A 44,963-nucleotide genomic window follows, 5' to 3' on the forward strand; every position below is an offset into this window, starting at 1 on the left:
AATCAGGATGCGGCCCGACTGCACGTCATAAAACCGCAGCAACAGATTGACGAAAGTGGACTTTCCGGCGCCGGAACGGCCCACCACACCGATCTTCTCGCCCGGCTTAATGGTCAGCGTCAGGTTCTCGATCACCCCGCCCTTCTTGCCGTAGTGGAAGCTGACGTTCTCGAAGGCGATCTCGCCCTTGCTGACGACGATATCCTTCGCACCCGCCCGGTCCTGAACCAGGCGCGGCATGGAGATGGAAGCAATACCGTCCTGAACCGTGCCGACGTTCTCGAACATCATGGTCATTTCCCACATGATCCACTGGGACATGTTCCAGATGCGCAGGACGAGGCCGATCGCCACCGCGACCGCTCCGACGCTGATGGCGTCCAGCGACCAGAGGTAGAGCGACAGTGCGCCGACGGTGAAAAGTGCAGCGCCATTCAGCACATAGAGCAGGCTGTAGAAGCTCGTGATCATCCGCATCTGGGCGTAGACGGTCTTCAGGAAGCCGATCATGCTTTCGCGGGCATAGCTTGCCTCGCGGCCCGCATGCGAGAAAAGCTTCACCGTCTGGATGTTGGTGTAGCTGTCCACCACGCGACCGGTCATGAGCGAGCGGGCATCGGCCTGCTTCTCAGCCACCTTGCCCAGGCGCGGGATGTAGTAGCGCAGGAGGCTGACGTATCCAATCAGCCAGAAGACAAGCGGGATGGCCAGACGGAGATCTGCCGAGGCGACGATGATCAGGATGCCCGTGAAATAGACGACGACGTAGTTCAGCACGTCGATGAGCTTCATGACGAACTCGCGCACGGCGAGCGCCGTCTGCATCAGCTTGGTGGCGATGCGACCGGCGAATTCGTCCTGATAGAAGGTCATGGACTGCTTGAGCAGGTAGCGGTGCACGTCCCAGCGGATGCGCATGGGATAGTTGCCCATCAATACCTGGTGGGTGACGAGCGAGTGCAGGAAAACCGCAACCGGGAGCAGGATCAGAGCCACCGCTCCCATGGCCACGAGCTTCAGTCCTTCGTTGGAGAAGAAATGCGCGCGGTCCTGCACTGCCAGCCAGTCAACGATATTGCCAAGGAAGGCGAACATCCAGACTTCCGTGATGGCGATCATGGTCATGAGGGCGGCGGAGACCCCAATCCAGAACCACGAGCCACGGGTAAAATGCACACAGAATGCAAAAAGCGTGCGCGGAGGCTCCTGCGGATCCGCGCTGGGAAAGGGGTTGAGGCGATCTTCGAAATAGCCGTAGATCGCGTCAAGAAGTCTGCGCCGAGAAGGCATTATCATTCTCACTAATGGGTAACGACTGAAATGGGTTTTCGCTTACTCCCATTCCAGCCGTCAGTCACTCAGATCATTGTTGCGGTTCGCAGCAAAGCGCGCGTCCAGCTTGCCCCAGGCCTAGCTTCGTGCCCAGAGCTGAGGCAAAGGCTCCTGACAGCGGTGTGACAGGTGCTTGTCCATATCTGCCTCCAGCGGTTATAGCAGGTCCAGCAGGCGGGCAAACCAGGGTGTAAGCCGTTTATTCTGCTAACCAAAACGAGAGACCAATGGTCGAGACCGGACTGCACATCGCCCTTTTTCAACCCGACATTGCCGGTAATACGGGCGCGATCATGCGGCTTGCTGCCTGCATGGGATTGACGGTTGACCTCATCGAACCGGCGGGCTTCGACGTCTCGGACAGGAACCTCAAGCGCGCCGGAATGGATTATCTGGAAATGGCGACGCTAGTGCGCCACCGCTCGTGGGAAGCGTTCGAGGAGTGGCGCAAGAGCGAAGGCCGTCGACTGGTTCTCTTCACCACCACGGGTGCTGCTCCCTACACCCAGTTCCAGTTTCAGGAGCAGGACATCCTGCTCTTCGGGCGGGAGTCAGCCGGTGTGCCGGACTATGTGCACGAGACCGCCGAGGCGCGGGTGATCATCCCGATGCGGCCCGGCGCACGAAGCCTCAACCTCGCCATGGCTGCCGCCATCGGCAGCGGTGAAGCGATCAGACAGCTTGGACCCGCAGGTTGAATCAAAGTCTCAGCCGCATGAATCAATCTCTCACCAGCTAGCTCTAACGCGTTGACGTGATTCACCAATACGGGTGTGGGGGGACGCCCTCAAAGATTTCCGCAAGACGCCTGCGGGTTCCGGACGTGGTTGCCTCCGGCAGTGAATCGAGCGGATAGAAACCGGCTTCTGCGATCTCGCGATTGGGGACGACGGTTCCAAGCGAGCGGAAATTCCTGACGAGGTAGATCGCCACATGATCCCGGCGGCTCGCCTGCCGGTTCAGGTGGATCGATCTCAGCTCCGGTGAGCCCTCCATCAGGATCCTCCCCTCCTCCTCAAGCTCCCGCGCGAGCGCCTCCTCCATGGTCTCACCTGGCTCCACGCCACCGCCCGGCAGCTGGAAGCCGGGCACGTAGGTATGGCGGACCAGCAGCACGGAATTGCTATTCTCATCATAGACCACCCCACGGGCACCGAGTGTCATCGGCCGCGACAGCAGGAACCATGTGTGAAGGAGCCGCACGATGGCTCTCGTCTTGATGGGGATAGCCGACATGAAAATCACTCTGTTCGTAAGGCTTTATCTGGCAATGCTGATACGCATGACGTTACGCGTCATTGCGGCAAAATTCGATTCCGATTTTCGTGGCACTGCTATAGACAGGACAGATGTTCAGACTAGCGCATTTTTCCGACATTCACCTTGGCCCGCTTCCTGACGTGCGGCTGCGGGACCTCGTCTCGAAACGCATCACGGGCTACATCAACTGGCACCGCCACCGGAAAATCGCGCTCGACAATGGCATCATCGACAGCCTGAGCGACGACATGCTGGCCGCCAAGCCGGACCACATCGCGCTCTCGGGCGACCTCGTGAACCTCGGCCTCAACAAGGAAATCGAGATGGCGGCCATCTGGCTGCAGGGGCTGGGGTCCCCCGACAATGTCTCCGTCGTGCCCGGCAATCACGATGCCTATGTGCGCGGGTCGCTCCGCCGATCCTGCGAGGCCTGGGGGCCATACATGACAGGCGACGGCGTCAGCGATCCGGTGCGGCCGGACAGTTTTCCTTACCTCAGGGTGCGGGGGCCGATGGCGCTGATCGGGCTTTCGTCAGCCAGGGCGACTGCCCCCTTCATGGCAAGCGGTTATTTCCGTGAGCGGCAGGCGAAGGCCACGGCAACGCTCCTCGACCAGACTCGCGAACTCGGTCTCTTCCGCGTGCTGATGATCCACCATCCGCCCGTCCATGGCTCCACGAGCCCGCACAAGCGGCTCTTCGGCATCACACGGTTTCAGAAGATGGTGTGGGAGCATGGCGCGGACCTCATCCTCCATGGCCACACCCATTTGCCTACCATCCACTATATGACCGGTCCGGGCGGCACCCAGATCCCTGTGGTAGGCGTCGCTGCCGCCGGTCAGGCACACGGGTCGGCCAAGCCGCCCGCGCACTACAATCTCTTCGAGATTGACGGCAGGGCTGGAGCCTGGGACGTGCAGCTGACCCGTCGCGGATCGGTGATCCCCGGTGGCGAAATCGTGGAACTGTCGCGGCAGACAATCATCGCGCCAGGCCAGGCTGCAGCTGGCTGACGCTTCAGAACACTCTCTGCATCACCCGCGCGAACTCATCCGAGAGCACCAGGAAGATCAGCCCTGCTCCGATCACCGCTCCTGTCAGCAGCGCCAGTAGACCTTTCCAGAAGCTGCCGGCAGTAGATGCGTCACCTTCCCGACGGGGAAGCTTCTGCGCACCACGCGGCAACGGAAGGACATCACCGTCGATCATCCGCTGACGCTCGACCATTCGTTCAGCAATGTAGAGGGTGACCTGATCCACGACCGTCTGCAGATCGGCAGTCTCAGCCAGCACAACCCGGCCCAAGCGGGTGTCGCGGACGAAGCGGTAGGTGCGGCGATCCCGGCCGAGCGCTACGTGGGCAACGGCATCGATCCATAGACGCGGCTGTTCCCCGTTCGAAATGACAAAATCGAAGGAAGGATCGTCGGCCGGCACCTCGGCGAAAACCGGCTCAAGCTCGTGGGCGAGCATTTCCAGACGTGTTCGACTTGCTTCGCGTATGTCGACCACCACATCCGCCTTGTCGGCGGCGATGTTCTTGACGTCGCGAATGGCGTCGGCAAGGCGGCGCCCCTTTGGCGCATCCTGCAGGAGACTGCGGCCTGCGTCACTCATACGATAAACTCCACGCGGCATGCACAAGGATAGTTAGCACGAGATAGAGGCAAAGACATTACCCCACTGTGCTGTACGTGGCACTGGTCAGCGCGAAGTCAATCGCGGGTGATGATGCTCGCCATCGCTTCCGGTGCTTCCAGCGGCAGCATGTGCCCGCAGCCGGATTGCCGTACGAGATGAAAAGATGCGGGGGCGCCTTCCGCCTGAACGAACGGAAGCACCGGATCAAGTTCGCCCCAGACGAGCGTGACGGGCATGGATAGAGAAGCCAGCTGCTCAGGCGTGAATGCACCTTGCCGCCCATTCCGCACGATGCGTGAGAGCAGAACCTTGAGCGCATCCAATTGTCCGGGGACCGCCCGTTCGGCTGCCATCTGCCTGATTGCGGAGCCTGGCGGCACGAAATCCGGCGTCGCCATTGCCCGCAGGCTTGACGCTATTTCCTCGGCTGAAGCGGCATGAGCCAGATCTTTCAGCAGTGCGGCATTGATTTCCGGCCCGAAACCACCAGGGCCCAGAAGCGTCAACCGTGAGATACGTTGCGGCTGGAAGAGCCCCATGAGAACCGCCACCGCGCCGCCAAGCGAGTGTCCCACCACATGAGCATGGCTCACGCCTCTCTGCTCCAGGTCGGCGAGTATCAGTTTGGCAAACTGCGGGGCGGCACCCTCACCAAGCGCTTCTAACGACTGCCCGTGCCCCGGCAGATCATAAGCAAGAATATGGTCGGAAGGGTCGAGAAACGTTCGCACCTCATCCCATATATGGTGGCTGCCGCCAAACCCATGCAGCAAAACGAGGGCCGAAGGGCCCTCGCCTGTTTCATCCGCGAAAAGGTTTACGCTGTCCATGGGATTGACCATCGTGCCGCTCTCCTCTCGTCACGGCATTCAACCTCACCCGGACGATCAGCGATCAGCTGATGACGCGGTTCGCCGCCGAGACCACAGCTTCCAGCGACGCGGTCACGATGTTGGTGTTGATGCCAACGCCGAAGAGCTTGCCGTTCGGATGCTCGACTTCCATGTAGCAGATCGCGGCAGCGTCAGCACCCTTCTGCAGTGAGTGCTCGGAGTAGTCGACAACCGTCATCGGGATGCCGACGTACTGCGAAAGCGCATTGACGAAGCCGTCGATCGGGCCGGTGCCATGGCCGGAGATCTTCACTTCCTTGCCATTGTCCAGAATGTGAGCCTCAACGACGCGACGACCCCTCACCTCGGTGTCCGGGAAGGTCTGATGATCCACGAACTTCAGGCGACCGCTCGGCTGCTTGACGTAGAGATCCAGGAAGCGCTCGTAGATCTGGCGCGACGGCAGTTCCTTGCCCTCGGCGTCGGCGATCGCCTGGATATCTTCGCGGAATTCGATCTGCAGGTTGCGCGGCAGGTTCAGACCGTAGTCAGCCTGCAGGATGTAAGCGATGCCGCCTTTGCCAGACTGCGAGTTGATGCGGATGATCGCCTCGTAGGTGCGGCCAACGTCCTGCGGATCAATCGGCAGGTACGGAACTTCCCACTGCTCCTTGTTGGAGGTGGAGATCGCCTTCATCCCCTTGTTGATCGCGTCCTGGTGCGATCCGGAGAATGCCGTGTAGACCAGTTCGCCAACATAGGGGTGACGCTCGGGGATCCGCAGCTGGTTGGAGTACTCGTAGACTTCCTTCATCCGGTTGATGTCGCGGCAGTCGAGCTCAGGATCCACGCCCTGCGTGTACATGTTCAGGGCCAGCGTGACGATGTCGACGTTGCCAGTGCGCTCGCCGTTGCCGAACAATGTGCCTTCCACGCGGTCCGCGCCTGCCATCAGGGCGAGCTCGGTCGCGGCAACGCCCGTGCCACGGTCATTATGCGGATGCACCGACATGATGACGGAGTCGCGACGGTCGATGTTGCGGCACATCCATTCGATCTGATCGGCATAGATGTTCGGTGTCGACATCTCGACCGTCGCCGGCAGGTTGAGGATCAGCTTGTTCTCGGGCGTCGGATTGATGATCTCGATAACAGCGTTGCTGATCTCCAGCGCCACCTCGAGCTCGGTACCAGTAAAGCTCTCCGGCGAATATTCGAAGCGGTAGCCACCGCCGGCCTTGGCGGCCATGTCGGTGATCATCTTGGCTGCATCAGTGGCGATTTCCTTGATGCCGGCCACGTCCTTGGCGAAAACAACGCGACGCTGCAACTCGCTCGTGGAGTTGTAGAAATGCACGATGGGGTTCTTCGCGCCTTCCAGAGCCTCAAAGGTCTGGGTGATCAGCTCCGGGCGGCACTGGACCAGCACCTGGAGCGAGACATCGTCCGGCACATTGGCTTCTTCGATGCACCAGCGGGCAAAGTCGAAGTCAGTCTGCGAGGCAGACGGGAAGCCGATTTCGATTTCCTTGAAGCCCATGTCGAGCAGCAGCGCGAACATGCGAGCCTTGCGGTCGTGTCCCATGGGATCAACCAGGGCCTGATTGCCGTCGCGCAGATCAACCGAACACCAGATCGGCGCCTTTTCGATGCGCTTCGAGGGCCAGGTGCGATCCGGCAGGTTTACGAACGGATAGGGCTGGTACTTGCGGCTTGCATCGTCCATCCCCTTACGACCGAACTGGGGATGCTGGTTCTTCACGTCCATTTAGCTTCACTCCTGGCGGGTACTCACCCGCGTCTCCAAATCTGCAATAGCTTTGATGATTCGATGAAGGAGCGTTGCCACACCGGCGTTCGATCGCCGGGCGCTCCTTCAGCGGACCCGGCGATCGCCGATAAGGCCGAGAAGAAGCGGAGAAAGCAGGAACGTGGCTGCAGCAGTTGTTGCGGCAGCAGGAGAGAACCCGTCTTTGCGATCCTGAATAATCATGGAAGTTTGATAGCGAAGCGAATTGTCAGACGCAAGTTTTTTTCGCTAGCCTGGTGAAGCCTGATCACCTCAGAATGCGGAGCGGCAGGAGCATGCGAACCTCACCCCTGCGTAGCTTCAAACGTCCGCATGGTGAGCTGCAGTCCTGGCAGCCTGACGTTTCCTGACAGCTTCAGCCTTGCGGTGGGCTTGTAGCGTTTCGAGCAGATCTGCGCGTTCTTTCTCGAGAGTATCCAGGTTGGCGTATATGCGCCGGAACTCACGGCGATGGCGTAGCAACACCACACGGAAAAAACAGAGCACGCCGACAAGGAACAGGAGTTGAATGACAAAATATTCCCATCCCTGAGGCATCATCCTGCTCCGTTTCGATAGCCGAAAGCCGCTTCGATCTCATTCTCCGCCCAGAAATATAGCAACGCGGGCGTAGCCAGGCAAATCAACACACTGACAAGGATGAGCCCGACGCTCACCTGAAGCTCCCCGAAGAACCAACCGAGGATCGGGGCCACCACTCCGCCTGCGAAAATTGCAGATCCACATCCTGCGAGGAACGTTGTGAAAGTCTTTGCAACTTCTATTCTCGCCTCCAGCCAACGCCGCTCTGCCTCTATCTCCGCTTCTGCGGCAGCCAACGCTTTCACCGCAGCATCCAGATTCGTTGGTTCGCTCATGATGCGCCCCTCCCCGGTGGAGACTAGCCGGAGGTTGTGTCGACACGCAACTGTCGGTTGATTTTCACAACATTCAGACTTGCCGATGTCGGATTGCTGGGATCAAGATCGTCCTGAGGTGGAAGTTCATTCTGATAGCTTTGGACGTTTGAACGGATCAGGAGGAAAAAATGCAGTTCATGATGCTGATGATCCCGGGTGGTTATGAAAATGCCGAGCCAGGAACCATGCCGCCTGCAGACGGCGTCGACGCAATGATGAAATATAACGAGGAACTGCAGAAGGCGGGGATCCTCAAGGATCTCAACGGGCTGCATCCGCCATCAATGGGCGCCCGCGTGTCCTTCGCAACCGGCTCGCCGGTTGTCACGGATGGACCATTCGCAGAGGTCAAGGAGGTGCTCGGCGGCTACTGGGTGATCGAAGTGGGTTCTCTGCAGGAAGCAATCGAATGGGCGAAAAAGTGCCCGGCGAGTCCTAACGAGACCATTGAGATCCGCCAGATCATGGGCGAAGAAGACTTCTCAGAAGAAATTCGTAAGGTTGTGCGGAAGTATCCGGACGTGATGTGAGGCTCAGCCTCAAATATTGCACGCGCTCAAGGAATCTGTACATCATTTTGAGCCCGCTTCAGCGGGCTCAAAATGATGGGGAGGCTAATGCCAAAAACTGAGCAAGGTGTTGTAGATGCGGTTGAGATTTGGCTGAACAACAACGGCTTCAAGGACATCAAAGCTCTTCCAGCAGGAAAGCGTGGCTATGACATAAAGGCTCAAAACCTGAAGACTGGAGAGCGCTGGTTGATCGAAGCAAAGGGCGGCGCGCACGATGGATCCGATACTTCCAATGCATCATGGGGAAGAGTTGGAGCAGCTTTCGAAATGGCAGCTGGCTGGAGGTTCGAGAAAGGGATTGAAGCAGAGCGATTCGCCATTGCCGTCCCAAAATCTAAGTGGTTCGACCGGCACCTGGACCGTATCCGTCCCGCACTCAGGTATCTTGGAATATCGACATTCCAAGTATCCGATGACGGAACGGTGGAATTTATCGACAATCAGCCTTCTCAAGTGGTGCCCCACGCCGTAACGGCGTGAGGGTGGCTAGACGTGCTTCGCCTTGTATTCAGGCTCGACGTGTATCGTCACCCGTGCGCCCGGCAGCTGGTCCTCAAGAGTGTCCTCGATACGATCGCAGATGTCGTGGGATTCCTCCACGGTCATGTCCGACGGGACAACAAGGTGGAACTCGATGAACCGAGCGCGACCGGCTTCACGCGTCCTGAGGTCGTGAAATTCGAGGGCCCCCGCACTCGTCTCGCGGATTATGCGCTCGACCAGTTCACGATCTTCAGGTTCCATGGCCGCGTCCATCAGGCCCTGGATCGATGACATGACGATCCGCGATCCATGGACGACAATGCTGACCGCCATGACAATGGCGAGGACCGGGTCAAGCCACAACCACCCGGTCAAAAGCGCCAGCATCAGGCCTGCGATGACGCCGACTGAGGTGAAAACGTCAGTCCAGAGATGACGCCCGTCGGCAACGAGCGCCGGCGAACGCGCCTTGCGACCCAACCGTATCAGCACAGAGCCCCAAATCCCGTTGGCTGCGCTCGCGAGAACACTCATCGCAATTCCGTAGAGCGGCGCATCAAGGGTACGTGGGTTGTTGAAGGCTTCGATCGCCTCGCGAGCAATCAGCACCGCCGCGATCAGGATGAGAATGCCTTCGATGACAGCGGAGATATACTCAGCCTTGAAGTGGCCGAACGGATGGGAATCGTCAGCCGGCTTCGCTGCCAAACGGATGGCATAGAATACCATCAGCGAGGCCACGACGTTGACGATCGATTCCAGCGCGTCCGAGAGGAGCGCCACGGAACCCGTGAGCTGCCAGGCCAGCACTTTCAGCGCGAGGACCGCAACCCCAACAAATATCGTCCAGAAGGACAGGCGACGAACCGTCCTGGCTGACATTTAGCACTGTCCTTCTTCTATTCCACGGAACTGGGGCCCGCTAAGACCGCGGGGGCGTTTTCTGTGTTTAACAGATTCCTGAAAGATCGGGCTTCTAAACGTCACACACTGAACGCGCAACCCCAAATAATGAAGGCGACCCCGGCGAAATCTGCAAGGCTCACTGCAGATCCACCAGGGCCGCCTCTTATCAGTCTCAGGCCGCCCGCACCTTCACCTTGCGGGGTAGATGGGCCACCACATTCTCGATCATTCGCATGCCTGCATCATGACCGAGGGTCATGATCGACTCGGGATGGAACTGGACGGCAGCAATGGGCTCCTTGGCGTGCTCAATGCCCATGATGACACCATCGTCGGTCTCGGCCGTGATGTTGAATTCCTTCGGCAGCGACACCGGATCGGCAAAGATCGAGTGGTAGCGACCGACAGTCACCTCCTGAGCGAGGCCAGAGAAGACAAGGCTCTTGTTGTCGACGCGGATGCGTGACGGCTTGCCGTGAACCGGCTCATGCAGCTGACGCAGCTCGCCGCCATAGGCAACGGCAAGAGCCTGCAGGCCAAGACAGACACCGAAGATCGGCAGGTCGCGGCTGCGCGCCTTGCGGATGGTCGCCGTGCAGTCAAAATCCTGCGGCGAACCGGGTCCGGGCGAAAGCACCACCAGATCCGGCTGCAGGCGGTCGAACAGTTCCTCGGCAACAGGCGTGCGGACGGTCGTTACCTTCGCACCAGTCTGGCGGAAATAGTTCGCCAGCGTGTGGACAAAGGAGTCCTCGTGGTCGACCAGGAGGATGTTGACCCCCTCGCCTACGCGGTTGGCTGCGCGAGCCTCTGCCTTCACGTTGCTCTTGCCGGCATCACGGATAGCCGAAAGCATGGCGGAAGCCTTCAGCTCCGTCTCAGCTTCTTCCTCTGCTCCATCAGAATCCATCAGCAGAGTCGCACCGGCGCGGACTTCGGCAATACCATCCTTGATACGAATGGTGCGCAGCGTGAGCCCGGTGTTCAGATCGCCATTGAAGTGGACCATACCAACGGCACCGCCGTACCAGGCGCGCGGGCTCTTCTCGTGCTCTTCGATGAAGCGCATTGCCCATAGCTTCGGAGCGCCGGTCACGGTGACGGCCCAGGCGTGGCTCAGAAACGCGTCATACGCGTCCATACCTTCGCGCAGACGGCCCTCGATGTGGTCCACCGTGTGGATCAGGCGCGAATACATCTCGATCTGACGGCGACCGATCACGCGGACCGAACCTGGCTCGCAGACACGGCTCTTGTCGTTGCGGTCGACGTCGGAGCACATCGTGAGCTCGGCCTCGTCCTTCTTGGAATTCAAGAGCTTGAGGATCTGCTCGGAATCGGCAATCGCATCCTCGCCGCGCTTGATGGTGCCGGAAATCGGACAGGTCTCAACGCGCCGACCATTGACGCGGACGAACATCTCCGGCGATGCGCCGATCAGGTATTCATTTTCACCCAGGTTGATGAAGAACGAATAGGGAGACGGGTTGATCTCCTTCAGACGGCGCGAGATTGCGGAAGGCTTGTTCTCGCAACGCTCGAAGAACATCTGGCCGGGCACGACCTCGAACAGATCGCCGCGTCGGAAGCTTTCCTTCGCCTTCTCGACCAGCTTCGCATATTCGCCCGGGCGATGGTCGCCACGTGGCGGGATCTGGTCAGACGGCGTGAAGGGCTGCTCCCTGATCTCACGCGCAATGCCTTCAGTCGTGAAACCTTCGCCGGCGAACTCATAGCGGTCGCGCCATGCGGAGACATTGTAGTGGTCAACGACGAGGATCTCGTCAGGGATGTAGAGCACAACGTCCCGCTGGCTGGCGGGACGATCAAGGTGAAGCCTGACCGGGTCAAACTGGAAGGCGAGATCGTAGCCGAAGGCGCCGTAGAGGCCGAGATTGCTGTCGTTGTCAGTCCGGAAGAGATCGGTGATGGCGCGCAGGACGGTAAAGACGGAGGGAGCGCGGGAGCGTTCTTCTTCGGTGAGAATGCCTTCCGGCTCGGCAACGGTGAGCTCGAACCTGGTGGAAGAGCGCGTGGAGATCGTGACGACCGGGAGAGCTTCGACTGCGCCGAGGAGCGCGGGAAGCATCACCTCGCCTCGCCGGTTCAGCGCCTCGATCTTCATGGCGCGGCCACGGGAAGAGATGACTACCGGCGGATCGACAATCGCCGTGTCCCAGCGGGTATAGCGGCCCGGATACTCGTAATTGGACGAGAACACCGCACCACGGCGGGTGTCGAGCGCGTCCACACAGGCATCGATCGCAGAGGCGTAGTCAACGCTGTGGCGCGACCGCAGGATGGTCACACCGCCTTTGGTTACAAAGCGCTCGGACCCATCCGGCAATACTTCAACAGTCATCATGTTCTCCCTTCCTGTGGCGCTACCAGGAAGCCGATAAGAAAATGGCCGCCTGGTTCAACACCAGCGGCCAGTCTTCTAAACGATGCGCAAACGATCGCGTGGCCGCTGTCTAGCGAGCCCACCACCAACCAAGATTTGCGATCATCGTCTTCATGGCAAAATCCATAGCTTCGATTGACCGCGCGCGCAACAGATTTGAGCAGACGGAGCTACAGATCGCCATTCTCGCGCTTCGACGCCCTCTGGAGGAAGGCAACCACCAGCCAGAGGAAACAGGCCCAGGCGATGCCCAGGGCCCAGCCAGCGATGACGTCGCTCGGCCAATGCACACCCAGGAAGATGCGGCTGACGCCCACCAGTAACGAGATCAGCACCGCCATGACCACCACATAGACACGCACCCGGAAATCCTGGAAGAAGCGCACCACGAGAGCGGCAAGCGTCAGATAGATCACCGTGCTCATCATCGCATGGCCGCTCGGGAAGCTTGCCGTGTGCACCGTATCAAGATGTTCGACCAGATCCGGTCGGGGCCGGTCGTAGAACTGCTTCAACAGGTGCGAGATCAACCATCCGAACCAGACCGAGACAAAAGTGAAGAGGGCCGGACCGTAGCGGCGCGTGATCAGCAGCAGCCCCAGCACTGCAACCAGAGTTAGAATGATTACCGGGTAGCCGCCGAGCGCCGTAAACTCCACCATGGTCTCCTGCAGCCATGCCGGGCCCCGGATGGCGGCAGGGTTGGCGCTGTCGCGGAAAAGCAGGAGAAGCCACTCGTCAAACTCGCGGATTTCCCCTTCCGCGACCTCATCGGCGATCGCAAGAAATACATAGAGGCCAAAGGCCAGCAGGCCAAAAATGATGGCTGGCGCAAGTGCTTCCCTGCGGGCGATCATGCCCTTCAGCAGATGACGAAAGCGATTTTCCCGCAACTCTTCCTTGTATCGCATGCTTGCTGCTTGTACCTTTGCCCGAAAGATTTTTATCTGCCCGTCTTACCGTTGCATTATCCAGAAGAGTGTTGAAGCTATTCTTGACAAGAATGCCTTCGTGCACCACCTTGGCGACATGACTATGATTGCAATGCAGTATCAGTTCCGTTTCAGGGTGTGTCCGATCGCCGGACACTGACCCCGGGGTTCGGCGTGCGCCTCCGAACCACGGGGCGCATTTGGTAATCGCCGAAGTAACTGTAGCGGCAATTCCCATCTTCCCAACAGGCGCATCAATCCATTCCATTACCGGATGTTCCGGCATAGCGAGTCTAACTGATGCAGAAGAAGCCCGGGCCTAAGCCCAGAATTACACTTTCGAGAACTGATCACGACCGTCTGCTTGGTCTCGCGGAGGCCATGGAGGCCCGCAATCCAACGTTTTCGGAGACCATGATCGCGGAACTTGAACGTGCGAATGTCGTCGAGGACAAAGCTCTTCCCGCGAAAGTTATTCGTATGGGCTCCACGCTGTCTTACACGGCCGATGATGGCGAACCCCAGAAGGTCACGCTCGTGTTTCCTGTGGAAGCGGATATCGAGAAGGGCAAGATTTCGGTGACCACGCCCGTCGGTACGGCTCTGATCGGCCTTTCGGCTGGACAGTCCATCGACTGGACCGATCGTGGCGGCAAGTCTCACCGGCTGAAGGTCATCGCCGTTCATCCGGAGGGCGTAAAGGAACCGACGGAAGCTGTCGCAAGGTAACATAACCAAGCTCTGGATCGTTTCGGCGTCCTCCGTGGAAGCGGTCCAAGTCTCTATTCATGCAATTCGGCAGGAGTGGCATACGCCTTCCTGCGCCGGCTGAGTCCACTCGCCGTTTAAACTCCCGGCCCCTCTGAAACGCGAGATTGTTCACGCCATGATTTAAATACAATATCGTATTTATTATAGATTTTCTGTATTTTACTTATTTTCTTATTTTATTGATGGGAATTTAGCTTCGTGCTTACATGCTTTGCGTTGATTCTTTACTTCGAAAGAAAAATTAAATGCACAATAATATTGATATCTTTATTGAAGACGGCATCAGGCTTTCTCCTGTCGAGATCACCCATCAGGGGCTGGCAAGCATCCTTTGCTACGACCCCTTCCTGCCCCGCTGCATCGAAGGCATTAAGCTGAACCTCCTCGCAGGCCTTCCATCGCTGGTTCGTCTGCACGCCGGCGCCAATTACCCGACTCCCAGTGAGTACAGGTATCAGGTCGATCTTGAAGGTCATGCGGTGTTGATCGTCGGGTTTGACGACGTGAAACGGGCATTTTCCGTCGTGGATCCCTACAGGCGGTGTTCCGACGAAAGTATTGAGAAGACATGGCTTCCGTATGAGGACCTGACCATTGCCATGGTGGATTGCTCATCCGGAAACCAGACCGTTCCGCCGAACCTCAAAATTGAGGCCGCCGTTTCCAATTGCGGTTCGACCCTCCAGATCCACGCTGGCATTCCTCTTCCCTTCGGCCCGGTGATGGACCTGGACAACCTTCACCTCTCGGGCGCCACCCTTGAAGTGCAATTCCACGAAGCGAACCGGAGCATAACGCGCCTTCTGACCAATCCCGCCACCGCTCGCATTGGCGAGCACTTCTCCTTCCAAACCGAGATCCCTCGGGACATCGCCCCAGATGCTACCGTCGACGTTCAGGTTTCAGCGACCATCGGGGGGACGCGCCCCTACGCGTACAATGCACGGGTCGGGACGCGCCACCGCTATCTGGGTGGCATCGCAACACAGGGCAGTGAATCCAATCACCGGCCAGACTGCCAACTAGCCTGAGGAGATATCCATGTTTGATCGGTTCCTGGTTGCCGACAAGTCTGTCGGCAGACTGGACCTTCGTTGGTCCGTCCCGTTCCCCGCGCTCGTGCGCGTACCCGTGTTCTCGCCCGACGGTAGCGGCTACATCGTCTGTTATGCTGAGAAGACACGGAGCTACATCCTGCAGAAGTTCGCTCCCGACAGCGGTGAGCTGGAATGGAGCACTCAGCTACATAACGGTGGATATGGTGCAATCGCGGCCGGCGATCAGTGCATAGCCGTGCCGACTGGCTTTACCGACATTACCGGGGTGCACAGCGCATCCGGAAGAATCCTCTGGAAGTATCGCTCGTCGAGTCGAGTGAGATCTCCCGTCGCGTTCACCGGAAACCACTTCATTGCTTCGAGTGGAGACACCCTCTTCAAGCTGAATGAGCTTGGAGAGGAGTGCGCCAGAACCACCCCGAACGATTGCTTCTTCTATGGGTTGCCCCGGGAGCAGGGGCGTATTGTCTATAGCCTTTGTGCCGTCACCGGTGATTTCGGCTTTTCACAACTACACCTGTGCGCGATGGATTGGCTAGACGGCCTGATCTGGACAACTTCACTCTCGGACGGACATGTGGTCAGTTCGGATACATCGGGCTTCGCCATGACCGACGACCGCCTGTATGCGACGGCAGGCCAATCCATCTCCTGTCTTGATCGGGCAAGCGGCACGCTTCTCTGGTCAGCAACCTTCCCATCCATCGTGGGAAGGCACATGCCCATCCTTCACAGGGATAGGATTCTCGTTGGATCACTAAGCGGTCAGCTAGCATGCCTTGACGCCGCTACCGGCAAAATACGGTGGACCTTTGCCGGGCAGACGATGGTGACATCACCCCCATCGATCGTGGGGGACACAGTGCTGGTCACCGTCGATGGACACCTCTGCCTCCTTGCGATCAAGGACGGACGCGAGATCCACCGCGTCCCGATCGGCCATGCGCCCTATAGTGCCGTCGCGATAAGGAATGGGACGGCCTTTGTGGGCGCAGGCGACCCTCCTTATTTCGGTGGGCTGTTCGCCTTTGACATGCTGCCGGTAGACCACAAGGAGCCAGATTACATCACCGCGGCAAGCTCTGTATGCGAGTATTTGGACGAGGCGCGCTGCCTCATCCGGCTGGATGTTCGCAACTGCGTTGAGGAAATCGAAAATGTGGAGATCGACGCTGCGGTGATCCTCGGTACGGGCAATCAGAGCCAGGCTCTCCAGCCGGATCGGCGCGTAGGCACCGGTTTCTTCTTTGCGATTAAACCGAGCAAGTTTCTCGTCAACGGATGTTATTGCCTTCCCGTGAAAATCCTGTTGCGGAACGGGGCGCCTGTCCATCGAACGATATCTGTAGCATTGGATATGGTCTCACCCAGAGTATCAAAGTTTGAACTGGGTGGGTTCGATCCTGTCGGTCAAACGCACTATCTGCACAGCGGGGCAGCGGTCGCGCAGATGATCCAACACCGCTTTGCACAATCGATCACCCCTCAGGCCCGCTTTCGCGAGATGGTCGACTATGTGCGGGAACGGGCTGACTATGAACCGTTCAATCTCTGGCGGCTCGTTTTCCAAAGGGTTTTCATGGCCGGCGTGGCGGATGTGCGAAACCTGCCCGAATACAAGAACGAGCGTGCATGAAGCGGACACTTGCGTTCGCCGGAGACCTGTTGCGCAAGAGGAGGGGCATCGGTCTTGCCCTCCTCTGCCTGTTCACCTCAGCTCTTTCGATCTGCGTGATCCTGCTCCAGCCCGCACTCATTTCCGCCTTCCTGCGTGGTCTAGGGCATCGGCAGGAGGTGGTAACCTACCTTGTCGTGACGCTGCTCGCTGCTCCGCTTGCCATCCATGCCAGCGCGTGCGCGAACAATGCGCTGCTACAGCACATTCGCGGCGCAAGCAAAGAGCGACTGTTCGACTTCATCATCCGAAAGCCACTCTCCTTTTTCCAGAAGCGGAATGAAGGCTGGATCGAGTCGAGCATCTCGATCGGCTCGCATTCAACGCGGACATTGGTCCACGAAACGATTGCCATCCTTTCGCGCCTGATCTTCCTGATCGGGGCCGCAGCCCTGCTCACCTTCTGGGTGGGTCCGGTATTCGGCGCATCCTTCCTCGGCGTGCTGCTCCTCTACCTCTGGCTCTCGTTCAGGCTGTTTGGGCGCAATGCAAACCGGGTGCAGCAAGCGGTGCAGCAGACGTCTGTCGTTTCAGCGCAAATTGCGGATGCGATCGCAAACGTCGCCACCATCCAGCAATGCAACAGCTTTGACCACGAACGAAAGCGGCTGGATGAATTTCTTGCACGGGAGAAATCAACCTATAGCGCATCGCAAAGGGCGGTCGATCGCGCCGACGCGGTGCAGCGCCTGGCGCTGGCTACGGCGCTCGCGGTGTTTCTCATCGTAGCGCATAGCACTGTCCCCGGTAGTGACGGCTCCTTCGTGGCGATCTTCATCATCATGCTCCTTTCCTATGCACAGCTGGAAAGCACCGGTCGAGCACTCAACTCACTCTTTGAACACCAGCACCACCTCACGGCGATCCTTGAAGCGATCGATTATCGTCCGGGGAGCCGACCGCAACCTTCCCGGATCATCCAAGCAAGTTCGGACGTGGCGTCCGGGACCAGACCGCTCCCGCCGCTTATCCGGATTGAGGATGCAGGATTCGCCTACCAGCCTGCGCACCGTGTCCTCGACGCTATCAGCCTGAAAATTGAACCGGGTTCGCATCAGCTGATCCAAGGGACTAGCGGAAGTGGGAAAACCACACTGCTCAAGCTGCTGACCGGCCAATTGAAACCCTGCGCTGGAAGAGTCCTGCTTGAAGGCAGGGACGCGTGGTCGCTCACGCCGCAGGATAAGGCCGCGAGCCTTTGTGCCATTTCCCAAAGGCCAAGCCTTTTTGACCGATCACTCTTTGAGAACGTCGTCTATGGTCATTCGACCTCCGACCAGCGCCTGGTCATAGAGCTGCTCCGTGAGCTCGGGTTGAAAACACCACCCAGCCAAAGTGACAAGGAATGGTTGGCCATGACGCTCGGCAAGAATTGAGGCAGGCTAAGCGGCGGTGAGCGCCAAAGAGTCCTGATCGCGCGTGCCGTGCTTGCGGCGCGACCCGTGCTGGTGCTCGATGAAGCCACATCCGAACTCGACCCGGAAACCGAGAAGAAGGTGTTGGAAGTGATTCACGGGCGGTTGGCTGGCTGCACGATCATCGCCGTCAGCCACCATCCTCACGCCGAGCTTCGCGGCTATGCGACGTTCCGCTTGCCCGAGCGTTGTTTAGATCAGGAAAGCCCTTCCACGTAGCCGTCGGGCGAGAGGAATATGCGTTCGGCCGCAGGCACACGGGGTAGCCCTGGCATCGTCATCAGGTCGCCGCAGATAGCCACAACGAAGCCTGCGCCTGCGGAAAGCCGCACCTCGCGGATCGGGATGACGTGGCCAGTCGGTGCGCCGAGGACCGTCGGATCAGCCGAGAATGAGTATGGCGTCTTGGCCATGCAGACCGGCAGCTTGCCGTAGCCTTCCTCCTCCCAACGCTTGAGTTGCGCCTGGATCGTGTCACTCGCAACAACGCCCGCGCCGCGATAGATGCGTTTGACGACGGTCTCCATCTTCTCAAGCAAGGGCATGTCATCGACATAGAGCGGCGCGAAGTTCGATGCGCCGCCTTCGGCGAGCGCTGCCACCTTCTCGGCAAGCTCAACCGCACCAGCTGAGCCGTTCGCCCAGTGGCTGCAGACAATCGCTTCACCGCCAAGCGTGGCGACGTAGTTGCGGACGGCTTCGACTTCCGCATCCGTGTCGGAATGGAAGTGGTTGATGGCAACGACGAGCGGAACGCCGAACTGCTTCACGTTCTCGATGTGACGGCCGAGGTTCGGGCAGCCGGCGAGCACGGCCTTCACATTCTCGGTGCCGAGATCTTCCTTCTTCACGCCGCCGTTCATCTTGAGCGCGCGGATCGTAGCCACGATCACGGCTGCAGCGGGCTTCAGGCCAGCCTTGCGGCACTTGATGTCAAAGAACTTTTCCGCTCCGAGATCGGCGCCGAAACCCGCTTCCGTCACCACATAATCGGCGAGCTTCAGCGCCGTCGAGGTCGCGATCACGGAGTTGCAACCGTGGGCGATGTTGGCGAAGGGGCCGCCATGGACGAAGGCCGGGTTGTTCTCGATCGTCTGGACCAGGTTCGGTTGCAGCGCCTGACGAAGCAGCACGGCCATTGCCCCATCGGCCTTGAGGTCGCGGGCGTAGACCGGCGTCTTGTCGAAGCGGTAGCCGATGATGATGTTGCCGAGGCGCTGTTCGAGGTCGTGAAGGTCGCGAGCAAGGCAGAGGATCGCCATGATCTCGGAGGCCACGGTGATGTCGAAGCCGGTTTCACGGGGAAAGCCATTGCCGGTGCCGAGGCCCGCGACGATATCTCGAAGCGCACGGTCGTTCATGTCCATCACGCGGCGCCAGGTGATGCGGCGCGTGTCGATGCCGAGGCTGTTGCCCCAGTGGACATGGTTGTCGATCAGTGCTGACAGAAGATTATGCGCAGAGGTAATCGCGTGAAAATCGCCGGTGAAATGGAGGTTGATGTCCTCCATCGGGATCACCTGCGAATAGCCGCCGCCTGCCGCGCCGCCCTTCATGCCGAAGCTCGGGCCGAGTGACGGTTCACGCACACAGACGATCGCCTTCTTGCCGATCCGGTTCAGCGCATCGCCAAGGCCGATGGTGGTGGTCGTCTTCCCCTCGCCCGCAGGCGTCGGGTTGATCGCTGTTACGAGGATGAGCTTGCCGTTCTTCCGATCCGCCAGCGAGGAAATGAACTGGCTTGAAATCTTCGCCTTGTCGTGACCGAAGGGCAGCAGATGCTCCTCCGGAATGTCCAGCTTGGCGCCGATCTCCTGGATCGGCTTCCAGGACGCTTCCCGCGCGATTTCGATATCGGACTTCACTTGCGCCATCGCGCTTACTCTCCGTTAGCGATCAAGAACCTGCCGCAGCTCGACCAGATTGGACCGAGCGCGCAGGATGTAGAAACCCATCGTGGCCAGGTGGGTCGGCATGATCCAGCCGGCTTCCCTGCCATTGGAAATCATGAAGGGGGTGATGTTCAGTGCCGAACGGAACTGCTGTTCCGTATCCATCCAGAGTGCATGGAGCGAACGCTGGGCAATCACATCGCGGAAATCCGCGCGGGCTGCATTGAGCAGGCCGTAATAGCCGTAGAGCTGGCCGTAGGCGAACCAGAAGCGGTCGTCGGCGCGGAAGTCGAACCAGCCGCCGTTGTGGTTTTCGGAGCGCTCGCGCAGGATGGCCGAGGTGGAACCAATGTCACCCGCAATACGATCGAGGAACTGCATGAGGTTGTCTGCGCGGCTGTCGAAGACGGCATCACAGCGCTCAAGGCGGGCGTTGAAGCTGCGCAGCGACTGGGCGGCGGTGCGGTAGAAAGAAGGCGTCGGGGTCTTCGGTCCGAACGGGTTCAGGCCGAAATACCACGCGTCTTCACTGAACTGGATGTTTTCGCGCGCCTTCTGGAGATCGCCGTCAATCTGTGACGTGCCGCGCACGCGACCAAGCGCATCCACCAGCTCCACCGCGGTGCGGCGGACGGTCTGGTTCACGCCGCGCTGGAATGAGGCCTTGTTGTCGAAGAAGGGCGTGCTGTCCCAATCAATTCCAAAGAAGCCGAGCTTGTAGAACAGCATGGAGGAGATCCACGCGTTCTGGTCGACGTTGAAGTCGATCAGATCGGCCGTCACCTGGGCAATCGCGGAGGGGCTGCAGGTTTCAGCCGCGTTTTCACCCGTATTGGCGAGGCGGGCGCCTGCCGACGTGTCGCGCTTGTCGAACTCGTAGGCAGCCACATAGTCGGGATTAAAGCCGGACCAGATCTGCGTCTGCACCATGAAATAGATGTTCAAGCCGACGAACAGAACAAAGGCCAACCCGACCGAAATGCGCAGGATCCAGCCGCGCCGCGTGTACCAGCGACCGATGGCGGCGAAAGGCGCTACAATCCAGGAGAAAAGACGGGAAAAGAAATTACCGATCGCTCTGAACAACTACGCCTCCTGCGGCGACACGAGGCTTGCAGCCTCTTCCATTGAGCGTGTTCTGGCGAACACCGTCGGAATTGACATAAGCGTTTTGCATCTGAGGAACAACTGGGCTTGCCGTGCCTTTGTTTTTCAGGCCTTGGGAATATCCGTAGAGGACCGCGGGAGACGACGTTCCTTTTCCATCGGAAACGGATTTTTTCGGGGCAAAGCTCATTGGGCCTTAATTGCTGGGAGCAACCGCAAATTGATGCTTGCGCAGACCTATCAGCACAAAGGATAATTCCACCAACATTATAGCAGGAGATCATCATGTTCGGTAACAGGAGTTTGGGCGCCACACTTGGTCTGGTTCTGGCACTTGGCTCCGGATCTGCGTTTGCTGCAGACCCCGCGGAATGCCGGACGGTGACGTTCTCCGATGTGGGCTGGACCGACATCACCGCCACGACTGCGACGGCGACTGTCATCCTCAAGGCGCTGGGTTACGAGCCAGAGGTGCAGATGCTGTCGGTTCCGGTCACCTATGCCTCGCTCGACAAGAAGGACATCGACGTTTTCCTCGGCAACTGGATGCCGACCATGGAGGCAGACATCGCGCCCTATCGCGAAAAGGGCACGGTCGAGACGCTGGTGACCAACCTGGAAGGCGCGAAATACACCCTCGCAGTGCCGCAATATACCTATGACGAAGGCCTCAAGACCTTTGACGACATCGTCAAGTTCCAGGACCAGCTGAAGGCCGAGATCTATGGCATCGAGCCGGGCAATGACGGTAACCGGCTGATCCTCGACATGATCGCCAACAACACGTACGGCCTCGGCGAGTTCGAGGTGGTGGAAAGCTCTGAGGCCGGCATGCTGGCGCAGGTGGCCCGCGCCGTGCAGCGCAAGGAGCACATCGTGTTCCTCGGCTGGGAGCCGCACCCGATGAACGCCAGGTTCGACATGGTCTATCTCGACGGCGGTGACGATGTGTTCGGCCCCAACTACGGCGGCGCAACAGTGTTGACGAACGTCTGGAAGGGCTATGCCGAGCAGTGCCCGAACGTAGGCCAATTCCTCAAGAACCTCGTGTTCACGCTCGACATGGAAAACGAGATCATGGGCGCCATCCTCGATGACGGTGCAGACCCGCAGGAAGCTGCATCGGCCTGGCTGACGCGGAACCCTGATGCGCTCGAGCCATGGCTTGCAGGCGTTACCACGTTCGACGGCGGGGATGCCCCGGCAGCCGTCAAGCAGGCTCTGGGACTCTAAGCCTGCGTAAGTCTGCAACGCGGTTTCGTCGAGACGGGACCGCGTTCCACAGGCGCATCAAATCGCCGCTGGACTTTCCAAGCGGTACAAAAATGATCTAATCCATAGTTCCCAAGCAATCCGGTTTTCACTTTACGGGAATTGCTCTAGCCTTGATCATCGCACTTCCAGATGGAAAGTGGTTCCCATTTTTCCTGGATTTGCTTTGAGATAAACGAGGCATTCTCAGAATGCCTGGAGGATCCGCACCGCTTATGGACGACCCGATAACTGCCTGGATCTCCGCCTGGAAAATACCTCTTGGTCGCTGGGGCCGGCAATTTTTCGAATTTCTGACCGCGAACTTTGCCTGGTTCTTTGACAATCTCGCCCTCCTGTTGAGCAATTTCCTCAACGGGATGGTCGAGCTGTTGCTGGCAATTCCCGCGTCAATTCTCGTCCTGGTTCTGGCGGCGCTTGCCTATGCGCTGCAGCGCTCCTGGCGGATCACCATCGGCACGCTGCTCGGCCTCGCCTTCATCATCAATCAGGGACTGTGGCGGGAAGCGGTCGAAACGCTGGTGCTGGTCGTCTCCGCCACCGCCGCCTCCATGGCCATCGGTGTGCCGATCGGCATCTGGGCCGCACATAACGAGCGCGTTTACGGTTTCATCCGGCCGGTTCTCGACCTGATGCAGACGCTGCCCACCTTCGTCTATCTGATCCCCGTGCTGATCCTCTTCGGCCTGGGTGCCGCACCCGGATTGATCGTGACGGTGATCTTCGCGGCTCCGGCGCCGATCCGGCTCACCTATCTCGGCATCAAATCCGTGCCCGTGCCGCTGCGGGAAGCGGGCCTCGCCTTTGGCGCGACCAAACTGCAGCTCCTGCGCAAGGTGGAACTGCCGGCCGCCCTGCCCTCTATCATGGCCGGCATGACCCAGTGCATCATGCTCTCGCTCTCCATGGTTGTCATCGCAGCTCTGATCGGCGCCAATGGCCTCGGCAAACCGGTGGTGCGGGCGCTCAACAGCGTCAATATTCCGCTTGGTATCGAATCGGGCCTCGCAATCGTCGTGCTTGCGATCATCCTCGACCGCATCACCCGTCTCGGCCGGGAGCTGCCCAAATGAAGGCAGCAATCGAATTCCGCAATGTCGACATCATGTTCGGCACCGAGAAAGAGCGCGCGGCGGCAATGCCGTTGCTCAAGGCCGGCGCGAACCGGGAGGAAGTGGTCGACAAGACCGGCGCTGTGATCGGCTGTGCGGGCATCAATCTCAGCGTCCGCCATGGCGAAATCTCCGTCCTGATGGGTCTGTCCGGCTCGGGCAAATCGACGCTTCTGCGCTCCGTCAACGGTTTGAACAGCATCCAGAGCGGCGATGTCTTTGTCGAGGTCAATGGCAAGGCCACGTCAGTACGAACTGCCTCCGACGCGGAGCTGCGCCAGCTGCGGCGCGAGGGCGTGGCCATGGTGTTCCAGCAGTTCGCGCTGCTGCCCTGGCGCACGGTCGCCGACAATGTGGGCTTCGGCCTGGAGCTCTCGGGCATGTCAGCTCCGGAACGCCGCGAACGCGTCATGAAACAGCTGAAGCTCGTGCATCTGGAAGACTGGGCCGACCGCTATGCGCACGAACTCTCTGGCGGCATGCAGCAGCGCGTCGGGCTCGCCCGGGCGCTGGCGACTGAAGCGCCGATCCTTCTGATGGACGAGCCCTTCTCGGCGCTCGATCCGCTGATCCGCGCCAAGTTGCAGGACGAGCTGCTGCAGCTTCAGTCCCGGCTCAAGAAGACGATCCTGTTCGTCAGCCATGACCTCGAAGAGGCGCTGAAGATCGGCAACCGGATCTCCATCATGCAGGGCGGGCGCATCGTTCAAAGCGGCAAGCCCGAAGACATCGTGCTATCGCCCGCCAATGAATACGTCCGCGAGTTCGTCTCGCACGTGAACCCACTCTCTGTGCTCACCGCCGGGAACGTGATGCGCGACGTGCGGGAGCTCGAATCTGCCGGTGAAGGTTGGGTATGGCTCGACAGGCGGAGAACAACGCGCTTCCTCCTCGACCGGAACATGCTCGTCGTGGGTGCGGAGTCCCATGGAGAACCGGCCGACTGGATTTCGTGCGAGGACAAGAGCATCATGCACGAAGAACGCAACATCGTGTACTGGGCGCAGGCGACTACGCCGCTCAAGACAGTGATGCATGCGATCCATCATTCGCAAACCGCTCCCGTGGCAGTGTTTGACGAAGCCTCGCGCTTCCTGGGCTCGATCGGCGTGCGCGATACGCTCAGGGCCGTCATGCGCGACCGCGGAACCATGCTTGAGGACTGACAGTCTTGAACCGGGACTATATCCTGATCGAAGATCCCGAAGATCCCCGGATCGCCGCGTATCGCGACATCCGGGAACGGGATCTTGTCGGTCGCGAAGGCAAGTTCGTCGCGGAAGGCAAGACCGTCCTCAACGTGCTCTTTGCCAATGCCCGCATGGAGGCCGAATCCGTCTTTCTGCGCGAGAATCGCGTCGACGGGATGACGGAGTTGCTGGCGAAGATCCCCGCTGATGTTCCGATCTATGTCGGCTCCGGTGCGGTGATGGACCAGATCGCCGGGTTCCACATGCATCGCGGCGTGCTGGCGATCGGACGACGGGTGGATAGCCCGAGCGTCGAAGAGCTTCTCGATTCGCTGCCGGATGAGGCGCTGGTGGTGGCGCTTGCGGGTATCGCCAACCATGACAACATGGGCTCGATCTTCCGCAATGCGGCTGCCTTTGGCGTCGATGCTATCGTCATGGACCAGGGGTCGTGCGATCCGCTTTACCGCAAGGCCATTCGCGTGTCGGTCGGTGCTGCGCTGAAAGTGCCTTTCGCGCGCGAAGGCAGTGCGGAAGCCATCGTCGATGCCCTGATGGCCAGAGGTTTCGACGTGCTCGCCATGAGTCCGCAGGGTGCGCTCGACATGGCGGACGTGAAGCCCGGCAACCGCACAGCCCTGCTGCTCGGCGCAGAAGGACCGGGCCTGCCCCCTCACCTCATGGAACGGCTCACGACCGTGCGGATTTCCATGCGCACGGACTTTGACAGCCTCAACGTGGCGGCAGCGTCGGCCATCGCGCTGCACAGGCTCTGGCGCGGCTGATCTTTGCTATAGTCAGGAGGCGTTGCGGAGCTTCTGTACCCGGTTAGCCAGGCTTTCGGGACGGGCCTCAAAATCGAGGCCAGGCACTTCACGAACCGGCTCGGAGAGCACCTTGTTGATTTCGGAGCCCTGGCCTTCACGCTCCGCAACCATCTGGACCATTTCCGCTGCGATCGCTGAAATCTCGTCGCGTAGCTGCTCGATGCGTTCGGCCTCATGTTCCTTGCGGTGCCGCTTGCGATGGGCTTCATTGAGGTCGGCGACCCGCTGCTGCAACTGAGCCATATCTTCAGACTGCATGGCATCATCCGTTTCTTGAGAGAGGTTTTCAGAAACGCCGTTGTACCGGTTTGACGCAATTTGCTGCGGAACCCCGAGATCCTGGGGCACTGCCTGAGGCGCTGGTTCCTCAACGGAAGACAGCTCATAGGGAATGACCACGCCATACTCGGCCAGCTCTTTCTGCTGACGTTCGAGAATCTGGTCGCGGGTGGAAATGTCTCGCACCAACCGGTCTACCCTTGCCTGGAGGTCGGCGACATGCGCCTTCTCGATTTGCAGGGCATTTTCCAGTGTGACCTTTTCCGCCTGGGCTTCGCGCGCCAGGCGGTCGGCTTCGCGGCGCTGCGTGCGCAGCAGGCCGATGGTGTTGTTGAGTTTGTCGATCTCTGTCTCGCGGGCGACCAGGTCAATCTTCAGCGTGCTCGACATCATGTTGAGCTCATCATTCTGACGGCTCAGCTTCTGCACCTTGTTCGTCTCGTCCGCGAGTTTGCGGGCAAGCTCTTCAAGCTGGGTGGTGTATCCCGCCACTTCCGCTTCATCTGCGGCAAGCTTTATCTCCAATGACCGCTTCGTACCCTCGACCTCTTCGATCTCGTGATGGAGAGACGTAGTGTCCCCTTCCAGATCCCGAATGCGGTCGCGCAGGACATTGATCAGAATAGTGTCTGAGGCCAACTTCTTGCGCAGGCTGTCGGCTTTGACCTCCAGCCGGCGGATCGCCATCGCACTGTGCGCACGGATCGCGTCGATCTCGCCTTCGAGTTCCTCGCGGGTAAGCGGAAGGGCTGCCTCGATGCGCTTGCGCTCAAGATGCTCCGCCCGCCGCCAAAGCGAAGGCGCCAGCGCGATGGCGAGCGCCAAGGCGGCCAGAAAGCCCAACGCGGAGAAAAGCAAACCCTCAATCACGAGATGACCTTCCTAGATGGCATGGGCAGAGATGATCAGGGCCCGCGAGGGCCCGGGTCTCCCCGAGCGAACGCGTCTATTCTGCATGATGGGGCTGTTACAATCCAGCGCCAGAAGCCAGCATAACATGTATTATTAAGTGTATGTCGGCCAGGACACACCCCCGAAGGGCGGATGATCAGAAAGGATTCCAGGTTGGTGAGGGCGTCACCTTCAGATAGCCCATGTTGACGCCCAGACGCGCGCCGACGCCCGTGCGGATCGGGACGATCAGAACATCATTGTTGCCCATTACGTTGAAGCCGAGTCCGGCAACCACATAGGCCGATCCCGCAACGCCCGCGAAGCGACGGTAGACGTCGTTCACCGTGTTCAGGTTGTAGACGAGGATCATCACCTTGGAGCCGCTCGCACCAAAGTCCCAACCGAAGGAAGGGCCCTGCCAGTAGATGGTGTGGTCGCCCGCGTTCTTGGTGAAGAGCGTTCCCTCGCCATAGGTCAGGCCGCCGATGATGGCGCCGGAACCTTCCTGTCCAAGCACGTAGCCGTTCGGCTGACCGTAGGAGGAGAAGATGTTCTCGATCCCGGTCGCGAGCCCCTTGGACGCCGTGCCAAAGAAATTGCTGCCGGCATCGACAATCTCGTTCATCGTGTAGCCGCTGCTCTGCTGCGCGTGCGCAGCCGGTGCGGACAGCATCACCGCCCCCAGCATGGCGAATGCGAGCGCCTTCAGGCTGCGGCGCCTTGCCTCCTGGAACGTCCCTCTGGACCTGTCGCGGTCGCATCTGTCCTGGACTTGCTTCAGGCAATCCTTGGCAGCGCGGAAAAGACTCACAAGCATTCGTTCACTCCATGTCGACCTGCACGGAAATTCCCCGTGAAAACGATCGCCCCTGTGCGGCAAATCCCTTACAAACAGGGTTAAGGGATGATTGCAGCGTAATGCGCAATCCTTTTTCAACCATTAAAGCCCGAAACTCGGATGGCAGAAAAACTTGCCTGGAGTGGGGCTCGGTTGCCGCTCGCGCCGCAATGTGCGAGCACTTCCTGCACTCAATGGCAGTGATTCGCGGACAGCAATTCCGGTCCGCAGACAGAACCAAGGGGACGGCCCTGTATGACTGATATCTTCTCGCTCAGCGCCCTTGATCTAGGAGCCCTGCTGTGCAGCCGCGTTTGCCACGACATCATCTCGCCGGTGGGCGCGATCAATAACGGCCTTGAGCTGCTCGACGAGGGGGGTGCCGACGAGGACGCGATGCAGCTCATCCGCGCCAGCGCGCGCAACGCCTCGGCACGGCTGCAGTTTGCCCGCATCGCATTCGGCGCTGCCGGCTCCGCTGGCATGCAGATCGACACGGGCGATGCACAGGCCGTCGCCACCTCCTACATCAACAATGAAAAGCCTGAGCTGGAGTGGCTCGGCGAGCGCGAGCTTCTGCCCAAGAACAAGGTCAAGCTGCTGCTCAACCTGCTTCTGGTCGCCAATGCCACCATCCCGCGTGGCGGCAAGCTCACCGTGAAACTGGAAGACCTCAGGACTTCGCCGCGCTTCACGCTGATCGGTCACGGACCGATGGTGCGCGTGCCGGCTAAGTTCCTCGAGCTTCATTCGGGCCGCACTCTTGAAGAACCAATCGACGCTCATAGCGTCCAGTTCTACTACACGCTGCTTCTGGCTCGGGAAGCGGGCATGACCATCGCTTTACATGCCTCGCCGGAAGAGATCGTCATCAACGCCGCGTAGGCCGGCCATACTGTCCGGAGCCACTGTTCCGGACAGATCCCGTTGCTAACCTCGCACCTGGTGGAAACCCCGGGCGAAGTGCACCATGGCCTCGCGTTCGCCGGCATGGCGGACGCCCTCTATTACTCCCGTCAGAATGATGTGATCGCCGCCAGGATAGTTGTGGGCGGCGCGGCATTCAAACGTCGCCAGCGCATCTTCGAGCACCGGTATCCCCTTTGCGGTTCGCCCGAGCTTCAGGCCCGCAAACTTGTCGATCCCGCTGGTGGCGAAGCGGATGGCAACGTCGTTGTGCGAAGGGCGCAAAACTGAGGCCGCGAAAAACTCCGCCTCCAGAAACGCCTCGCGGCACTGCGCCTTCTGGTGGAGGCAGACGAGAATCATGGGCGGATCGAGCGACAGCGGCACAAAGGTGCTGGCCGTGAAACCGTGAGCGACGCCTTCCCTGTCGACGGTCGTGACAATGACCACGCCACTTGGAAACAGCGAGAAGCCCTGTTTTACGGTTGCCTCGTCGGGTGGGAGCATTTCCGGCGTCCCTTCGGCAACCGAGCCGAACTGTTGATCGTGATACATGAGCCTCACCGCCCGATTGTTGCTGCAGGATGCGGCGCGGAAAGCCGGGGGCCATTCCCCGTCAGCTTGTCGCGCAGGGTGCCTTCGCGATATTCCGTCTTGTAGAGCCCACACTCCTGAAGCGCCGGGATCACCAGATCGATGAAGTCCTTCAAGCTGTCAGGCATGATCAGGCGGGCGACGTTGAAGCCAGCAATGCCGGTCTTCTCCATCCAGTCCGCAAGCTCATCGACCACCTGCTCGACACTGCCAACGATCAGCAGATTGCGCGCCGACAGTGCCATCTCCTCGGCGATCTTGCGCGGCGTGTAGCCGCCTTCGCCATTGCGCGTCAGCATTGCCATGGCCGTACGGTTGGCGTCGTTCTCCTCGTAGCGGATCGGCTCATCGAGCGGATACTTTGACAGGTCAACGCCAAGACCGCCGGCGGCATGGGCGAGCACCGCTTCAGGATCCGCATAACGGCGGTATTCCTCAAGCTTCTCCCGGGCCTCCGCCTCGGTGCGGCCGACAATGATGGTGGCGCCAGCCAGCACCTTGATATCGGTAGGTGAGCGCCCGACTTCGGCAGCCCGCCTGCGAAGATCCGCAACGTTGCCGGCGACGACCGACTTGGAGACGCCGTTCACGAAGACGCATTCAGCATTGGCGGCCGCGAACTCCTTGCCGCGCCCGGACGACCCGGCCTGCAGCAGGAAAGGCGTGCGCTGCGGCGACGGAATGCAAGGGTGCACAGCCTCGAGGCGATAGTACTTGCCCTCGTGGCGGATGACGTGAACCTTGTCGGGGTCGGCGTACCTACCGTGCTCACGATCAACAAGGACTGCGCCCTCCTCCCACGAAGTTTCCCAGAGCTTGTACATAAGCTCCATGAACTCGTCGGCTATGTCATAGCGCTCGTCGTGGGGTACCAACGCCTGGCGTCCCATGGCGCGCGCGCCGCTCTGCAGGATACCGGTGACGATGTTCCAGCCAATGCGACCGCCGGTCATGTGGTCCAACGTCGACATGCGCCGTGCGAAAAGATAGGGCGGTTCGTAGACCAGGTTGCCGGTGATGCCGAAGCCCAGATGCTTCGTTGCTGCAGCCATGGCGCCGATGACAACGGATGGGTCGTTCATCGGAATCTGAACACCGCCCTTCACCGATGCAGCCGCCGAGCCGCCATAGACGTCGTAGACGCCGATGTTGTCGGCGATGAACAGCATGTCGAACAGACCACGCTCCAAGAGGCGCGCGTATTCGATCCAATAGTCCAGCGTGTTCAGTTCAGTCGAACGGTCGGCCGGGTGCGTCCACACGCCTTGCGCAAGAAAGCCCACACAGGACATGTCGAGCGCGCTCAGGATCATCTGCTTTTTCATCTTGTTTCCTCCCCGGTGGGTCAAGCCCAATCGGTCACGATTTTCTGCTGGCCGTCCCAGCGCATTCCTGCTTCGGCAACCTGTTGCTGGAATGCCCTGCGCTCTGGCGTGCGTTCAGTGATTTCAAGGATTTCGCCGAGTGCGGGATGATCGAGGTAGACGAAGCGTCCGCGTGTCGTGCGTCCGTCCTGATAGACCCGGTAACCGCGCTCAAGCGCCTCGTTCAGCGTCGCGGTATAGTCGTCCGGCCAATGACACCAGTGATGGAAGCTATGGAGCTCAAAAGGCTGCTGTAACGCATCGCGCCACATGGAGGGCTCGTCGTTGTCGAGCTGCATAAGCTCGAATTCCATACCGCGCGCATAGGCGAAAGCAGTTGTGAGCCGGACCTTGCTCGGCGCTCCGCGGTAGTAGCATTCAGCAAAGCTGCCGCCTTCAATCATGAACCAGGGACCGACGCCCAGGTTGGTGACGAAATGGTCGATGGACGCGCGGATATCCCGTGTCATGAAAGCCGTCTGCGTGATCGTGCCTAGAGATAGGGGCATCCAGAACTCCTCCTGAAACTTGTCCGAGGATGCAAAGAAGGCTTGCAAAAAGCCAATATAAAAAGCTCAACTATCGATCTCGAAACGAGATTGGGTTGCACGATGAACTTCCGAAAGGTGCGCTATTTCCTGGCTGTGGCGGAGCACAGGAACTTCCGCAAGGCGGCGGAGGCATTGCATGTGGCGCAGTCCGCGCTCTCGAAGCACGTAATGGAGATCGAAGCGCAACTCGGCGTGCGGCTGCTGGATCGCAAGCCAACGGGCGTCAGCCTAACCCAGGCGGGTGAAGTCTATGCCAGCGAGGCGAGGCGCGCGCTGGAAACAATCGAACGGGCGGGCCTGCAGGCCAAGCGGGCGGCCAAGGGCGAGATGGGGCGTCTCTCCATCGCCATGAATGATCTTGCCGCGCGCAATGTTGAAATAGCCAAACGAATCGCAGCCTTTTCCGAGGCTTACCCGGAGATCCAGCTGGAATTTTCCTCCATGATCTCCATGGACCAGCTCAATGCGCTGAAATCAAACAAGATCGACGCGGGCATCCTGCTCGAGGGCCCACTCGATGATTCGCTCGACCGCCTCCACCTCGCCACCGATCCGTTCTGTCTCGCACTTCCCCGCGAGCATCCACTGGCCGCGCTTGAAGAAATTCCGGTGGAAGCTCTTACGTCAGAGCGGTTCGTTTCCGTCTCGATGAGCACCTATTGGCTGCCGCAGACGAGGCTCCTCGCACGCTGCAAGGATCTCGGGTTCACTCCGAGAATCGTTCAGGAGGCGAGCAATGACTACATGCAGATCAGCTTCATTGCCGCCGGCATGGGTATTGGATTCATCAATGCTTCGAGCGCGCAGCAGACCTCCCCGCACGTTATTCTTCGGCCAGTCGCAAATCTCAATGTAGCGCTGGATGTCGAGCTCGTCTGGTCGAGGACCAACGCGCAACCGGCGCTGCGACAACTCGTTGGCTTCATGCGCAAGTGAGACCATGCATGATCGTTATCGGCGAGACGATTGCATTGTGTAACAGGCTGTTATTGTATAGCAACACCGGCGAAGTATGATGCCTCTCCCTTGGGGAGAGCAAAAATTTGGCGTGGGGGTTTGATGAGGCGCTGCCTGGTCATCGATGATTCGCAGGTGGTTCGCAAAGTAGCGAGGCGCATCCTGACGGATGCGGGGTTCCTGGTCGGCGAGGCGGTAACGGGAGCCGAAGGTTTGGCAATCTGCAGCCAGGAAATGCCCGAGATCATCATCGTAGACAGCCTCCTGCCCGATGCGGATTCCATCGACCTCATCTCAAAGCTCAACTCACTCAACCCCGAGAAGCCGCCGTTCATCATCTACTGCACGCATGAGCTCAAGGTTGCCCAGATCATGCGGGCCAAGCGCGCCGGCGCCAAGGGCCACATGCTCAAGCCGTTTGTCCGCCAGCAGGTGCTCGACTGCTTCCGCAGCTTCGACGAACTGGTCGAGGCCTCCTGAACCAGCTACAGCGACATAAGGAGCGGATTTTCGGTCCGCGACTCTAACCTCGAATGCAAAAACCCGGCATCACGCCGGGTTTTGATTGAGCACCATGATTCGACGGCCGGCGCTGTCTCCGCGACCGGCCTGCTTCAAAGTTACGCGCTTTCGCGCAGATCCTCGGGCTCACGCAGCACGTAACCGCGGCCCCAGACCGTCTCGATGAAGTTCTGACCGCCCGACGCAGTGTCCAGCTTCTTGCGAAGCTTACAGATAAATACGTCGATGATCTTCAATTCCGGCTCATCCATGCCACCATAGAGATGGTTGAGGAACATTTCCTTGGTGAGCGTCGTGCCCTTGCGGAGCGAAAGCAGCTCCAGCATCTGGTATTCCTTGCCCGTGAGATGCACGCGCTGACCGGCGACTTCGACGGTCTTGGTGTCCAGGTTGACGATCAGATCGCCCGTGTGGATAACCGACTGCGCATGACCTTTCGAGCGACGAACGATGGCGTGGATACGCGCAATCAGTTCGTCCTTGTGGAAGGGCTTGGTCATGTAGTCATCAGCGCCGAAGCCGAGACCGCGAACCTTGTCCTCAATTCCAGCCATGCCGGAGAGAATGAGGATCGGCGTCTTGACCTTGGACAGGCGAAGCGTACGCAACACCTCGTAGCCCGACATATCCGGGAGGTTCAGATCAAGGAGGATGATATCATAATCATACAACTTGCCGAGATCGACACCCTCTTCACCCAGATCAGTCGTATAGACATTAAAGCTCTCCGACTTCAGCATCAGCTCGATGCTTTGTGCCGTCGCGCTATCATCTTCAATCAGCAGAACACGCATATCATTCCCCTTTTCGCCGCCGAATGGGGCTGGCAGTCCACCGGCACCCGAGCAATAACCGCCTGAATCAGAGGCTGCCAGTTAATGGTTAACAAAACCTGATTCGCCCTTGCAAGTGGTCATTCACTTTAATTCTTCCGGCACATGGTTGAATCCTAATACCGAAATCATCGCAGCAAGGTTACGGTCCGCCTGGCCACCGGTCCGGATCCGGAGCGTCCCTCTCCGTATCCACAGTTTCCAAACTTCCTTTACCGCCCCTTAAGCGATCGTCCTTATGATTAACGATGCCCGTAAACGAATGGTTACCAAGGACCCAATTCCTTAGGATTTTGTTTGCCAACAATAACCAATCGGAAAGACGGGCGGGGCAACATTTAAGAATGAACAGGCCGGCGGGGTGCCATCGGGCCGGGGTTCGGGAGTTAGTGGATGAAGACGTCGCGTGAGAATCTAGTTAGGCTGAAGCTATTCAATGTTAATCACAAGCGCAGGCGCGTCGCCCAGCTTGACGGAATGATCGCGGAATTCGAGCGTATGGCTACAGAGTTGGATGCTCAGATCATCTCAGAGGAAACCAAGGCCGGCATCACGGATCAATCGCATTTCGCGTATCCGACCTTCGCCAAGGCAGCTCGCTTACGGCGTGATAACCTCCGCACCTCCCAGATGGAGTTGATGCAGGAGCGCGATCAGGCTGTGGCAGAACTCGCCATTATGGAAGACGAACTGAAGAAGGCCGAGGCCCTCGAGATGCGCGACGGCCGCACCCGTGGCAACGAACCGACCACTCGCGTTGCCGCGGGGTAAGGCAACCCCGAGCAGCACGGGTGGCCTTGATGGTCCACGTGCTTTCTAACTGAAATCGTCGGTGGGACTTACGGGGGGCTCTGCCCCCCTTAACTTTTGCAATAACCGCAACTGGTTCCTCCAAGCGTTGAATCCCACAACAAACCTACTCCACCTCGACAACCTCGGCACTGAAAGCTCGTAGCTTTACTGTCCCTCGGAGGGGCGACTATTCTGTAGCCGTAGGGGTGGGGGTCGAGATGGCAATCGAAGAACAACTACAGGATCAGGCGCGCAAACTTGCTCTTGAGGAAGACTTGGCGCGTGAGAAGGAAAAACTGCGCGCAACAGCTTGGATGAACCTGGCGGTCGCCATGGTTACGGTTGGGATCTTCACGCCGGGAATCACTCTGGTCCTTGGCATGACTGCGGCCACCTTACCAACCTCCGAAGTGGCCTCGGTGATGGCAGGATGTGCAATCTTCGGCCTTTACCTATATAGTAGGGCTCTGGAGGCACTCAACAGAGGCCATGAGCGATGATCGACCTCACCACCTTTAGCCCTACAACCCTGCTGATGCTGGGTAGCATGGCCGTTGTGGCGACCGGCATAGGCATTATCGACTTCCAGGCCAAGCGCGCTCACAGGAGGCTCCGTGCACGCCGGTCCGAGCTGGAGCAAAAACTCGCCGCAGCCGACATCAGGGCGACCAATTCGGACTGGGAGGAATTCGCGCGCGCCTTGAAAGAGGCGTTGGCGGCCGGAGATCCTCGAAGAAAGTCGGAGAAGCTCGGCGCTAACCATCGAGGTCAACGGTGAGGGCCCCTCTCCTGCCTGAGAAATATTGTCTGGGATACTGGCCCCGAAAAGTCGGCAGTTCAATGAAAACTGCCCGGCGCGTTGACACCGGGCAGTTTGATTTTAGTGCTCTTTCACAATGGAGGCTCGTTGAACTTCCATGTGTCGGGAACAGGCAAGGATGAACCCTTGTCCACCCGCCCCTCCGGGTTGCCCCATCAGGTCAGGTCAGTGGCGGTATTGCTGGATACGCGTGGTGCGCAGCCCCTGAAGTCCGTAGCCATCAATCGATTCCTGCCAGGACAGGAACTCCTCCACTGTAAGGCGGTAGCGCGTGCACGCTTCCTCCAGGCTCAACAGACCACCGCGAACGGCGGCCACAACTTCCGCCTTGCGGCGGATAACCCAACGACGCGTGTTGGATGGTGGCAAGTCAGCAACCGTCAACGGGCTGCCGTCTGGACCAATTACATACTTCACACGCGGACGTACCAGATCGGTCATCGTACTCTCTACACTGAACCAAGACCTGAGTAGGACCCTACAGTAAGTGCTTTAAAAATTGCCTAAGCAGCTGGTAATCTTGCAGTAATAGAAATGAATCCCTGTTAGGGATTGGAAGCCGACTAATTTTTTGTCCTTGAATTGCTGTTTCGGAGCACGGAATCCGGCGATTCAGGGATGCGCAAAGGTGATCGCGCAGATCTTGACCTTCCCGCTCAAGGTTGCCATTTAGCGGGGTAACAGAACGGATACATGATCATGAACAGCCTTGACCTTCCAGGACGTCCGGAGGACACGCGCGTCGTCGTCGCGATGTCTGGCGGCGTAGACTCGTCCGTTGTCGCGGGGATTCTCGCGCGAGAAGGGTACGAGGTCGTTGGCGTTACGCTCCAGCTTTACGATCATGGCGCTGCCGCCCACCGCCCCGGCTCCTGCTGCGCCGGCCAGGACATCGACGATGCACGGCGGGTCGCCGAGACCCTCGGCATCGCTCATTACGTGCTGGATTATGAAGCGCGCTTCCGTGAGGCCGTGATTGATCCGTTCGCGCAGAGCTACGTGGCCGGCGAAACGCCTATCCCGTGTGTTTCCTGTAACCAGACGGTTAAGTTCCACGATCTCCTGGAGACGGCGCGGGAGCTCGGCGCAGATGCGCTGGCGACAGGTCATTACATCCGCTCCAAGGCGAATGGCGCCCACCGGGCCCTCTACCGTCCGGTCGATGCTGACCGCGACCAGAGCTACTTCCTGTTCGCCACGACGCAGGAGCAGATCGACTATCTGCGCTTCCCGCTCGGCGGCCTTTCGAAGCCTGAAGTGCGCGCCATTGCCGAAGAGATGGGCCTTTCCGTTGCGACCAAGCAGGATAGCCAGGACATCTGCTTCGTGCCGCAGGGCCGTTACTCGGACGTCATCGCCAAGCTGATGCCGAATGCGGCGAACCCCGGCGAGATCGTCCATATTGACGGCCGGGTGCTGGGCCAGCATCAGGGCATCCTGAATTACACCATCGGCCAGCGCCGCGGCATCGGCGTTGCCGCCGGCGAACCGCTCTACGTGGTGCATCTTGATCGCGACCGTTCGCGAGTCGTCGTCGGTCCGCGCGAGGCACTGGAAACGCGTCGCCTCTATCTGCGGCAGATGAACTGGCTCGGTGACGGCGCCATCGATTCGCTGCCCGCCGACGGCATGGAAGTTTACGCCAAGGTGCGCTCGACGCGCCCACCCATGACGGCCACCCTGTTCCATCGTGACGGCGCGACCTATGTCGACCTGCATGAAGGCGAAGCCGGTGTGGCTCCCGGTCAGGCCTGCGTGCTCTTCTCCGATGACAGCAACGAGGCCCGCGTCTTCGGCGGCGGCTTCATCGAGCGCTCGGAACGACGCGCCGATGCCGAAGCACAGCTGAAGAAGCTGCTCGAGTCATCGAACCTGGCAGCTCGCGCGTAACAACTCAGCATCCTTCAAGAACTATGGGCCCTCGCCTATACGCGAGGGCTTTTTAGCGTTGAGGCTTAGACTGTCTGCGGCTCGCGCTTTTCTTCGCTCTCGCTGGCGAGATCCAGAACCCGCTGCAGCTCGGCCGCATGGCGGAAGCTCGGCTCCGTCTGCATGTTCAGGCGGATTGCATTGACGAAGCGCTCGTAGTTCGTCGCCACAGGCAGGACTTCGACCGTGCGCCAGGTGCCCGTCTCAACATCGTCATCCAGACAGACGCGTAGGTGCGAATCGAGGTGCGTGTGCTGCACTTCAATGCCGCCCTTGTCGCCATAGACGCGCAGGCGCAGTTCGTTGATGTGCCCGGTCGCCCAGCGGCTCGCATGGATCACGCCCAGCGCACCACTGCTGAACGACGCTGTCATGACGAAGCTGTCGTTGGCGTCGAGGTGATACTCGCCGATCTGGTCGCCCTCGGCCTTTGGGAAGGTGCGCAGGCGGCAGGTCATGTCCTCGATGCTGGTCGCAGCACCAAAGGCCACGAAGTCGAGGATGTGGATACCGACATCGCCCAACACGCCATTGGAGCCATGGCCCTTCGACAGACGCCAGAGCCATTGCTGACCCGTGCGCCAGTCACCCCAGGCCTTGGAGACCAGCCAACTCTGCAGATAGGAAGCCTCGATGTGCTTCACCGTTCCGATTTGGCCGGCCTGGACGAGTTCGCGCGCAGCATGGATCTGGGCCACGTTGCGGTAGCTCAAGTTCACCATCGCCACCACACCCATCTTCACGGCTGCTTCTGCCATGGTGAGCGCGTCGGCATAGTTGGTGGCCAATGGCTTCTCGCACATCACATGCTTGCCGGCGGCAAGGCAGGCCATGGTGGTGGCATAGTGGGCGGCGTCGGGCGTGACATTGCTGACGGCCTCGAAGTCGCCCCAAGCCAGGGCTTCTTCAATGGTGCTGAAGGCGCGGCCGATGCCGTGGGCCTCGCAGAAGGTGGCGAGACGAACGGGGTCGGTGTCCACCGCCCCCACGAGATGTACGCCAGGAAGAGACGCAAAGCGGACGGCATGCTGGTTCGCCATCTTGCCGGTGCCTAGAATGAGCAGGCGCATGATGAGGATCTTTCCTACTTGTAGCCTTCTTCGCCGGGCTTGTGCAGTTTCGGTCCGCGTTCAACGATCGGCTCGATCGCCTGATCGACCGGCACGTTTGGCGCCTTGTGAATGCTCGTCAAAGCAGGCCCCGAAGGCCGTGCCCAGCGGACAGCGTTGCGCAGCACCAGACCGACATTGCTGTCGTGATAGGTCGGATAGGTCTCGTGGCCCGGACGGAAATAGAAGATGTTGCCGGCGCCACGGCGATAGGTGAGACCGGAGCGGAACACTTCACCACCCTGGAACCATGAGATGAAAACCGTCTCAAGAGGTTCCGGCACGGAGAAGGGTTCGCCGTACATCTCTTCATTCTCAAGCTCGAAATATTCGGGCAGACCCGCAGCGATCGGGTGCCGCGGATTGACCACCCAGAGCCGCTCGCGCTCGCCCGCCTCGCGCCACTTCAGCGCGCAGGGCGTGCCCATCAGGCGCTTGAAGATTTTGGAGAAATGCGCCGAATGCAGGAGGATGAGGCCCATGCCTTCGAACACGCGGGCCGCGATGCGCTCGACAATAGCGTCGTCCACCGCGCGGTGTGCCTTGTGGCCCCACCAGACAAGCACATCGGTACGCGCCAGGACCTCTTCGGTCAGGCCATGTTCCGGGTCCTGAAGCACGACGGTGGAAACATCGATATCGCCATCGGCGGCTATCGCCTGGGCGATCGTGGTGTGCATTCCCTGAGGATAAAGCGAGCGGACGATTTCGTTTTCCTGCTCGTGTACGTTCTCACCCCAGACCAAGGCTCTGATATTCATTGAAAGGGCTCTTTCCCAATGCCTGGTTACGACAGCATAAGCGCTGTTCTTCTGAAATTTCCCTTAACGGTGGCATTTGACCTGAAAATGGCGCTGCTAGGCCCGAAATTCGCAGAACTCCCCCACGCATATAGCGAAGCGTCGACGCGCATCTACCGGCCGCCTGCACAACCGCTCTTCAGTCTAAAGAGATGAGATAGGGATTGGGTTCCAGAAATACGAACAGGGCGGAGCCTCGGGGCTCCGCCTCATTGCAATCAGCCGGCGCGGGCGACACCTGGCGTTGAGCTATCCCCAGCCGGTCGCTCATGCTTCACCGTACCTTCGGTGAGGATACGCAGAACCTCGATGGCCTCGGCGCCGTTGGTGCGTGGTTCAGCGCGCGTGTTGATGCAGTCAATATAATGCTGCAACTCACGCGTCAGAGGCATCGCCTCCTGTACAGCCACATAGGTGGGCTCTTCGGCGGTAAACGCCCACTGCCCGCTGTCGCGCCACACGGCATGACGATAAACGGCAAGCTTGCGTTCCCACGGCTCGGCATCATCGAACACGGCCATGGCCTTGTTGCCGACGACGGTCAGGCGCCTCTCGCGATACGGATTAAGACGCGAAGTGAAGAGATGGCTGCGAACACCATTGGCGAAGCGCATATGGACGTGCGCGAAATCACTGAGGTTATCCAGCAGGGCCGCGCCCTCGCCTCGGACTTCGACCGGAGCTTCGCCGGTGATCGCCAGGATCATGGAGAGATCGTGGGGTGCGAGATCCCAGAGCGCGTCGCTTTCGGTATGGAACTTGCCGAGCCCGAGGCGGTGAGAGTGGATGTACTTCACCTCGCCGAGCTCGCCCTCATCAATCAGCTGCTTCAGCTTCTCGAACGCAGGGTGGAAGCGCAGCACGTGGCCCACCATGAAGACACGTCCAGCTTCACGGGCAGCATTCACGGCGCGCTCCGCATCCTTGACGGTGAGTGCGATGGGCTTTTCAACCAGCACGTCCTTGCCTGCGCGGACGGCGCGGATCGCCAATTCAGCGTGGAACTGCGGTGGAAGCGCTATGACAAGCGCGTCGATGTCGGGATCATCAAACAGGTTGTCGGGGTCGATCGCACGGCAGCCCTGCTCGATGGCAAAGCCCTCGGCTCGCGGTCGGTTGGCATCCGATACAGCACTCAGTGCACCCAGCGATTTGAGTGTTCGGATATGGTTGGAACCCCAATACCCGCACCCAAGGACAGCAATCCGCGGCTTCATTCGTTCATCGCACTTTACAATTTCCGCGAGACATATTCCTGCTCGCTTTTCAACTCAAGCCCGCCCGAGGATAAAGTTTTGTAATGGTATTTATCCTCAGGCATAGCCAGCGACTCGCATTCTATCCTCGTTCCGCAGCTCTCTGGTACTCTGAACAGAAGGCCATAAGGTGACGGTCGGGTGCTGAGAAACAGACATTTACGCTCTGTTAGCCCTGTTTCCCCTTTCAGCGAACGGAAAGCTTTCGATAACAATTAGCTTATGCGAAACACATGAATGATTAGTTGTAGTTGTGGGTACCACAGTGACACATAGATTCGGACTCGGAGTAATCGCAGCGAGCGCAATGCTCGCTCTCGCTTCACCTTCACAGGCGCAGAGCTTCTATTCCGGCGACTGGAGCCTCACGATTGGCGCGGCCGGAATGCTGGTTCCGCAGTATGAAGGCGACGACACCTATCATTTCGTCGCCCAGCCCCTCATTTCGTTCGGCCGCCAGGGAACGCAGCAGCGCTTCACCTCGCGCAATGACAATATCTCCATCGGTCTCGTCGACACGGGAACGTTCCGCATCGGACCGACGGGCAAGCTTGTCTTCGGACGTGACGGTGGCGACTCAGAGGATCTCATTGGCCTCAACCCAGTGCGCTTCGGAGTTGAGATCGGCGGCTTCGCGGAGGTCTATCCGACCGACTGGATGCGTGTTCGTGGCGAGGTTCGCCGCGGCATCCGCGCCCACGACGGAATGGTGGCCGATCTCGCGCTCGACGCCTTTACCGATATCGCGCCTGACGTGCAGGTTTCGGCTGGTCCGCGCCTTAGCTGGGCGAACGACCACTATTTCGATGCCTATTACGGAGTCTCTCCCGAGGAGTCGATTGCATCGGGCATTACCCCCTACAACCCCGGCAGCGGCTTGAAATCCATCGGCATCGGCGGCGCGATCAAGTGGGACGTCACCGACACCATCCAGACGAGCGTCTTTGCCGAGTACAGCCGCCTTTCCGGCCCGGCTGCCGACTCAACGCTGGTACGTGAACGCGGCAGCAAGAACCAGTTCCTGTTCGGCCTGTCGGCCACCTACCGGTTCGACTTCTCTCTCTAAGTCGAGGCAACTCGGTAACGGTTCTGGAGCGGTTCCGCCTTGCGGCGGGGCCGCTCTTTTCGTTTGTGCTGGAAAGGCTGACCTTATCATCTGTGACGGGTTGGCGCATCCTGGGGCGCTTGTGAAAAACTCGGCGGATTAGCGAATTATCGTGCTTGACACTGTGCAAGGGTCGCTCTTATATCCGCGCAACCTCACGGTTCTGCTTCGCAGGGCCGACCGGGGCGGAGTAGCTCAGTTGGTTAGAGCAGCGGAATCATAATCCGCGTGTCGGGGGTTCAAGTCCCTCCTCCGCTACCATTTAGCTCCCATGGTTCGCATTCAAAGAAGAACTACAGTCAGCGTTTTCGCGCGCAGAATCACTCGCGCACGCGTCTGTCCTCGCGCACCGCAGTACTGAATCCGTCCTAGGAGTTGAGCAGCTTCCGCCCCTACACCCTCCGTCGCCGCGCGTGCCTCCCCTGCACGACGGCGGGGACGCTCGTGTCATTCGGCTCGTCGGTGATTGCGAGATGGCGGATCTGGCTGCCGTCGCGCAGTTCGATGATGCCCTTGATGTTGCGGCGGAGTGGCTTCAGATCGCGGCTGAAGAGCACCGCGTTGAAGTAGACGAAGGCCACGGCTACCGCCATGGTTCGCAGCGGATAGTCGACCACACAGTGGATCAGGACAAACAGGATGGCCAGGAACGCAGCCTTCTGGAAGTGGCTGTGCCGCACCTGCATCAGCTGCGACAGGAGAAGAACGCCGTAGACGCCGAGCAGCAGGGCTGCGAACAGGCCACCCTCGAAGATCACTTCCAGGAAGTCGTTGTGGGCGTGGTTGACGTAGTAACTCCGCACCAGGCCCGGATCTTCATAGATCTGGTAGGCCAAGGGGAAGTTGCCGTAGCCGATGCCGAAAAACCAGTTGTCCCTGATGGCCGTGAGGGTGGTGCTGGCAAAGGCCGCGCGGTTGGCGTCGGCAAGATCCCGCTCCTCGAAGAGCGCCATCGTGCCCAGTGCGTAGACGCCAAGGACTGCCGCCACCACCACCACGCCCCAGATACTCAGACGTGACCGTGAGGCGAGGAAAGCTACGGAGGTGACGAGGGCCGCAAGGCCGAGCAATACGCCTGCCCGCGACCCCGCCGCCAGAAGCACAAGCAGAAAGAGCAGGATGGCGATCGCCGACCAGAGCCGCGATCCCTTGAAGGTCAGCAGGTATAGGAGGAACGGCAACGTCGTATAAAGCAGCGACGCGAAGTGGTTGCGATTGGCGAAGAAGCCCGCCCTGATCGTGAAGGGCAGGAGGTCACTGATCGCCACGTTGCTTGAGGCCGAATACTGGATCAGCGCCGCGATGCCGTTGCAGCCGACGCCTATCAACAGGAAGGGCAGAAGAGCGTGAAGCTGCTCGCCAGGAAGCCGCAGCAGGGCCAGGAAGAGGATGACGAGGACGGCGACATAGAGGAACGTCTCAAGCGTGCGTCCGAGCCCCAGACTGATGAACTCCGGCCCTGCCCCTCCCAGCTCCTGCCGCCCGCTGAGCAGCAGAGAATCGCGGAAGAGGCTTAAAAGTCCCGATGGCAGCGGCACGAGTTGCAACAACAGCACGGCAAGGAGGGCGCCGCAGAACCACAGGACCCTGCCATCGATCTCCTCCCCTTCCCCTGAGGCCAGAATGGGCGTGGCGCAGAGCAGGATCAGGATCTGCAGGACGGTGTCGGTCCACAGCCCTGTGGCCGCCCCGCCGCCAAGCAGCCCCGATGCGATGAGGGCTGTCCCGAGGGCATATTTTCGGAAATCAGCCGTCCGTCGCATGAGGCTCTGCTCTTTCTATCCTGACGAAATGGAAACGAACGTTTCCGGAATAGCGGTTCTGCCAGCTTTCCGCGATCACGTCCGTGGCAAGCTCGATACGCTGGAGGGCACATGGGCCTGTGTCGAAGGTAAGCTCCAGCTCACGTTCCTTGTAGCTGCCTTCAGGGATGCGCAGGCGCGCCAGTTCCTTGCCATTTTCAGCGCATCTGACCCGCCAGAAGAGCGTACGCGGCGCGCGCAGACCGGAAGCATCCGCCTCGGCGAACAGGCGGTACTTGCCTTGCGGCAACACCAGCGACTGATTCAGGACGAGGTCCTTGGCGGGCGCGTCGAGGAACCGGACAGCCGCACCGTGCGAGCTCGGGTCAGCGGAGAAACGAATCTCTGCGGCGCGGGTGTTGCGGCGCTGCCAGGAGAACGGCGGGGCATCCAGGGCATCGGCCTGAAAGACACTGTTGTGGACGAAGCCTGAGAGATGACGCTCTTCTTCGGGAACGGTGAAGCGGAAGAGGCGGTAGCCTTCATCATAGCGCTTGGCCGACATGAAAGCGCGGACCGCGGCGCTGATCTCATTGCGCGTGGGAGGCTCAGGCGTCGCAGCCAGATCCATCAGGACGCGGTAAGCAAAGTCGAGCCCTTCAGGCTGGCGGGTCAAACCCGACACGAGGCCCCAGCGCCAGGGAGCGCCAGCCTTCATCGCGGCAAGGATCGTCTGGTAGGCGTCCTCCTGAGAGAGGAGCGCCGGGAGGACTGGCATCACCACGTTGAGTCGGTCTGGCCAGCGCCGCAGCAACAAGTCCAGCCGCTCGACAGCGGAGGCGTAATCGCCCCTCTCGATCGCGGCTGCGATCAGGTGCTGCAGCGCCAGGATCTCGGTATGGGAGATGCGGTTTGCCTGCAGGAACAGCCGCTCAGCTTCGTCGCCATTCCCTGCTCGCCGCTCGAGTTCGGCGGCAAGGCTGTGAAGGCGTGCGTCTGCCGGGCTGAATGCCAGCCCGGTGCGTGTCAGCTCGCGTTGTTGTTCGAGGGATGAAGAAGGCTGGCTCGCGTTCAGTTCCGCGACCAGCCAGGCAACCCGCGCGTCAGTGTTGAGCGGGTTGAGCCGAAGGGCGGCTTCAGGGGCCTCTGCCTCAATTGACCGGCTTAAGCCGGTCACCGAGACGAGCAGCAGCGTTGCGGATGCTGCGAGCCATACGATCCACGACGGTCCCGGTCTTTTGCTCATCCGTCTTTCGGTCCCCACCCTTTGCCTCAAGCTTCGGAAGCTCGCCGCCATACTGGTAGTAGTAATAGTTCATGTACTTGTAGGCATAGTTGTAGTCGAACTTGCCCACCGCAAAGCGCGATAGCGCCGCACCGATCACATTGGCTCCCGCCGAACGCAGGCGCTTCAAGGCTGCCTTGGCCGACTTGCGCGACACGTTGTTGGCCGAGACCAGAAGCAGCGTACTGTGGGCGATGCGGCTCAGGATCGGCGCATCGGAAAGGCCGATCACCGGCGGGCTGTCGATGATGATGAGATCGAAGCGCGCCGACATGTACTGGACCAGCAGCGCCATCTTGGTCGATGACAGAAGATCGGCCGGGTTGGGCGGCAGCGTGCCCGATGTGATCACCCAGACGTTGTCTTCCTTCGTCTTCTTGATCGTACCAGGCAGGTCGTCGCGACCGACCGAATTGGTCAGAAGATTGCTCAGGCCCAGCGTGTTGTCGACGCCGAACTGGCGGTGCATGGTCGGCTTGCGCATGTCAGCGTCCACCACCAGCACCTTGGTGCCGAGCGCGCCGAAGTCGGTGGCGAGTTTCCTGACCGTCGTCGACTTGGCTTCATTGGGCTCGGAGCTTGAGACCATCAGCGTCTTCGGCAGGCCTTCGGTGCCGGAGAACTGGATCGAGGTTCGAAGGCTGCGATAGGCTTCAGACAGGCCGGACTTCGGATCGGTCAGGCTTGTCCCCAGGTCCTCCTCCTCGATCTTCGGCAGGATGCCAAGGACCGGAATGCCCAGTTCCCGCTCCACCTGGTCCGGATTGACGAAGGTGTTGTTCATCAGTTCCAGCAGGTAGATGATCGCTGCTCCAAGGCCCGCAAAGGCCACCAGCGCAATCGCCAGGTTGATCGACAGGCGTGGCGAGACGGGCGAGCCAGACAGGACGGCCGGATCGACGATGGAGGCGTTTTCCGACTTCAGTTCCGATCCGACGCCGAGCTCGTTCAGCTTGGCGATCAGTGAATCGTACTGGGAGCGGTTGGAGTCCA

44 protein-coding genes, 1 tRNA gene and 1 pseudogene (1 of these 46 cut by a window edge) are annotated in these 44,963 nt (G+C 59.7%); 21 read left to right on the forward strand and 25 right to left on the reverse strand.

What is annotated here, in order from left to right:
- Positions 1 to 1,290, reverse strand: partial view of an ABC transporter ATP-binding protein gene (locus IEX27_RS13015; protein ID WP_188721486.1) — the 5' portion only. 588 nt of this gene lie to the left of the window's left edge; the window shows 1,290 of its 1,878 coding nt (coding positions 1–1,290); it begins with the start codon at positions 1,288 to 1,290; its stop codon lies beyond the left edge, outside the window.
- Positions 1,291 to 1,559: 269 nt separating this feature from the next.
- Between IEX27_RS13015 and IEX27_RS13020 the strand changes: the two genes are divergently transcribed.
- Positions 1,560 to 2,030 (forward strand): tRNA (cytidine(34)-2'-O)-methyltransferase, encoded by a 471-nt coding sequence (locus IEX27_RS13020; RefSeq protein WP_188721487.1) that lies wholly within the window; start codon positions 1,560 to 1,562, stop codon positions 2,028 to 2,030.
- A 61-nt stretch (positions 2,031 to 2,091) separates the two neighbouring features.
- Here the strand turns inward: IEX27_RS13020 and IEX27_RS13025 are convergent, their stop codons facing one another.
- Positions 2,092 to 2,568: an NUDIX domain-containing protein gene (locus IEX27_RS13025; RefSeq protein WP_188721488.1), complete on the reverse strand. Its 477-nt coding sequence runs from the start codon at positions 2,566 to 2,568 to the stop codon at positions 2,092 to 2,094.
- A 113-nt stretch (positions 2,569 to 2,681) separates the two neighbouring features.
- Here IEX27_RS13025 and IEX27_RS13030 point away from each other — a divergent pair, with 113 nt between their 5' ends.
- Positions 2,682 to 3,608, forward strand: coding sequence for a metallophosphoesterase family protein (locus IEX27_RS13030; RefSeq protein WP_188721489.1), 927 nt, complete (start codon positions 2,682 to 2,684; stop codon positions 3,606 to 3,608).
- Positions 3,609 to 3,612: 4 nt separating this feature from the next.
- Here the strand turns inward: IEX27_RS13030 and IEX27_RS13035 are convergent, their stop codons facing one another.
- The 5 genes from IEX27_RS13035 to IEX27_RS13055 form a co-directional block, all read right to left on the reverse strand.
- Positions 3,613 to 4,212, reverse strand: a complete 600-nt coding sequence (locus IEX27_RS13035; protein ID WP_188721490.1) for a hypothetical protein — start codon at positions 4,210 to 4,212, stop codon at positions 3,613 to 3,615.
- A gap of 98 nt (positions 4,213 to 4,310) precedes the next feature.
- Positions 4,311 to 5,078 carry an alpha/beta fold hydrolase gene (locus tag IEX27_RS13040; RefSeq protein ID WP_188721491.1) on the reverse strand — a complete coding sequence of 256 codons (768 nt, stop codon included), beginning with the start codon at positions 5,076 to 5,078 and terminating at the stop codon, positions 4,311 to 4,313.
- 52 nt (positions 5,079 to 5,130) lie between these two features.
- Positions 5,131 to 6,795 (reverse strand): 2-isopropylmalate synthase, encoded by a 1,665-nt coding sequence (gene leuA / locus IEX27_RS13045; RefSeq protein ID WP_188721550.1) that lies wholly within the window; start codon positions 6,793 to 6,795, stop codon positions 5,131 to 5,133.
- Positions 6,796 to 7,179: 384 nt separating this feature from the next.
- Positions 7,180 to 7,416 (reverse strand): hypothetical protein, encoded by a 237-nt coding sequence (locus IEX27_RS13050; RefSeq protein ID WP_188721492.1) that lies wholly within the window; start codon positions 7,414 to 7,416, stop codon positions 7,180 to 7,182.
- Positions 7,416 to 7,736 carry a hypothetical protein gene (locus tag IEX27_RS13055; RefSeq protein ID WP_188721493.1) on the reverse strand — a complete coding sequence of 107 codons (321 nt, stop codon included), beginning with the start codon at positions 7,734 to 7,736 and terminating at the stop codon, positions 7,416 to 7,418. Before IEX27_RS13055 ends, IEX27_RS13050 begins: the two co-directional genes overlap by 1 nt.
- Positions 7,737 to 7,906: 170 nt before the next feature.
- On the opposite strand from IEX27_RS13055, the gene IEX27_RS13060 reads away from it, so the two are divergent.
- Both IEX27_RS13060 and IEX27_RS13065 read left to right on the forward strand, forming a co-directional pair.
- Positions 7,907 to 8,308 carry a YciI family protein gene (locus IEX27_RS13060; RefSeq protein WP_188721494.1) on the forward strand — a complete coding sequence of 134 codons (402 nt, stop codon included), beginning with the start codon at positions 7,907 to 7,909 and terminating at the stop codon, positions 8,306 to 8,308.
- A gap of 87 nt (positions 8,309 to 8,395) precedes the next feature.
- Positions 8,396 to 8,830, forward strand: coding sequence for a hypothetical protein (locus IEX27_RS13065; RefSeq protein WP_188721495.1), 435 nt, complete (start codon positions 8,396 to 8,398; stop codon positions 8,828 to 8,830).
- A 6-nt stretch (positions 8,831 to 8,836) separates the two neighbouring features.
- Here IEX27_RS13065 and IEX27_RS13070 read toward each other — a convergent pair whose 3' ends face one another.
- The 3 genes from IEX27_RS13070 to IEX27_RS13080 form a co-directional block, all read right to left on the reverse strand.
- Positions 8,837 to 9,715 (reverse strand): cation diffusion facilitator family transporter, encoded by an 879-nt coding sequence (locus IEX27_RS13070; RefSeq protein ID WP_188721496.1) that lies wholly within the window; start codon positions 9,713 to 9,715, stop codon positions 8,837 to 8,839.
- 196 nt (positions 9,716 to 9,911) lie between these two features.
- On the reverse strand, positions 9,912 to 12,101 hold the full coding sequence (locus IEX27_RS13075; protein ID WP_188721497.1) for an anthranilate synthase: 2,190 nt from the start codon (positions 12,099 to 12,101) through the stop codon (positions 9,912 to 9,914).
- A 212-nt stretch (positions 12,102 to 12,313) separates the two neighbouring features.
- Complete coding sequence (locus IEX27_RS13080) at positions 12,314 to 13,054, reverse strand: phosphatase PAP2 family protein (protein ID WP_188721498.1); 741 nt, start codon at positions 13,052 to 13,054, stop codon at positions 12,314 to 12,316.
- A gap of 321 nt (positions 13,055 to 13,375) precedes the next feature.
- Here IEX27_RS13080 and rnk point away from each other — a divergent pair, with 321 nt between their 5' ends.
- From rnk to IEX27_RS13100, 4 genes and pseudogenes are all read left to right on the forward strand, one after another.
- Positions 13,376 to 13,804 carry a nucleoside diphosphate kinase regulator gene (gene rnk / locus IEX27_RS13085; protein ID WP_188721499.1) on the forward strand — a complete coding sequence of 143 codons (429 nt, stop codon included), beginning with the start codon at positions 13,376 to 13,378 and terminating at the stop codon, positions 13,802 to 13,804.
- 287 nt (positions 13,805 to 14,091) lie between these two features.
- Positions 14,092 to 14,877, forward strand: coding sequence for a C1 family peptidase (locus IEX27_RS13090; RefSeq protein WP_188721500.1), 786 nt, complete (start codon positions 14,092 to 14,094; stop codon positions 14,875 to 14,877).
- Positions 14,878 to 14,887: 10 nt separating this feature from the next.
- Entirely contained in the window at positions 14,888 to 16,540 is a 1,653-nt protein-coding gene (locus IEX27_RS13095; protein WP_188721501.1) for an outer membrane protein assembly factor BamB family protein, read from the forward strand.
- Positions 16,537 to 18,213: pseudogene (locus IEX27_RS13100) on the forward strand (ATP-binding cassette domain-containing protein). The gene IEX27_RS13095 and the pseudogene IEX27_RS13100 overlap by 4 nt, the downstream one beginning before the upstream one ends.
- On the opposite strand, the gene IEX27_RS13110 reads toward IEX27_RS13100, so the two are convergent.
- Positions 18,192 to 19,868, reverse strand: a complete 1,677-nt coding sequence (locus IEX27_RS13110) for a formate--tetrahydrofolate ligase (RefSeq protein ID WP_188721503.1) — start codon at positions 19,866 to 19,868, stop codon at positions 18,192 to 18,194. The pseudogene IEX27_RS13100 and the gene IEX27_RS13110 overlap by 22 nt on opposite strands.
- A gap of 15 nt (positions 19,869 to 19,883) precedes the next feature.
- Positions 19,884 to 20,972, reverse strand: a complete 1,089-nt coding sequence (locus IEX27_RS13115) for a DUF2333 family protein (RefSeq protein WP_188721504.1) — start codon at positions 20,970 to 20,972, stop codon at positions 19,884 to 19,886.
- 306 nt (positions 20,973 to 21,278) lie between these two features.
- On the opposite strand from IEX27_RS13115, the gene IEX27_RS13120 reads away from it, so the two are divergent.
- From IEX27_RS13120 to IEX27_RS13135, 4 genes are all read left to right on the forward strand, one after another.
- Positions 21,279 to 22,226, forward strand: a complete 948-nt coding sequence (locus IEX27_RS13120) for a choline ABC transporter substrate-binding protein (RefSeq protein WP_188721505.1) — start codon at positions 21,279 to 21,281, stop codon at positions 22,224 to 22,226.
- Positions 22,227 to 22,480: 254 nt separating this feature from the next.
- Positions 22,481 to 23,338: a choline ABC transporter permease subunit gene (gene choW / locus IEX27_RS13125; RefSeq protein ID WP_188721506.1), complete on the forward strand. Its 858-nt coding sequence runs from the start codon at positions 22,481 to 22,483 to the stop codon at positions 23,336 to 23,338.
- A complete protein-coding gene (gene choV, locus IEX27_RS13130) occupies positions 23,335 to 24,543 on the forward strand; it encodes a choline ABC transporter ATP-binding protein (RefSeq protein WP_188721507.1) in 1,209 nt (402 codons plus the stop codon). Before choW ends, choV begins: the two co-directional genes overlap by 4 nt.
- A 5-nt stretch (positions 24,544 to 24,548) precedes the next feature.
- The gene (locus tag IEX27_RS13135) at positions 24,549 to 25,352 is read left to right on the forward strand and encodes a TrmH family RNA methyltransferase (RefSeq protein ID WP_188721508.1); all 804 of its coding nucleotides are present in this window, start codon (positions 24,549 to 24,551) and stop codon (positions 25,350 to 25,352) included.
- 12 nt (positions 25,353 to 25,364) lie between these two features.
- On the opposite strand, the gene IEX27_RS13140 is transcribed toward IEX27_RS13135, so the two are convergent.
- Positions 25,365 to 26,543: a coiled-coil domain-containing protein gene (locus IEX27_RS13140; RefSeq protein WP_188721509.1), complete on the reverse strand. Its 1,179-nt coding sequence runs from the start codon at positions 26,541 to 26,543 to the stop codon at positions 25,365 to 25,367.
- Between the two features lie 178 nt (positions 26,544 to 26,721).
- The gene (locus tag IEX27_RS13145; RefSeq protein ID WP_244630364.1) at positions 26,722 to 27,255 is read right to left on the reverse strand and encodes a DUF1134 domain-containing protein; all 534 of its coding nucleotides are present in this window, start codon (positions 27,253 to 27,255) and stop codon (positions 26,722 to 26,724) included.
- A gap of 405 nt (positions 27,256 to 27,660) precedes the next feature.
- Between IEX27_RS13145 and chpT the strand changes: the two genes are divergently transcribed.
- Entirely contained in the window at positions 27,661 to 28,290 is a 630-nt protein-coding gene (gene chpT, locus IEX27_RS13150) for a histidine phosphotransferase ChpT (protein ID WP_188721511.1), read from the forward strand.
- A gap of 45 nt (positions 28,291 to 28,335) precedes the next feature.
- Here chpT and IEX27_RS13155 read toward each other — a convergent pair whose 3' ends face one another.
- Genes IEX27_RS13155 through IEX27_RS13165 form a run of 3 tightly spaced genes read right to left on the reverse strand, consistent with a single transcriptional unit; the run spans position 28,336 to position 30,778 of the window.
- Positions 28,336 to 28,866 carry a flavin reductase family protein gene (locus IEX27_RS13155; protein WP_210315535.1) on the reverse strand — a complete coding sequence of 177 codons (531 nt, stop codon included), beginning with the start codon at positions 28,864 to 28,866 and terminating at the stop codon, positions 28,336 to 28,338.
- A 5-nt stretch (positions 28,867 to 28,871) separates the two neighbouring features.
- Positions 28,872 to 30,230: an LLM class flavin-dependent oxidoreductase gene (locus IEX27_RS13160; RefSeq protein ID WP_188721512.1), complete on the reverse strand. Its 1,359-nt coding sequence runs from the start codon at positions 30,228 to 30,230 to the stop codon at positions 28,872 to 28,874.
- A gap of 20 nt (positions 30,231 to 30,250) precedes the next feature.
- The gene (locus IEX27_RS13165) at positions 30,251 to 30,778 is read right to left on the reverse strand and encodes a VOC family protein (RefSeq protein ID WP_188721513.1); all 528 of its coding nucleotides are present in this window, start codon (positions 30,776 to 30,778) and stop codon (positions 30,251 to 30,253) included.
- A 102-nt stretch (positions 30,779 to 30,880) separates the two neighbouring features.
- Here IEX27_RS13165 and IEX27_RS13170 point away from each other — a divergent pair, with 102 nt between their 5' ends.
- Together IEX27_RS13170 and IEX27_RS13175 are read left to right on the forward strand one after the other, a co-directional pair.
- Entirely contained in the window at positions 30,881 to 31,756 is an 876-nt protein-coding gene (locus IEX27_RS13170) for a LysR family transcriptional regulator (protein ID WP_188721514.1), read from the forward strand.
- Between the two features lie 123 nt (positions 31,757 to 31,879).
- Positions 31,880 to 32,257, forward strand: a complete 378-nt coding sequence (locus IEX27_RS13175) for a response regulator (RefSeq protein WP_188721515.1) — start codon at positions 31,880 to 31,882, stop codon at positions 32,255 to 32,257.
- 140 nt (positions 32,258 to 32,397) lie between these two features.
- On the opposite strand, the gene ctrA is transcribed toward IEX27_RS13175, so the two are convergent.
- Positions 32,398 to 33,093, reverse strand: coding sequence for a response regulator transcription factor CtrA (ctrA, locus tag IEX27_RS13180; protein ID WP_188721516.1), 696 nt, complete (start codon positions 33,091 to 33,093; stop codon positions 32,398 to 32,400).
- A 432-nt stretch (positions 33,094 to 33,525) separates the two neighbouring features.
- On the opposite strand from ctrA, the gene IEX27_RS13185 reads away from it, so the two are divergent.
- From IEX27_RS13185 to IEX27_RS13195, 3 genes are all read left to right on the forward strand, one after another.
- A complete protein-coding gene (locus tag IEX27_RS13185) occupies positions 33,526 to 33,903 on the forward strand; it encodes a flagellar export protein FliJ (RefSeq protein WP_188721517.1) in 378 nt (125 codons plus the stop codon).
- A gap of 239 nt (positions 33,904 to 34,142) precedes the next feature.
- A complete protein-coding gene (locus tag IEX27_RS13190) occupies positions 34,143 to 34,424 on the forward strand; it encodes a hypothetical protein (RefSeq protein ID WP_188721518.1) in 282 nt (93 codons plus the stop codon).
- A complete protein-coding gene (locus tag IEX27_RS13195) occupies positions 34,421 to 34,702 on the forward strand; it encodes a hypothetical protein (protein ID WP_188721519.1) in 282 nt (93 codons plus the stop codon). The genes IEX27_RS13190 and IEX27_RS13195 overlap by 4 nt, the downstream gene beginning before the upstream one ends.
- Before the next feature lie 207 nt (positions 34,703 to 34,909).
- Here IEX27_RS13195 and sciP read toward each other — a convergent pair whose 3' ends face one another.
- Entirely contained in the window at positions 34,910 to 35,185 is a 276-nt protein-coding gene (sciP, locus tag IEX27_RS13200) for a CtrA inhibitor SciP (RefSeq protein ID WP_188721520.1), read from the reverse strand.
- A gap of 258 nt (positions 35,186 to 35,443) precedes the next feature.
- On the opposite strand from sciP, the gene mnmA reads away from it, so the two are divergent.
- On the forward strand, positions 35,444 to 36,634 hold the full coding sequence (gene mnmA, locus IEX27_RS13205) for a tRNA 2-thiouridine(34) synthase MnmA (protein WP_188721521.1): 1,191 nt from the start codon (positions 35,444 to 35,446) through the stop codon (positions 36,632 to 36,634).
- Positions 36,635 to 36,699: 65 nt separating this feature from the next.
- Here mnmA and IEX27_RS13210 read toward each other — a convergent pair whose 3' ends face one another.
- The 3 genes from IEX27_RS13210 to IEX27_RS13220 form a co-directional block, all read right to left on the reverse strand.
- Entirely contained in the window at positions 36,700 to 37,743 is a 1,044-nt protein-coding gene (locus tag IEX27_RS13210; RefSeq protein ID WP_188721522.1) for a Gfo/Idh/MocA family protein, read from the reverse strand.
- A gap of 14 nt (positions 37,744 to 37,757) precedes the next feature.
- Entirely contained in the window at positions 37,758 to 38,543 is a 786-nt protein-coding gene (locus IEX27_RS13215; RefSeq protein ID WP_188721523.1) for a ThuA domain-containing protein, read from the reverse strand.
- Positions 38,544 to 38,800: 257 nt separating this feature from the next.
- Positions 38,801 to 39,799 (reverse strand): Gfo/Idh/MocA family protein, encoded by a 999-nt coding sequence (locus IEX27_RS13220; RefSeq protein ID WP_188721524.1) that lies wholly within the window; start codon positions 39,797 to 39,799, stop codon positions 38,801 to 38,803.
- A 346-nt stretch (positions 39,800 to 40,145) separates the two neighbouring features.
- Here IEX27_RS13220 and IEX27_RS13225 point away from each other — a divergent pair, with 346 nt between their 5' ends.
- Together IEX27_RS13225 and IEX27_RS13230 are read left to right on the forward strand one after the other, a co-directional pair.
- A complete protein-coding gene (locus IEX27_RS13225; protein WP_188721525.1) occupies positions 40,146 to 40,904 on the forward strand; it encodes a MipA/OmpV family protein in 759 nt (252 codons plus the stop codon).
- Positions 40,905 to 41,127: 223 nt separating this feature from the next.
- Positions 41,128 to 41,204: transfer RNA gene (locus tag IEX27_RS13230), tRNA-Met, on the forward strand.
- 131 nt (positions 41,205 to 41,335) lie between these two features.
- Here IEX27_RS13230 and IEX27_RS13235 read toward each other — a convergent pair.
- The 3 genes from IEX27_RS13235 to IEX27_RS13245 form a co-directional block, all read right to left on the reverse strand.
- Positions 41,336 to 42,706 (reverse strand): O-antigen ligase family protein, encoded by a 1,371-nt coding sequence (locus tag IEX27_RS13235; protein WP_188721526.1) that lies wholly within the window; start codon positions 42,704 to 42,706, stop codon positions 41,336 to 41,338.
- On the reverse strand, positions 42,690 to 43,931 hold the full coding sequence (locus tag IEX27_RS13240) for a tetratricopeptide repeat protein (protein ID WP_188721527.1): 1,242 nt from the start codon (positions 43,929 to 43,931) through the stop codon (positions 42,690 to 42,692). The genes IEX27_RS13235 and IEX27_RS13240 overlap by 17 nt, the downstream gene beginning before the upstream one ends.
- Positions 43,837 to 44,963, reverse strand: a 1,127-nt coding sequence (locus IEX27_RS13245) for a tyrosine-protein kinase domain-containing protein (protein ID WP_188721528.1), incomplete at its 5' end; no start/stop codon positions are given. The genes IEX27_RS13245 and IEX27_RS13240, both read right to left, overlap by 95 nt.

The sequence above is a fragment of the Nitratireductor aestuarii genome (genome assembly GCF_014641695.1).
GTDB classification, from domain to species: domain Bacteria; phylum Pseudomonadota; class Alphaproteobacteria; order Rhizobiales; family Rhizobiaceae; genus Chelativorans; species Chelativorans aestuarii.

Coding starts and splice junctions, on each gene's coding strand:
- choW (WP_188721506.1), top strand. CDS start 22,481: ATGGACGACCCGATAACTGCCTGGATCTCCGCCTGGAAAATACCTCTT.
- choV (WP_188721507.1), top strand. CDS start 23,335: ATGAAGGCAGCAATCGAATTCCGCAATGTCGACATCATGTTCGGCACC.
- IEX27_RS13160 (WP_188721512.1), bottom strand. CDS start 30,230: ATGAAAAAGCAGATGATCCTGAGCGCGCTCGACATGTCCTGTGTGGGC.
- IEX27_RS13220 (WP_188721524.1), bottom strand. CDS start 39,799: ATGAAGCCGCGGATTGCTGTCCTTGGGTGCGGGTATTGGGGTTCCAAC.
- IEX27_RS13080 (WP_188721498.1), bottom strand. CDS start 13,054: ATGCGATACAAGGAAGAGTTGCGGGAAAATCGCTTTCGTCATCTGCTG.
- IEX27_RS13225 (WP_188721525.1), top strand. CDS start 40,146: ATGCTCGCTCTCGCTTCACCTTCACAGGCGCAGAGCTTCTATTCCGGC.
- IEX27_RS13170 (WP_188721514.1), top strand. CDS start 30,881: ATGAACTTCCGAAAGGTGCGCTATTTCCTGGCTGTGGCGGAGCACAGG.
- chpT (WP_188721511.1), top strand. CDS start 27,661: ATGACTGATATCTTCTCGCTCAGCGCCCTTGATCTAGGAGCCCTGCTG.
- sciP (WP_188721520.1), bottom strand. CDS start 35,185: ATGACCGATCTGGTACGTCCGCGTGTGAAGTATGTAATTGGTCCAGAC.
- IEX27_RS13210 (WP_188721522.1), bottom strand. CDS start 37,743: ATGCGCCTGCTCATTCTAGGCACCGGCAAGATGGCGAACCAGCATGCC.
- IEX27_RS13215 (WP_188721523.1), bottom strand. CDS start 38,543: ATGAATATCAGAGCCTTGGTCTGGGGTGAGAACGTACACGAGCAGGAA.
- IEX27_RS13155 (WP_210315535.1), bottom strand. CDS start 28,866: ATGTATCACGATCAACAGTTCGGCTCGGTTGCCGAAGGGACGCCGGAA.
- rnk (WP_188721499.1), top strand. CDS start 13,376: ATGCAGAAGAAGCCCGGGCCTAAGCCCAGAATTACACTTTCGAGAACT.
- IEX27_RS13075 (WP_188721497.1), bottom strand. CDS start 12,101: ATGACTGTTGAAGTATTGCCGGATGGGTCCGAGCGCTTTGTAACCAAA.
- IEX27_RS13070 (WP_188721496.1), bottom strand. CDS start 9,715: ATGTCAGCCAGGACGGTTCGTCGCCTGTCCTTCTGGACGATATTTGTT.
- IEX27_RS13185 (WP_188721517.1), top strand. CDS start 33,526: ATGAAGACGTCGCGTGAGAATCTAGTTAGGCTGAAGCTATTCAATGTT.
- IEX27_RS13060 (WP_188721494.1), top strand. CDS start 7,907: ATGCAGTTCATGATGCTGATGATCCCGGGTGGTTATGAAAATGCCGAG.
- IEX27_RS13165 (WP_188721513.1), bottom strand. CDS start 30,778: ATGCCCCTATCTCTAGGCACGATCACGCAGACGGCTTTCATGACACGG.
- IEX27_RS13195 (WP_188721519.1), top strand. CDS start 34,421: ATGATCGACCTCACCACCTTTAGCCCTACAACCCTGCTGATGCTGGGT.
- IEX27_RS13040 (WP_188721491.1), bottom strand. CDS start 5,078: ATGGTCAATCCCATGGACAGCGTAAACCTTTTCGCGGATGAAACAGGC.
- IEX27_RS13055 (WP_188721493.1), bottom strand. CDS start 7,736: ATGAGCGAACCAACGAATCTGGATGCTGCGGTGAAAGCGTTGGCTGCC.
- IEX27_RS13190 (WP_188721518.1), top strand. CDS start 34,143: ATGGCAATCGAAGAACAACTACAGGATCAGGCGCGCAAACTTGCTCTT.
- IEX27_RS13110 (WP_188721503.1), bottom strand. CDS start 19,868: ATGGCGCAAGTGAAGTCCGATATCGAAATCGCGCGGGAAGCGTCCTGG.
- IEX27_RS13120 (WP_188721505.1), top strand. CDS start 21,279: ATGTTCGGTAACAGGAGTTTGGGCGCCACACTTGGTCTGGTTCTGGCA.
- IEX27_RS13175 (WP_188721515.1), top strand. CDS start 31,880: ATGAGGCGCTGCCTGGTCATCGATGATTCGCAGGTGGTTCGCAAAGTA.
- IEX27_RS13240 (WP_188721527.1), bottom strand. CDS start 43,931: ATGAGCAAAAGACCGGGACCGTCGTGGATCGTATGGCTCGCAGCATCC.
- IEX27_RS13235 (WP_188721526.1), bottom strand. CDS start 42,706: ATGCGACGGACGGCTGATTTCCGAAAATATGCCCTCGGGACAGCCCTC.
- ctrA (WP_188721516.1), bottom strand. CDS start 33,093: ATGCGTGTTCTGCTGATTGAAGATGATAGCGCGACGGCACAAAGCATC.
- mnmA (WP_188721521.1), top strand. CDS start 35,444: ATGAACAGCCTTGACCTTCCAGGACGTCCGGAGGACACGCGCGTCGTC.
- IEX27_RS13065 (WP_188721495.1), top strand. CDS start 8,396: ATGCCAAAAACTGAGCAAGGTGTTGTAGATGCGGTTGAGATTTGGCTG.
- IEX27_RS13095 (WP_188721501.1), top strand. CDS start 14,888: ATGTTTGATCGGTTCCTGGTTGCCGACAAGTCTGTCGGCAGACTGGAC.
- IEX27_RS13050 (WP_188721492.1), bottom strand. CDS start 7,416: ATGCCTCAGGGATGGGAATATTTTGTCATTCAACTCCTGTTCCTTGTC.
- leuA (WP_188721550.1), bottom strand. CDS start 6,795: ATGGACGATGCAAGCCGCAAGTACCAGCCCTATCCGTTCGTAAACCTG.
- IEX27_RS13035 (WP_188721490.1), bottom strand. CDS start 4,212: ATGAGTGACGCAGGCCGCAGTCTCCTGCAGGATGCGCCAAAGGGGCGC.
- IEX27_RS13020 (WP_188721487.1), top strand. CDS start 1,560: ATGGTCGAGACCGGACTGCACATCGCCCTTTTTCAACCCGACATTGCC.
- IEX27_RS13025 (WP_188721488.1), bottom strand. CDS start 2,568: ATGTCGGCTATCCCCATCAAGACGAGAGCCATCGTGCGGCTCCTTCAC.
- IEX27_RS13145 (WP_244630364.1), bottom strand. CDS start 27,255: ATGCTGGGGGCGGTGATGCTGTCCGCACCGGCTGCGCACGCGCAGCAG.
- IEX27_RS13090 (WP_188721500.1), top strand. CDS start 14,092: ATGCACAATAATATTGATATCTTTATTGAAGACGGCATCAGGCTTTCT.
- IEX27_RS13030 (WP_188721489.1), top strand. CDS start 2,682: ATGTTCAGACTAGCGCATTTTTCCGACATTCACCTTGGCCCGCTTCCT.